Origin of the sequence: Thiocystis violacea (assembly GCF_016583575.1) — a bacterium.
Lineage (GTDB): Bacteria > Pseudomonadota > Gammaproteobacteria > Chromatiales > Chromatiaceae > Thiocystis > Thiocystis violacea.
Genome location: NZ_NRRG01000035.1, coordinates 1 through 56,681, shown reverse-complemented (window position 1 = coordinate 56,681; position 56,681 = coordinate 1). Strand labels below are relative to the sequence as shown.

46 protein-coding genes, 1 CRISPR repeat array and 1 riboswitch are annotated in these 56,681 nt (G+C 63.2%); of the genes, 16 read left to right on the top strand and 30 right to left on the bottom strand.

Features of this window, described 5'->3' with window-relative positions; translation table 11 throughout:
- Positions 1–112: 112 nt before the first annotated feature.
- The 4 genes from CKO27_RS15995 to CKO27_RS15980 form a co-directional block, all read right to left on the bottom strand.
- Positions 113–1,225 (bottom strand): HNH endonuclease, encoded by a 1,113-nt coding sequence (locus tag CKO27_RS15995; RefSeq protein WP_200375913.1) that lies wholly within the window; start codon positions 1,223–1,225, stop codon positions 113–115.
- Positions 1,226–1,237: 12 nt separating this feature from the next.
- Positions 1,238–1,963 (bottom strand): OmpA/MotB family protein, encoded by a 726-nt coding sequence (locus CKO27_RS15990; protein ID WP_200375912.1) that lies wholly within the window; start codon positions 1,961–1,963, stop codon positions 1,238–1,240.
- On the bottom strand, positions 1,963–4,599 hold the full coding sequence (locus CKO27_RS15985) for a hypothetical protein (RefSeq protein ID WP_200375911.1): 2,637 nt from the start codon (positions 4,597–4,599) through the stop codon (positions 1,963–1,965). The genes CKO27_RS15990 and CKO27_RS15985 overlap by 1 nt, the downstream gene beginning before the upstream one ends.
- A gap of 520 nt (positions 4,600–5,119) precedes the next feature.
- Positions 5,120–5,393: direct repeats of the CRISPR family, unit length 30 nt; unit sequence GTGTTCCCCGCGCTCGCGGGGATGAACCGA.
- Between the two features lie 35 nt (positions 5,394–5,428).
- Positions 5,429–5,611 (bottom strand): hypothetical protein, encoded by a 183-nt coding sequence (locus tag CKO27_RS15980; RefSeq protein ID WP_200375910.1) that lies wholly within the window; start codon positions 5,609–5,611, stop codon positions 5,429–5,431.
- A gap of 11 nt (positions 5,612–5,622) precedes the next feature.
- Here CKO27_RS15980 and CKO27_RS25465 point away from each other — a divergent pair, with 11 nt between their 5' ends.
- The 4 genes from CKO27_RS25465 to CKO27_RS15965 all read left to right on the top strand — a co-directional run bounded on the left by CKO27_RS25465 (position 5,623) and on the right by CKO27_RS15965 (position 9,302).
- The gene (locus CKO27_RS25465) at positions 5,623–5,709 is read left to right on the top strand and encodes a hypothetical protein (protein WP_476718507.1); all 87 of its coding nucleotides are present in this window, start codon (positions 5,623–5,625) and stop codon (positions 5,707–5,709) included.
- Positions 5,710–5,755: 46 nt separating this feature from the next.
- Positions 5,756–6,001, top strand: coding sequence for a type II toxin-antitoxin system Phd/YefM family antitoxin (locus CKO27_RS15975; RefSeq protein ID WP_200375909.1), 246 nt, complete (start codon positions 5,756–5,758; stop codon positions 5,999–6,001).
- The gene (locus CKO27_RS15970; RefSeq protein WP_338116072.1) at positions 5,998–6,426 is read left to right on the top strand and encodes a type II toxin-antitoxin system VapC family toxin; all 429 of its coding nucleotides are present in this window, start codon (positions 5,998–6,000) and stop codon (positions 6,424–6,426) included. Before CKO27_RS15975 ends, CKO27_RS15970 begins: the two co-directional genes overlap by 4 nt.
- 470 nt (positions 6,427–6,896) lie before the next feature.
- The gene (locus CKO27_RS15965; RefSeq protein WP_200375907.1) at positions 6,897–9,302 is read left to right on the top strand and encodes an ATP-binding protein; all 2,406 of its coding nucleotides are present in this window, start codon (positions 6,897–6,899) and stop codon (positions 9,300–9,302) included.
- Positions 9,303–9,507: 205 nt separating this feature from the next.
- Here the strand turns inward: CKO27_RS15965 and CKO27_RS15960 are convergent, their stop codons facing one another.
- The 6 genes from CKO27_RS15960 to CKO27_RS15935 form a co-directional block, all read right to left on the bottom strand.
- The gene (locus tag CKO27_RS15960; protein WP_200375906.1) at positions 9,508–10,821 is read right to left on the bottom strand and encodes an MFS transporter; all 1,314 of its coding nucleotides are present in this window, start codon (positions 10,819–10,821) and stop codon (positions 9,508–9,510) included.
- 318 nt (positions 10,822–11,139) lie between these two features.
- Entirely contained in the window at positions 11,140–12,003 is an 864-nt protein-coding gene (gene metF, locus CKO27_RS15955; protein WP_242470951.1) for a methylenetetrahydrofolate reductase [NAD(P)H], read from the bottom strand.
- A gap of 179 nt (positions 12,004–12,182) precedes the next feature.
- A complete protein-coding gene (gene ahcY / locus CKO27_RS15950) occupies positions 12,183–13,589 on the bottom strand; it encodes an adenosylhomocysteinase (protein ID WP_200375904.1) in 1,407 nt (468 codons plus the stop codon).
- Positions 13,590–13,613: 24 nt separating this feature from the next.
- Positions 13,614–13,701, bottom strand: a riboswitch (S-adenosyl-L-homocysteine riboswitch).
- Between the two features lie 142 nt (positions 13,702–13,843).
- A complete protein-coding gene (locus tag CKO27_RS15945) occupies positions 13,844–14,680 on the bottom strand; it encodes an ATP-grasp domain-containing protein (RefSeq protein ID WP_200375903.1) in 837 nt (278 codons plus the stop codon).
- A 25-nt stretch (positions 14,681–14,705) separates the two neighbouring features.
- The gene (locus CKO27_RS15940; RefSeq protein WP_200375902.1) at positions 14,706–16,793 is read right to left on the bottom strand and encodes a molybdopterin-containing oxidoreductase family protein; all 2,088 of its coding nucleotides are present in this window, start codon (positions 16,791–16,793) and stop codon (positions 14,706–14,708) included.
- Between the two features lie 493 nt (positions 16,794–17,286).
- Entirely contained in the window at positions 17,287–17,715 is a 429-nt protein-coding gene (locus CKO27_RS15935; protein WP_200375901.1) for a hypothetical protein, read from the bottom strand.
- Between the two features lie 63 nt (positions 17,716–17,778).
- Here CKO27_RS15935 and CKO27_RS15930 point away from each other — a divergent pair, with 63 nt between their 5' ends.
- The 10 genes from CKO27_RS15930 (at position 17,779) to CKO27_RS15885 (ending at position 34,348) form a co-directional block, all read left to right on the top strand.
- Complete coding sequence (locus CKO27_RS15930) at positions 17,779–19,629, top strand: S8 family serine peptidase (protein WP_200375900.1); 1,851 nt, start codon at positions 17,779–17,781, stop codon at positions 19,627–19,629.
- A 490-nt stretch (positions 19,630–20,119) separates the two neighbouring features.
- Positions 20,120–21,274, top strand: coding sequence for a homocitrate synthase (gene nifV, locus CKO27_RS15925; RefSeq protein ID WP_200375899.1), 1,155 nt, complete (start codon positions 20,120–20,122; stop codon positions 21,272–21,274).
- Positions 21,275–21,361: 87 nt separating this feature from the next.
- The gene (locus CKO27_RS15920) at positions 21,362–21,904 is read left to right on the top strand and encodes a hypothetical protein (RefSeq protein WP_200375898.1); all 543 of its coding nucleotides are present in this window, start codon (positions 21,362–21,364) and stop codon (positions 21,902–21,904) included.
- 89 nt (positions 21,905–21,993) lie between these two features.
- Positions 21,994–22,338, top strand: coding sequence for a nitrogenase-stabilizing/protective protein NifW (gene nifW / locus CKO27_RS15915; protein ID WP_200375897.1), 345 nt, complete (start codon positions 21,994–21,996; stop codon positions 22,336–22,338).
- Positions 22,322–22,831 carry a nitrogen fixation protein NifZ gene (locus tag CKO27_RS15910; protein ID WP_200375896.1) on the top strand — a complete coding sequence of 170 codons (510 nt, stop codon included), beginning with the start codon at positions 22,322–22,324 and terminating at the stop codon, positions 22,829–22,831. Before nifW ends, CKO27_RS15910 begins: the two co-directional genes overlap by 17 nt.
- Positions 22,828–23,721, top strand: coding sequence for a nitrogen fixation protein NifM (gene nifM, locus CKO27_RS15905; protein ID WP_200375895.1), 894 nt, complete (start codon positions 22,828–22,830; stop codon positions 23,719–23,721). The genes CKO27_RS15910 and nifM overlap by 4 nt, the downstream gene beginning before the upstream one ends.
- Positions 23,718–25,010 (top strand): ATP-dependent Clp protease ATP-binding subunit ClpX, encoded by a 1,293-nt coding sequence (gene clpX / locus CKO27_RS15900; RefSeq protein ID WP_200375894.1) that lies wholly within the window; start codon positions 23,718–23,720, stop codon positions 25,008–25,010. The genes nifM and clpX overlap by 4 nt, the downstream gene beginning before the upstream one ends.
- Positions 25,011–25,299: 289 nt before the next feature.
- Positions 25,300–26,895, top strand: a complete 1,596-nt coding sequence (locus CKO27_RS15895; RefSeq protein WP_200375893.1) for a response regulator — start codon at positions 25,300–25,302, stop codon at positions 26,893–26,895.
- A gap of 19 nt (positions 26,896–26,914) precedes the next feature.
- On the top strand, positions 26,915–27,298 hold the full coding sequence (locus CKO27_RS15890; RefSeq protein WP_200375892.1) for a response regulator: 384 nt from the start codon (positions 26,915–26,917) through the stop codon (positions 27,296–27,298).
- 339 nt (positions 27,299–27,637) lie between these two features.
- Positions 27,638–34,348 carry a PAS domain S-box protein gene (locus CKO27_RS15885; RefSeq protein WP_200375891.1) on the top strand — a complete coding sequence of 2,237 codons (6,711 nt, stop codon included), beginning with the start codon at positions 27,638–27,640 and terminating at the stop codon, positions 34,346–34,348.
- Between the two features lie 204 nt (positions 34,349–34,552).
- Here CKO27_RS15885 and CKO27_RS15880 read toward each other — a convergent pair whose 3' ends face one another.
- Entirely contained in the window at positions 34,553–34,717 is a 165-nt protein-coding gene (locus CKO27_RS15880; RefSeq protein ID WP_200375890.1) for a hypothetical protein, read from the bottom strand.
- Positions 34,718–34,962: 245 nt separating this feature from the next.
- On the opposite strand from CKO27_RS15880, the gene CKO27_RS15875 reads away from it, so the two are divergent.
- Positions 34,963–35,520, top strand: a complete 558-nt coding sequence (locus CKO27_RS15875; RefSeq protein ID WP_200375889.1) for a hypothetical protein — start codon at positions 34,963–34,965, stop codon at positions 35,518–35,520.
- A 79-nt stretch (positions 35,521–35,599) separates the two neighbouring features.
- On the opposite strand, the gene CKO27_RS15870 is transcribed toward CKO27_RS15875, so the two are convergent.
- Together CKO27_RS15870 and CKO27_RS15865 are read right to left on the bottom strand one after the other, a co-directional pair.
- Positions 35,600–36,775 carry an RtcB family protein gene (locus tag CKO27_RS15870; protein WP_200375888.1) on the bottom strand — a complete coding sequence of 392 codons (1,176 nt, stop codon included), beginning with the start codon at positions 36,773–36,775 and terminating at the stop codon, positions 35,600–35,602.
- Between the two features lie 298 nt (positions 36,776–37,073).
- A complete protein-coding gene (locus CKO27_RS15865; RefSeq protein ID WP_200375887.1) occupies positions 37,074–37,937 on the bottom strand; it encodes a slipin family protein in 864 nt (287 codons plus the stop codon).
- Positions 37,938–38,471: 534 nt separating this feature from the next.
- Here CKO27_RS15865 and CKO27_RS15860 point away from each other — a divergent pair.
- Positions 38,472–39,059, top strand: a complete 588-nt coding sequence (locus CKO27_RS15860; RefSeq protein ID WP_200375886.1) for a helix-turn-helix domain-containing protein — start codon at positions 38,472–38,474, stop codon at positions 39,057–39,059.
- 60 nt (positions 39,060–39,119) lie between these two features.
- Here the strand turns inward: CKO27_RS15860 and CKO27_RS15855 are convergent, their stop codons facing one another.
- From CKO27_RS15855 to pip, 17 genes are all read right to left on the bottom strand, one after another.
- Complete coding sequence (locus CKO27_RS15855) at positions 39,120–39,890, bottom strand: ParA family protein (RefSeq protein WP_200375885.1); 771 nt, start codon at positions 39,888–39,890, stop codon at positions 39,120–39,122.
- 2 nt (positions 39,891–39,892) lie between these two features.
- Positions 39,893–41,179 carry a methyl-accepting chemotaxis protein gene (locus CKO27_RS15850; protein ID WP_200375884.1) on the bottom strand — a complete coding sequence of 429 codons (1,287 nt, stop codon included), beginning with the start codon at positions 41,177–41,179 and terminating at the stop codon, positions 39,893–39,895.
- A 13-nt stretch (positions 41,180–41,192) separates the two neighbouring features.
- The gene (locus tag CKO27_RS15845) at positions 41,193–41,567 is read right to left on the bottom strand and encodes a response regulator (RefSeq protein ID WP_200375883.1); all 375 of its coding nucleotides are present in this window, start codon (positions 41,565–41,567) and stop codon (positions 41,193–41,195) included.
- A 23-nt stretch (positions 41,568–41,590) separates the two neighbouring features.
- Entirely contained in the window at positions 41,591–41,830 is a 240-nt protein-coding gene (locus CKO27_RS15840; protein WP_200375882.1) for a hypothetical protein, read from the bottom strand.
- A complete protein-coding gene (locus CKO27_RS15835; protein ID WP_200375881.1) occupies positions 41,830–44,652 on the bottom strand; it encodes a chemotaxis protein CheA in 2,823 nt (940 codons plus the stop codon). Before CKO27_RS15835 ends, CKO27_RS15840 begins: the two co-directional genes overlap by 1 nt.
- Complete coding sequence (locus tag CKO27_RS15830) at positions 44,649–45,020, bottom strand: response regulator (RefSeq protein WP_200375880.1); 372 nt, start codon at positions 45,018–45,020, stop codon at positions 44,649–44,651. The genes CKO27_RS15835 and CKO27_RS15830 overlap by 4 nt, the downstream gene beginning before the upstream one ends.
- A complete protein-coding gene (locus CKO27_RS15825; protein ID WP_200375879.1) occupies positions 45,017–45,925 on the bottom strand; it encodes a CheR family methyltransferase in 909 nt (302 codons plus the stop codon). The genes CKO27_RS15830 and CKO27_RS15825 overlap by 4 nt, the downstream gene beginning before the upstream one ends.
- The gene (locus tag CKO27_RS15820; RefSeq protein ID WP_200375878.1) at positions 45,867–46,493 is read right to left on the bottom strand and encodes a HEAT repeat domain-containing protein; all 627 of its coding nucleotides are present in this window, start codon (positions 46,491–46,493) and stop codon (positions 45,867–45,869) included. The genes CKO27_RS15825 and CKO27_RS15820 overlap by 59 nt, the downstream gene beginning before the upstream one ends.
- A 60-nt stretch (positions 46,494–46,553) precedes the next feature.
- On the bottom strand, positions 46,554–47,627 hold the full coding sequence (gene cheB, locus CKO27_RS15815; protein WP_200375877.1) for a chemotaxis-specific protein-glutamate methyltransferase CheB: 1,074 nt from the start codon (positions 47,625–47,627) through the stop codon (positions 46,554–46,556).
- A 37-nt stretch (positions 47,628–47,664) separates the two neighbouring features.
- Positions 47,665–49,224: a chemotaxis protein CheW gene (locus CKO27_RS15810; protein ID WP_200375876.1), complete on the bottom strand. Its 1,560-nt coding sequence runs from the start codon at positions 49,222–49,224 to the stop codon at positions 47,665–47,667.
- A 16-nt stretch (positions 49,225–49,240) separates the two neighbouring features.
- Positions 49,241–51,163 (bottom strand): methyl-accepting chemotaxis protein, encoded by a 1,923-nt coding sequence (locus CKO27_RS15805; protein WP_200375875.1) that lies wholly within the window; start codon positions 51,161–51,163, stop codon positions 49,241–49,243.
- Positions 51,164–51,283: 120 nt separating this feature from the next.
- The gene (gene phoU / locus CKO27_RS15800) at positions 51,284–51,979 is read right to left on the bottom strand and encodes a phosphate signaling complex protein PhoU (RefSeq protein WP_338116070.1); all 696 of its coding nucleotides are present in this window, start codon (positions 51,977–51,979) and stop codon (positions 51,284–51,286) included.
- A 137-nt stretch (positions 51,980–52,116) separates the two neighbouring features.
- Complete coding sequence (locus CKO27_RS15795) at positions 52,117–52,464, bottom strand: hydrogenase maturation nickel metallochaperone HypA/HybF (protein WP_200375874.1); 348 nt, start codon at positions 52,462–52,464, stop codon at positions 52,117–52,119.
- Complete coding sequence (locus CKO27_RS15790; protein ID WP_200375873.1) at positions 52,464–52,658, bottom strand: hypothetical protein; 195 nt, start codon at positions 52,656–52,658, stop codon at positions 52,464–52,466. Before CKO27_RS15790 ends, CKO27_RS15795 begins: the two co-directional genes overlap by 1 nt.
- A gap of 13 nt (positions 52,659–52,671) precedes the next feature.
- Complete coding sequence (speA, locus tag CKO27_RS15785; protein WP_200375872.1) at positions 52,672–54,552, bottom strand: biosynthetic arginine decarboxylase; 1,881 nt, start codon at positions 54,550–54,552, stop codon at positions 52,672–52,674.
- 363 nt (positions 54,553–54,915) lie between these two features.
- Positions 54,916–55,353, bottom strand: a complete 438-nt coding sequence (gene dtd, locus CKO27_RS15780) for a D-aminoacyl-tRNA deacylase (protein ID WP_200375871.1) — start codon at positions 55,351–55,353, stop codon at positions 54,916–54,918.
- Entirely contained in the window at positions 55,350–56,309 is a 960-nt protein-coding gene (pip, locus tag CKO27_RS15775) for a prolyl aminopeptidase (RefSeq protein WP_200375870.1), read from the bottom strand. The genes dtd and pip overlap by 4 nt, the downstream gene beginning before the upstream one ends.
- Positions 56,310–56,681 lie beyond the last annotated feature (372 nt).

Below are 56,681 nucleotides of genomic sequence, written 5' to 3'. Positions count from 1 at the left end.
GGCTGCGTACCCTGGCGCCAGCGCTTCATCGCTGAATCGTTCGTGGAAAGGTGGAGTCCTGCCTTTGAAGTTTCGGGTCAGGGGGAGGAAACAGACAAATTCTGCATCCTTATCAAAGCTGCTCTAGCGCATCCAGTATCGACCATGCCTGCCATCCAGACTTACGAGCGGTTTCAAGATCGTGAGTGGAAATCGCGACGCAGATCTTTCTCAGTGGCCAGGCAAGTTCGAGTTGTGCGATAACCTGACCGCTAGAATCTTTCAGTGCGTAGCCAACGATGGGCGGTGACATTTGTTTGGCGCGACACCAATGCAGAACGCCATGCACCCCGGTATCTGCAATTTCGAAAATATCATCCCAATTCAAGCGCCGCTTGTCTTGTTGCTGTTCTTGACGCAGTCGCGTCAAGAGCTGCATGTCTTCATGGCGCACGAACATGCGTTCGTGGGAAGGTTGCTTCCTGTGGCAATCGACGCACAAGGCTTGGAAGTTGGAACGCCGATTGTCGGTCTTAACGCCGTTTTTATGGTGAGTGTGTAGCAGTCTTTTATGATGAGTGAGATCGACATCACACGATTCGCATTTAAATTCTTGATCAGCTTTGTATTGACCTGAAATGACTGGCCAGTCATCAGTATAGATGCTGTCATTATCTCCAGCCTTCCGTCGTGGCATGTACGGGAAGAAAGAGCTATAAGTTTCAAAAAACTCTTCAATAGAGAACTTAGAAAATATCATGTTTTTGTTGTTTACGCGATAGCCTTGATAGTTAAGATGCGTCAGGCAATCTCTACAGATTTTTAGTTTAGTCCGGCCTTGAATCTTTTTTCGCGTGATATAGTCATAGCCAGAAATTAAAAAATAGCCACTCAAGTCATTTGTTGCGACATATCGTTGAAACCGACCTTCTTCTCGCATTCTTTTCAGTGTTCGACAGTCCGCCACATGATATTTTCTTCCTTTATCAGGATCGTCTAAAGCCGCTTGGATGTTCGATCCATGATCTTGAATATAAAGTAAAATCTGTCTTCCATGATAATCAAGAAGCCCCGACTTGATCGTGATCTCTTTTAGATCGACTTCAATACCTTCCTCGGAAAGAGCGATATCGATCGGATCAATTGGATTTGCAGATTGCGTTGGAAGAGGCGGCGGTACTATCGTATCGGCTCCCATTGCTTTCACGGCCGCATGTAACTTAGAAAAATCGACCGTTAGCCGCATAATATTGTACTCTTAATTTTCAAGTATTTTGCGTATCTGGGTTTCCGCATTGGTGATGACCCGGAACGAAACACGACGCGAACGTTCAAGATCTTCGCTGCCATCAATCTTTTTAATGAGGCGCGAAGATGAAAAGCCAACCGCTGCGACATTCTCTTTTACCCATGCTCGATTTTCAACAATGCCATTTATTTCATAAGCATATAAGAGAACTGAGCGTGTTCTCCCCTGTGAAAGCTCCATGTTATTGAAATACGCTTCATCTTCAGTCGAGCCGTGATTCCAGACGCTGCTGGTATGTCCTTCGATGCGAACCTCATCAATAGAATCGCGAAAATTCATTAAAACGTCAAGATAACGTGGAAAGAAATTGTTCAAGATTTCCTTGAACGCTGGCTTGAGGGTAATTTTCCCGGTGTCAAACAACACGTCGGGTGACTTGAATTCAAAAGAAAGCGTGTCTTTTTCGATGTCAGCATCCCAGCGTTTAAGGTCACTCTTGAACTCATCGTACAAGGCATTATAAAGCTCGACTTGATTTTCTTGATAAGCGACGGCAACCTCTTTGATTTTGTCTCGTTCGATCATGGCGTCTCGCATCAGTGCGATTGACACGAAAAGAAACACCATCATCAATCCTGACATCAAATCCGAAACAGAAAGCCAATGCTCTCCAGTATCGCTATTGCTTGTTCCGATTGATGATTTCCCAAAAGTTCTCTCGAATTCCTTGTTCATTATTTTTGTCTAGCCTGTTTATCGACTATCTGCTGCATGGCGGAGACTAATTTTGTGTAGTCTTTTGTGAACTGGCCAGCAATCTGCGCTAATGCAGTCCCCATTTCATTCATGACCCGATTAACTTCTTTCTGCATCGCCTGATCAATGGCTGAAAGCTGGATATTGACACCTTCTCCTGTTTTCGCGATTGATTTTTTCATGTGCTCTTCAAGTCCCACTGCTGCACGATCCATTGTTTGCGCCTGTGCTTTGAAAACTTCCGCAAGGGCGCTTTCCAAACGCGCCTGCATCTGCTTGATGCTCTCTGCAACCTGCGCTTGAACCGACTGCGTGTCACGCTGCACCTGTTCGCCTGTCGTTTTCAGCGTCTGCGAGAGTGATTTGGATTCATCGGATAGCGTGGCCAGCATGACTCGAACATGTGAATTGACTTCCTTGAAAGTGTCCTGCAACTGTTCACGGATTTTTTCACTCTGCGCCGCAATCTGATCCGATGTACTGGTGAGGTTGCCCTGTAGTCGCTGGACGCTATTATCAAACTCCTGTGCTCCGGTGATGATGGCGGACTTGACGGCTGACGCGCTGCTTTCCAGCCCCTCTTTCACCTGATCAATTCCCTTACTCGTAGCCTTGACAAACTTCTCTAGCAATGCCTGGCTCTGCGCATCGTGCTTCTGGATATAGGCGTCGGAATTCTCCAGCAGTTTGCTGTAGTGATCGCTGGCCACCGCGACCGTCTTGGTGACTTCCTTCGTGGTGTCGGTCAGCAGATCCTGAACCGTCTTGCCAAAGGCTTGTGCCCCGGTGCTGATTGCCGTCTTGACCTCATTAGCACCGCTTTCCAGACCAACCCGCACCTTGTCGATACCGTCATCGGTGGTCTTGACGAACTTCTCTAGCAGCGCCTGACTCTGTGTGTCGTGTTTCTGGATATAGGCGTCGGAGTTTTCCAGCAGTTTGTTGTAATGATCGCTGGCCACCGCGACCGTCTTGGTGACTTCCTTCGTGGTGTCGGTCAGCAGATCCTGAACCGTCTTGCCAAAGGCTTGTGCCCCGGTGCTGATTGCCGTCTTGACCTCATTAGCACCGCTTTCCAGACCAACCCGTACCTTGTCGATACCGTCATCGGTGGTCTTGACGAACTTCTCTAGCAGCGCCTGACTCTGTGTGTCGTGTTTCTGGATATAGGCGTCGGAGTTTTCCAGCAGCTTGTTGTAATGATCGCTGGCCACCGCGACCGTCTTGGTGACTTCGTTCGTGGTGTCGGTCAGCAGATCCTGAACCGTCTTGCCAAAGGCTTGTGCCCCGGTGCTTATTGCCGTCTTGACCTCATTGGCACCGCTTTCCAGACCAACCCGCACCTTGTCGATGCCGTCATCGGTGGTCTTGACAAATTTCTCTAGCAGCGCCTGACTCTGTGTGTCGTGTTTCTGGATATAGGCGTCGGAGTTTTCCAGCAGCTTGTTGTAATGATCGCTGGCAACCTCGACCGAGGCCGCAACGTCCTTGACCGTTTGCTCTATCTGTTCTCGAATCTGCGGTACCGCTTCAACAGCCTTGTCTCGCATGTCGCGGAATGCTTCCAGATGGCGGCCGAGTTCACTGAGTTGATGCTGATTCACCAACATCACCGCCTTGAGCTTTTCCATGGCGGCGGGGATTTGCTGTGATTCTTCCGAAATGTGCGCGACCGATGCTTCGGTTTGTGTGATTGCCGCGACCCCTTGAGCATACTGCGACGACATCTGTTCCAGTTGCAGGCGATAGTTCTCCTGCCAGTGCACGAGCTTCTGGACGGAGGCATCCAACGCCTTGAAGTTGTCACCGAACTGCTCGGTGAGGTTCTTGTTGAAATCCGCGATGACTTCCTTGAGTGCCGCCATCATTTGCTCGGTGGCGGATTTGGAAAGCATCTCGCCAACCGCATCCAGTTCTTTCCAGAGTTTTTCTGCAAAGCTGTCGTGTCGGTCGCGATCCTCTCCAATGGCGCGCATGGTTTCCCGATGGCGGTCGTGTTCGTCGCTTCGCAACAGCTTGAACTGTCCGACGAGACTCGTCTCTTCAGTCCCCGCAACAGCGGTTCGGACATCCGTCAGGGTGCGCAGCGTTTCTTTGTGATGATCGATCGAATCAGACCGCAGCAGCTTCAGTTGACCAACAAGGCTCGTTTCTTCCGTCCCAGCAATGGCTAATCGCAACTGATCAAAACGGCTGTTCTGATCCAGTATGGCTTTCAAAATGTCCTCTGGCCCTGCGTTTGTCGTATCGATCTGTTCACGACGCGACGCCATGATGGGCGTCGTGGTCAAGATCTTGAACGCAATTGCCGCACCCATGCCCGCAAGACTGGTGATGAAAGCGGTCTTCAGTCCTTCAAGCAGCGTCGAGATACTGCCGTCGATGTTCTGAGGATCGAAATGCATCAGACCAACCACAATCCCGACAAAAGTACCGAGGATGCCGAGCGAAGTCAGTAGGGTCGGAGCCTCACGGACGAAGCGTTGTCCTGTACCAAGAAAAGCCAGTAGCACAGCAAAGACGAAACCAATTGCCGTCATCCAGAGAAATACTTCCGTGATAATCGTTGCTTGCGTATCGAATAGCAGAGTTTCCAAGATCGAGTTGAAAAACATCAAATTCTCCATGATAGGGATGCTGCGACGATCAGGAGCCATCCTGATTTTTGGCGCGATCAAGCAGTCGATTCCGTAACGACCCGCCACCACCAACGGCAACCATGATACCTTGCAATAAACGCGGAAACCGAGATGCCGCGAGAGTTTCGCGCGCAAATTCGCTGAGATTTTTTTTTGCCAGTCTCGATTCCCGACCAGAATGCGCCAGATACATCCAGCGCCCACGCAGTGTCTGATTGAGTCGCGATGCAAGGACGGCTTGCCACCCTCTGAGTCTTAGTGTTAAGTGCGCTAGGATCGTCCGAACTGAGCTTTCTCGGAAATCACCTTTAAACTCGACTTTGGCCATTTTGGCAGTCTGCCAAGGCGCTAACTGCCTGAAATATCATGAGGGCGGAAAATTAGAGGGGTCGGGAAGCCCGAACGCCTTAAAGAAAACCCCTTTGAAATCGGCCATTTTGTTGGTCGATTTGTCCGTGCCTGATTTTCTTTTGAAGATCAGGTAAGTACGGGAAGAGTGTTCCCCTCGCTCGCGGGGATGAACCGATGTACGAATTGAGGTTCGGCGAAGCACCGCCGTGTTCCCCGCGCTCGCGGGGATGAACCGACAGGCGGTGGCGGCCGACAGACAGGTGTTGGGTGTTCCCCGCGCTCGCGGGGATGAACCGATCTCTCGATCGCCATCTTCACATATTGTTTAGTGTTCCCCGCGTTCGCGGGGATGAACCGGTGTCCTGTCGATAGTCGCGGCGAGACAGGATGTGTTCCCCGCGCTCGCTGGGATGAACCGCGAACTTGGCTGCCCGCTGGGAGCGCGGTAACGGCCTCAGCCCACCCGCAGCGTCCAGTTGATCGGCAGCCGCGAGTTGCGCCCCCAGCCCTCGACCCACCAGCGACTCGCTTTTCTGCTCACCGCTAATCCGATGAAGACCGTCAGCAACTGGAGCAGAAGACCAAGAAGACCCGCGATACCTGTCGCGCTCCATTGATCAAGGAAGATGACCAGCAAGCCTGGCTGACGTGCAAGCTGTGTTGGAAAATAGCATCGGTCCCGCCAAAGCCTTCGGCTACGGTCTGCTGCTGGTGCGTCGGGTCACGCTCCTGTGAGCTAGGCTTCTCGGTGAGCGTTTCATTCAGACGAGAGGAGACCCTCATGAATTGGCAACTGCAAGAAGCAAGGGACAAATTTAGCCAGGTGTTCGAGGAGGCCCAGCGTTCCGGGCCGCAAGTCATCACGGTCGGTGGAGAGGAGGCGGCAATCCTGCTGTCGATGGATGACTATCGGCGGCTCTTGCCCCACCAGGAGACGCTGGCCGAATTCTTGATGAACTCACCGCTGCGAGGCTCTGGAATCGAGATTGAGCGCGACCAGGACTTCGGTCGGGATGTCGACCTGTGACGCCTGTGACATTTTTGCTGGATACCAATGTTTTGTCCGAGTTCACCAAGCCACGGGTCAATCCGGGACTGTTCGATTGGATGCAACACAGCGATGAAACCCGGATGGCGATCTCCGTGGTGTCGGTGGGGGAGATTCAGAAAGGTCTCTCGCGGATGTCTGAGGGACGGCGGCAAACAGATCTCCAGGCGTGGCTCGACCAGTCCCTGGTTCCCCGATTCCAACAGCGCATCCTGGCCCTCGATCTGAACGATATGCAGCGTTGGGGGCGGATGATGGGCGCCGCCATCAAACAGGGCGAAACGCGGCCAGCGCTTGATACCTTGCTGGCCGCTGTCGCGCTCAATCGCGGCCTCATTCTGGTCACGCGCAATACACGCGATTTCGAACGCACCGGGGTCAACTTACTCAACCCCTGGACCTGATCTGGCCTAACAGGGACGTCCACCATGCTTCCCCCACTCAAACCCATCGCCATGAAAGAACGGGTAGTGCTCTAGATCTGGTGCTTACACGGAGCGGCCAAAATCGTATCGATTGATAAACAATCCGGTAGTGCTCCTGATGTGGATATGGATCCCCGCGATCAATTGATTACAAATCTCTCTTCGGACGTATATCCAGGTCTGGCGCCCCACCGTCAATCGTACGCCAGCCTGGTTTCGAGCACCTGCCGTTCGTAATATGGCCTCAGCGCAAGCCCGCCGACCGTCTCGTTCAGGTTTAGAACTTTATCCACTTGCATCTCGCCAGGGTTATGCACCACTCGAAACAGCTTATCGATCGGTCAGTCGGATCCGAAGCCCCTGAAGACCTTGATGTCCATCCCGCCGCTGTCTCCCTGATCGACCAGCCGGCGTTTAAAGTCAGGTTCTGGCGAGTGTGGCTCTGGGGGATGGCGGCACTGGTCTGCCTGGCGATTCTGGTCGGCGGCGGCTACGTCACGCATGCCACCTCTCTCGCGGAGACGGAGACGGCGCAACGCGAGGCGCGCCTGGCAACGGACGCCTTGGCTAAGCACACCCGTCAGTTGATCAACGATGCCGATGCCCTGCTGCACGGGATGCGCTGGGTCTATCGGCGGACCGGCTCGCTGGAGGAGACCGAGCGGTATGTGAATCAGCTCGGATTCGATCGGTTCGCCATTGGCAACCTCTACTTCATCGGCCCGCGGGCGACCATTCAGATTGCCCACTCTCCGGAGGCGCTCAACCGCGATGTTTCCGACCGGGAGTATGTCCGCTTTCACATGGATCATCCCGCCGATGTGCCGTTCATCTCGGTCGTCGAGACGGGCCGGGTGACTGGTGATTACTACTTTCGCATCAGCCGCCGGGTCGACCAGCCGGACGGCTCGTTCGGCGGCGTGGTGCTGGCGTCCCTCGACCCGCGCGCCTTCGCCTTCCATTTCAGCGAGATGAAAATTGGCGTCCAGAGCACGGTCGCCCTGCTGAGCACCCGTGACCACAAGCTGAGGGCGCGTATCCCAGAACCCCGCCCCGAGCAGTGGGCGCAGCCCATTGAGTCTCCCTTGTGGGCCGCCCTGGAGCAGTCGCCGGTCGGGATCTACGAGACAGCGAGCGCGGTGGATGGGGTGCGGCGTCTCTACACCTATCGCCAAGTCGACGGTCTGCCACTGCTCTTGGCCTTGGGCTTCTCCGCGGAAGATATCGACCACCGGATCGCCGCCCGGATCGGCTGGCTGTGGCCGACCGTCACCGTCGTCATGCTGCTTTTCCTGACCCTGACCGTCTTGGCGGACGCGCTCTTGCGCGCTCGCGACCGGCTCGCGACCGCCAACGGCAATTTGCTTGCTGCCGTGCAGCATCTGCGTGCTCACATGGACAACTCGCCGCTGGCGGTCATCGAGTTGGATGCACAGCTGCGTTTCGTTCGCTGGTCGTCCGCCGCCGAGCCGTTGTTCGGTTGGACGGCGGACGAGGTGCTGGGCCGCCGTATCAGCGACATCGCCTGGGTCTACCCCCCGGATGTCAAGGAGGTCGAGGCGCAAATCGCGGACATGCTCAACGGCCAGCAACGGCGTGCGGTCCACCTCAATCGCCACCGCCGTCGTGATGGCGTCTGGGTCGACTGCCTGTGGCACGACTCCGCCATCTATGACCGTACGGGCAAGGTGACTTCCATCCTGTTCCTGGTTCTCGACGTCACGGAACGCGAGGCGAGCAAGGCGGCGCTCGAAGCGGCCAGCCGGCACAAAGACGAGTTCCTGGCCACCCTGGCTCATGAGCTGCGCAATCCGTTGGCCCCGCTGCGCACGGGCCTGGAGATTCTGCGTCTGACGCCAGACGATCCTCACATGAGTGCGCGGGCGCTCTCCCTCATGGAGCGTCAGCTCGGGCAGTTGGTGCACCTGGTCGACGATCTGCTCGATCTCAGCCGCATCAGCCAGGGGCGGATCCAACTCCAGCGCCGCCGCGTGCCGCTGGCCGACAGCCTGTACCAGGCGGTCGAAACCACGCGCACGCTCATCGACGCGCACGGTCACCGCTTGGACGTCTCCATCCCGGACGAGCCGCTGCTAGTCGAGGCCGATCCGGTGCGGCTCACCCAGATCTTCGCCAACCTGCTCAGCAACGCCGCCAAATACACCGAGGACGGCGGCCATCTCCAGATCAGCGTCGCGCCAGAGGACAAGGAGGCCGTGGTCAGGGTGACGGACAACGGGCTCGGCATCGCGCCAGACCTGCTGCCACGGGTCTTCGATCTGTTCGTCCTGGATCACGCGGGCTCATCGGCCCAAGACGGCCTGGGCATCGGTCTTCACCTCGTCCAGCGACTGGTGGCGATGCACGGAGGGCAGGTGGAAGCACAGAGCGCGGGACGGGGTCAGGGGAGCGCATTCATCGTGCGCCTGCCGCTCACCGTCGACCCCGTGGAACCCGATCCGCCGCTCGGCGAAGCGTCAACGAAACCGACCATGGCGGGGCGCCGCATCCTGATCGTCGACGACAACCAGGACGCGGCGGATAGCCTTGGCATGATGCTGACATGCCTCGGCCATACGGTGTGGATGGCTTACGACGGTCTCTCGGGATTGAGCCGCGCGGCGGCCTTTTGCCCCGAGGTCATTCTGCTGGATCTCGGGATGCCCTCGCTTGACGGTTACGAAACGGCCAAGCGCCTCCGTGCCGAACCCTGGGGACAGAACGCCATCCTGATCGCCCTCACCGGCTGGAGCCAAGAGGAGGATCGTCAACGGACGCATGCCGCCGGTTTCGATCATCATTGGGTGAAGCCCGTCGCGGCTGACAGGTTGGCGAATTTACTGGCAGCGCTCTGAATAGCGCGAGAGTCCGTTCGCATGCGCCCCTCGACACAATGCAGCGGCAGGATTCGTGGTTGAGGCGATACCGTCCGAGTCCCGCCGCTGGCGAGAGCCAGAGGTGCCGGACAGCCGGAATCGCCCCAGCGGCAGGAGGCGTCGATCCTCGGCGCTGGACGCGCGAGCCGCGCGAGCCGACTCGCCGTCCCCTTTACGACCGGCTTTACGACCGGACCGCGACCATGGGTGGCGCCGGATATCGCAAGCGCACCAGGATACAGACGCCGAACAGCAGGATATTGATGATGCCGACCAGGATGAAGGGCGCGCGCGGGTCGATCGCGTCGAAGAGACGGCCGCCGATCAGGGTGATGAGTAGAATGCCGATCGCTCCGGCGATGTTGAAGGCACCCAGCACCGAGCCGCGCCTGGCTATCGGGGCCTCCTGGCCGATGAGCGATTGGGCGGCCAGGTAGACGCTGATCTGGCCGATGCCCAGAAGGATGTAAAAGATCAGTCCCGATCCTGGGCGGGGATCAACCAGCAGGATCACCGAGAGATTGCCGATCGCCGCCAGAACCATCGAGAGCGCCAGTCCGCTGACCCGATCCATGCGGTCCATGATCGGCCCCATGATGGGCGCCCAGACCAGGGCCGCGACCTGCGCGAGCACGAAGATGATGGTGCCGTTCTTGACCGCTGCCGCCGTGTCCATGCCGGCCGCCAGTCCGGCGGTCGTGCCCCAGAGGATCAGGAAGGTCGCGTTGATGGACTGATCGCCTCGGGCGATGAAGGCGGCGAGATAGGACAGCAGGATGCGTGGATTGCGCCCCTGGGCGAAGCCACTGATGAAGAGATCCTTGACCGCGGGACGATCCTCGCGACGCACGGGGGTGCCTTTCTGCAAACCGAAATAGATGACGATGCCGACCACCACCGCTAGGGCGGCCACGGCGTAGTGGGTGAAGAAACCGGCCTCGATGCTATCCAGGCCCCGAGCGGTCAGCATCTTCGGCAGGCCGCCGAAGAACTGATTGGTGAAGACGATGCCAAGCCCGGTGAGCAGGCCGACCATCGCCACCATCTTGCCCCTGGAGCGCTCGGCGGGGTAATCGACCAGGACCGTGGACAGGGCGCTGGCGACGGTCACGACACCCAGGGCGTAAACGATACGGTAGAGATAGAGGTCATCCACCTCGGCCGCCCTCGGATAGAGGACATAGGTCGCGGCCAGCAGGAGGAAACCGACAGAGAAAATCGGACGACGACCGACACGGTCGACCAGGATCCCGGCTGGCATGAAGAAGGCCAGCGCGAAGATCTCGGTCCAGAACACCAGGTCGCCGCTGATGGTCCCCTGCTCGGAGGTCGGGATCTTGAGGTGCTCGTTGAGGATGTAGGTCTGCCCGATGGCGATGAAGGTCATCAAGCCAATGGAGAAGAAAGCCCCAAACAAGAGCGTCGCGGCCTGCCATCGGGTGACGGTTGGGGCCAGGTGGATCGGGCCGATCCGATAGGTTCGGTCAAGGTCGGGCATCGGGGGGCATCTCTGGGCCAGCGGCCGCGGCTAATGGATGGAAGGATCGAAGCCTGGATTATTCCATCCGCCGCGTCTCCCGCCTACCGGAGAGGATGGCCGAACGATCCGCGAGCAATGCCGGACATAAAAAAAGCCGCCTCAAGTCAGTAGGCGGCTTTCAAAAGGAGGAGTGGATGATTTCGCGGAACCAAGACTAGCAGCGCGCCTTCGCCGAGGAGTTGAGAAATCTCAATCCGAGTGTCATTCCATGCGGGTTGGGCGCGGATCCACCCTTTCCGGTGTCCTTCTTGTGAAGGACTTCACAAACCGCTCGGGTCATACGCCCGTCGGCAGTCCTAGTTCCGTCCAAAGTCGGCGCACCGGTCCCGATTGATTCATCGTATAGAAATGCAGTCCGGGCGCGCCGCCCGCGATCAGTTGGCGACAGAGGTTCAGAACGATCTCATGGCCGAAGGCGCGGAGACTTTCGACGTCATCCCCGTATCCCTCCAGCCGTCGGCGGATCCAGCGCGGGATTTCCGCTCCGCAGGTGTCGGAGAAGCGCGCGAGTTGGGTGTAATTGGTGATGGGCATGATGCCGGGGACGATGGGGATCCCGATCCCTTCCTTGCGGCAGCTTTCCAGAAAGCCGAAATAGGCGTCGGCATTGTAGAAATACTGGGTGATGGCCCCGTCCGCGCCCGCCTCGACCTTGCGCTTGAAGTTCTCCAGATCCCGCGCGGGGTTACCCGATTGCGGGTGGTATTCGGGATAGGCGGCGACCTCGATCATGAAGCTGTCGCCAAACTCGGCGCGCACGAAGCTGACCAGCTCGTTGGCATAGCGGAAGTCGCCGCTGTTGCCCGCGCCCATGCCCGAGGGCATGTCGCCGCGCAAGGCGACCAGGCGATCGATCCCCTGTTCCCGATACTGGGTCAGGATCTCGCGGACCTGCTCGCGGGTGGAGCCGATGCAGGCCAGGTGCGGGGCGGTGTCGATCCCTTGCCCGCGCAGCCAGTTGACGGTGTCGAAGGTGCCCTCGCGGGTCGAGCCTCCGGCACCGTAGGTCACGGAGAAAAAGGTGGGGGCCAGGCTGTTCAGGCTGGCGATTTCCAGCTTGAGCTTCTCCATGCCCTCGGGGGTCTTGGGCGGGAACAGCTCGACGCTGTGGATGGGAATCTGGGTTGATTCGGACGGCATGGCCATGGGCCTCCTGCCACCCGCCGTCGACCAACGGCCGAGCGATCCTCCGCTTGGCCGAAGGCGGGCAACGGGTGGCGCTCTCGTTGGATGATGCCGGCGTCGCGGACGCCTGGCGCGAGTATCCAACCCCTCTCCCCGCTGGGGAGAGGGGCTTTTCGGTTGTTTCCGAACCCTGATTAGTACCGATAGTGCTCGGCCTTGTAAGGCCCTTCGACCGGCACGCCGATATAGTCCGCCTGCGCCTTCGACAGTTGGGTCAGCTTGACCCCGATCTTGTCGAGATGCAGCCGCGCCACGTCCTCGTCCAGATGCTTGGGCAGCACATAGACGCCGATCGGGTATTCCTCCGGCTTGGTGTAGATCTCGATCTGAGCCAGCACCTGATTGGTGAAGCTGTTGGACATCACGAAGCTCGGGTGTCCGGTGGCGCAACCCAGATTGACCAGCCGTCCCTCGGCCAGCAGGGTGATGCGATGACCGTCCGGGAAGACGATCTGATCCACCTGCGGCTTGATGTTCACCCACTCGTACTGCTTCAGGCTGTAGACCTGAATCTCGTTGTCGAAATGACCGATGTTGCAGACGATGGCCTGATCCTTCATCGCCGCCATGTGATCATGGGTGATGATGTCGGTGTTGCCGGTGGCGGTGACGAAGATGTCCATCATCGACACCACGTCGTCCAGGCGGACCACCCGATAGCCTTCCATCGCCGCCTGCAGGGCGCAGATCGGATCGACCTCGGTCACCCAGACGGTCGCGCCCAAGCCGCGCAGCGAGGCGGCCGAACCCTTGCCCACGTCGCCGAAGCCGCAGACCAGCGCGAGCTTGCCCGCGATCATGACATCGGTGGCGCGCTTGATGGCATCCACCAGCGACTCGCGGCAGCCGTAGAGGTTGTCGAACTTGGACTTGGTGACCGAGTCGTTGACGTTCATGGCCGGGAACAACAGGGTGCCGGCCTTGGCCATCTCATAGAGCCGATGCACGCCGGTGGTGGTCTCCTCGGTCACGCCCTTGATGTCCTTGGCGATGGCCTGCCAGTGTTGCGGATTGCGCGCGAAGGTCCGGTTCAACAGACCCAGGATGGAACCCCACTCCTCGCTGTCGGTCGCGGTCGGGGCCGGGATGGCGCCGGCCTTCTCGTATTCCACGCCCTTGTGGACGATGAGCGTGGCATCGCCGCCATCGTCTAGGATCATGTTCGGGCCGCCACCGTCGGGCCAGTTCAGCACCTGCTCGGTGCACCACCAGTATTCCTCCAGCGTCTCGCCCTTCCAGGCATAGACCGGGATGCCGGCGGCGGCGATGGCGGCGGCGGCATGGTCCTGGGTCGAGAAGATGTTGCAGGAGCACCAGCGCACCTGGGCGCCCAGTTCCACCAGCGTCTCGATCAGCACGGCGGTCTGGATGGTCATGTGCAGACTGCCGGTGATACGCGCGCCAGCCAGCGGCTTGGAGGCGCCGAACTTCTGGCGCAGGGCCATCAGACCCGGCATCTCGGTCTCGGCGATGACCATTTCCTTACGGCCGAAATCGGCCAATGACAGATCCGCGACCTTGTAATCGGTAAACTCACTCATGGTTGATCAACTCTCGATGTCACGTTTGAGTGAGCGCCGTTGGAAAAGTCGACCCCTCCTCCGAGCCTGGCCAGGATCCCTGGGAATCCTGGTCGCAACGCTCCTCGGTGGAGAGGTTTTGGTCGAACCGCGACCGTGCCCATCGGAGCACGGCGACGACCCGTCCGTCCGGTCCGTCCACTTGACCAAACCAGGCCGCGTATCCTAGCCATCGCCCCTTGGAAGGGCAACCGCCGCTCGTCCGCGAGGCGCCGCTAGGGGAGCAACCGAAGCGCGCGACAGAGTTCCAGGCCGACCGATTTGTCGTGGCACCGAAGGATGGCGATACGGTCGGGCGTATGGGGATCCGGCTGGGCCGCGAGGCCGGCGGCGGCGATCAGCGCCTCCTGTTGGGGCGTCAGCGGCTGTGTGCCGAACACCGAGATCACCAGGCCGCCCGGAACCGGCGGCGGGATCTCGAACGGCTCGCCATCCATGAGCGCGACCCAGGCCGGCATGAACCCCGGTCCGTAGAAATCGAAGAAGCCGTTGGATCCGCGCAGATGCGCCTCGATCGGCCGCCCGCCGATCATCTCCAGGTTGCAGAGCCCGGTGTAGCCGGCCAGATGACGTTCGACCCAGGCGATGACGGCCGGTTCGATCTCCGGCGACTCGACGCCGACGTCCCAGTAAATGGAGCGCTCGCGGTCCTTGATATCGGAGCCGCGCGTAGGCGCGTGCCAGATGACGGCCCCATCGCGCACCAGACAATCGCTGCTGCTATGGACGCCTTCCAGCCGCTCGCACCAGAAGCTGCCCGCCTCCATGGGGATGGCGTCGGCGCGAAGGGCGCGCGCCTGGAGCGCCATCCCCGCCAGGTTGATGATCGGCTTGACGAAGACCGTCTCGTCGGCGGCAAACCCGAGATCGCGCGGATCCACCCCGCAGGGAGCCGCGCGCAACCCGGCCGCCAGGGCCAGTTCCAGTTTGTCGTAGATCCGGCGGTGGCCTGGATTCAGCCGCCAGGCGGCGGCGTCGCTGACGGCGACATCCCTGATCGGCTGGGGGCTGAACAGGCCCATCCGCTCCGGCAAAACACCAATGAAAGGCATGTGGAGGCTCCCGTGAGGCCGCCGATCATGCGGCCCCGAGCATCCGTTCCACCTCGCACAAGCCGGACTTGAAGGGCGGAAAGCCGCTGATGGGGTCCAGGTGACGGTCGTCGGTCAACTCGTTGACGTTGGCGCTGTTCCAACCATGCGTGCAGTGGACGACACCGAGCTTGACCCTGTCGGTCACGCGCGCGATGAAGCGCACCGCCCCGCGCGGTGAACGCACCAGAACCGCCGCCCCGTCCTGAATCCCGCGCGGCGCGGCGTCCAGCGGATGGATCTCGACCAGTGGATTCGGCACGGCGCGACGCATGCGTTCGATGTACTGATGCTGCGAGTGGGTATCGAACTTGGTCCGCGCCCCGCTGGTCAGGACCAGCGGAAAATCGCCGGCGATCCCGGGTGTCGAGATCGGACTCTCGGCCGGCTCCCGATAGATCGGCAGACCCTCGTGGCCAACCGCCCGCAGTTCGCTGGAATCGAACTCGACCTTGCCGCTGGCGGTGGGAAAGCCGCGCAGTCGATAGAGACGGTCGGCGTCCAGGAAGCCGTGATCGACCAGATCCTCGATCGCCCCCGCGTAGACCGTCACGCCATCCGCGCTGCCGTAGACCTCCTCGCGAATCTCCTCCGGAATCCCCTCGGCGGCCTCCGCCCAGGAGGCTTCCAGATCGCCCTGCCAGAACTGGTCTCCCATCCCCAGCCGCACCCCAAGCTCCAGGAACATCGCCCCATCCGGACGCGCCTCGCCCCTGGGCGCGACCACCGGCCGCCGGTAGCGCAACTCGCCCTGATAGGCGCAGCCCGGATAGGCGATGAGCGCCGGACGCTCCAGGCTGGTCGCCGCCGGCAGCACGATATCGGCCTGCAGGGTCGCGGGGTTGTGGAAGAAATCGGTCGCGGCGAAGAAATCCAGCGACCCCAGGGCCTGCTCCATGCGCTTGGAATTGGGCCACATGGCGGTGTTGATCCCCATCGCCAGCAGGGCGCGCACCGGCTGGGGCTTGGCGTCCAGGATGCAGTCGGGCAGCAGCATGCTCTGACCCGCCGGCCAGTATTTGGTCCAGACCGGATAGACCTCGTCACCGATGCGCGGCGGCAGATGGGTCCGGCAGTAGTCGAACAGCTCGATCGGCTTGGGCGTGACCTTGTCGTTGAAGAAGCGGTTGCCGCCCTCGCGGTCCAGATTGCCGGTCACGGCCGAGAGCAGGATGACCGCCCGATGGTTCTGGAAGCCATTGCTGTGCTGCACGGTCGCGGTCGGCGACAGGGTGATCTGCGCCGGCGGCGTGGTCGCGAACAGCTCGACCGCCGCGCGCAGGTCCGCCTCCGCGATGCCGCAGATTCCGGCGACGCGCGACGGGGTGAAGTCACGGGCATAGTCCCGAAAGGCGTCGACACCATGACACCATTGATCGAGAAAGGCTTGATCCTGCCAGCCATTGGCGAAGATCAGATGATGGAAACCCAGCGCCAGCGCCCCATCGGTTCCGGGCCGGATCTGGAGATGGATGTCCGCCTGACCGACCATTGGGGTGCGACGCGGATCGACCACGATCATGCGACGCCCCGGTTTAAGGGTCACCAGTCCATGGGTATCGAAGGGCGGAATCGACCCGCGCGGATTGGTCGACCAGATGAGGTGACAGCGGGTCTTGGGTGAGACCACGGTCGAGGTGGTCTTGATCTTGTAACCGAAGGTGACCTTCTCGGCGACCATGGTCGCGGAGAAGCAGCAACCACTCTCGGTGAGGTAATTCGGCGAGCCGAAGGCATGGGCGAGCCGCTGGAGCTGCGGCCGGGCCTCCTTGGTGTAGCCCGCGAAGAAGGCGACCGCCGGAGCCCCGTGGGCGGCCTTGGTCGCGGACAGGCGCTCGGCGACGGTCTCCAGCGCCTCGTCCCAGGAAATGCGCTCGAACTCTCCGCTGCCGCGTGGGCCGACCCGCTTGAGCGGATAGAGCAGACGATCGGGATGATTACGCCGGTCGATCTGGGCGTAACAGCGCGGGCAATCCGGCCCCTTGACCGCGATCGGCTGACCCGCGCCGTCGAACTCGACCTGAATCGGGCAGTTGGCGTCGCATTCGTAGCAGGTGCTGGGCTTGGTGAGCATTTCAAGGTTCTCGCGCGGTGATCGGGTTGGCGTTCGGGGTTGAGTCGGATGACATTCGTGCCGCGTTCATCACGCAGGTTCTTGAAGACGATAAACCTAGAAAGAGCCGTCAGCCGCCAGGGATCCGCCTCCAGCCGTTGTATGGCCGAGGTTTCGCTTCTTGCGGGCTTCGCGCAATGGATGAGCCTCGGCCGGTCTCGGTCAATGGCCAAGTAGCTGATTCCCAATAGCCGGAGGCTGGGAGCTGAAAGCTCTTTTTAGGATAAACGAAGACCCTCCTGAAAGGCGTCGTTCCTTCTCGGAATCCGGTCTTGCTGGAAACGAGGAGCCGTACTCATTCCGGGTTTCCGGCACCTGCCATCCTATGACTCATTCAAGATGCCATCAGTCCTTGCCGTGGATTTCGCGGAAGACATCGACTTTCCGCCCACCGAGGCGAAAATTTGGACCCTGAACCATGAAAACCAAGCGCCACGAATTCACTTGCCGCCTCCTAGTGACATCGATCCTGATGTTCATGGCGCCGTTCGCGGTGGCTGGAGTGCCGTCCGACCAACCCGACCCGATGCTCGCCACCCTCGGCTGGACAAATCTCGATGACGAGGAGGCGCCCATGGCCGGGGCGTCCCTGGAAGATTCCGCGAACCAGAGACTCGAAGCCCTCATGGAACGCGCTTGGACGAAAGGTACCATTCCGATCATCGTGCGTTTCAAGGATCAGCCAGCGGAAACCACTGGCTCCGGATCCATTTCCGCCCAGGCCAAGGGTGACATAAAGGCGGCACGCCAGCGGCGGGTACTCGACCACCTGGGTCTCCGGGAGGGCCGGGACAGGGTTGGCGCGAAGATCAAAGGCTTCGATCAAATGCCAGGGCTCGCCATGCGGGCCGATGCTCTCGATCTGCTCGATCTGCTCGATCAACCCGAGGTGCTCGAGGTCTTCGAGGACGTCGCCTATCCGCCCGCGCTTCTGGAAAGCCTGCCCTTGGTCGGCGCCACGTTAAACGGCGACTTCAAGGGTTACAGCGGTCAGGGACAGGTCATCGCCATCCTCGACACGGGTGTCGACAAGAGCCACGCCTTCCTCAAGGACAAGATCGTCTCCGAGGCCTGCTATTCGACGAACAATTCATCCGAGGGCGTAAGCTCGCTCTGCCCGCAGGGCGTCACCGCATCGACCGCGATCGGCTCGGGCGTCAATTGCAACGCCAGCCTCTCGGGATGCAGTCACGGCACTCATGTCGCCGGCATCGCCGCCGGCAAGGGTGAGAAATTCTCCGGTGTCGCCAGGGAGGCCAAGCTGATCTCCATTCAGGTCTACAGCCGGTTCCCCGCCAGCGCGTGCGGTGGAGCGCCCTGCGCGATGGCCTACACCTCGGACATCATCCGGGGATTGGAGCGCGTCCGATCATTAGGAACCCAGTACGCCATCGCGGCGGCGAATCTCAGTCTGGGAGGGGGCGCCTATACGAGTTACTGCGACTGGGATTCGACCAAACCAATGATCGATGCCCTGCTCGCGGAGGGTATAGCGACCGTCATCGCGAGCGGCAATGGCTATTATTCCAACGCCATCTCCGCGCCGGGCTGCGTCTCCAGCGCCATTACGGTTGGCAGTACCACCACGAAAAACAGTGGCACCTACCCGGATCAGGTCTCCGATTTCTCGAATAGCGCCCATTTTCTCGACCTCCTGGCCCCCGGAGAAAGGATCGAGTCCTCGGTGATCGGCGGCGGCTACGCCTATTACATGGGCACATCCATGGCCGCCCCGCACGTCGCCGGCGCCTGGGCGGTACTCAAGTCGGCCAAACCGAACGCCGAAGTCGAGGAGATTCTGGCCGCCCTGCAAACATCCGGAAAACCGATCCAAGACCCATATAACTCATTGACTAAGCAAAGGATCCAGGTCGACGTAGCCCTTGCCAACCTCCAAGCCGGCGAGGCACCGACTCAGCCGTCCCCGTCGCTTCAGCCAAAGAACCCCTTGGCCACGGCAGGCAGCGCCATCAACAGCCAGTCTTTCGTCGCCAACTGGAACGGCGTGAACGAGGCGGCGGGATATCGGCTAGACGTCTCCACCGTGAGCAATTTCGCGAGCTACCTCAAAGGCTACCGGGATCTTGACGTCGCGCCGACTACAAGCCGCTCGATCGATGGCCTCAAGCCATCCGTCACCTATTTCTACCGTGTCAGGGCCTACAATAGCGTCGGCACTAGCCTGAATTCCAATGTCGTGAGCATCACAACGACCCCAGCCCCACCTCCAACGCCGACCGGCAAGAAAGCGACATCCATCACTACAGACCGCTTCACGGCTAACTGGGGAGTCACCACCGGGGCGGTCGGGTACCGTTTGGACGTTTCCACCGACGCGAGCTTTAGGCACTTCCTCAATGGCTTCCTTGATCTGGATGTAGGCAACGCCATTAGCTTCAAAGTCACCGGCCTGAGTCCCGGCATGACCTATTACTACCGGGGCCGGGCCTATAACTCGGGCGGCGTCAGCGGGTCCTCGAAAGCGCAGGCGGCAAAGACACTCGTGGCGATTCCACAAGCCCCCTCGGCAAGACCAGCGACCAATATTACGACCAAGGCCTTCGTGGCCAATTGGGATCTCGTCGATGGCGCCACCGGCTATCGACTCGACGTCTCCACAAGCGCAGCCTTTACGAGTTTCCTCAGCGGCTACAATAACCTTAATGTCGGCAATAGGGTTTACCGCAACATCACGCGACTCAGCCCAAACACCATCTATTATTATCGCGTCAGGGCCTACAATAAAACCGGAACCGGTCTCGACTCTGGGATCCAAACCGTCCGAACCGCGCGTTGAGGAATAGGGCGCCCAAACTTGGCGCGGGGTTAGGTTTCCGGTGGGTGGCTAGTCCTTAGCGACTCGGGACTTTCAATTGACGGGTCAAAGCAAAAGGTTTCCAGGCTCGTATCACTTTGGCACCCTTCCTCCTCTTCCAGGCTTTGCCTGGCGCATCCCATCCTGGGCGGGGGGTTAGCAACCCTCGCCCGGGTAAGCCGATGGACCGAGCAAGAGCGATTAGCCACTGGAATCCAGCGTAGGGCTTTGTCTTGGATGCGAATCCTGGGCTTCGGACACTCATCCGGAGGATGAAGGAACGGCCAGCCTCGTTCCGATGGATCGCCTCGCACCACTTGGGTAACCTCCACGACACCCTCGCGCACGCGCGAACTGTCGCGAATCCTCCAAAACGCCATCCCCCGCTCACCTAACACACTGTTTTAAATAAAACCAATAACTGGCGCATGATTTGCTTCACTGATCGCCATCAGGTACTCAGGAGCGAGCCATGTCGGACAGAACCCTTCCGATCACCATCAACGACACCACCCTTCGCGACGGCGAGCAGTCCGCCGGCGTGGCCTTCTCGCTGGAGGAGAAACTCGCCATCGCCTGGGGCTTGAACGCGCTGGGCGTGCCGGAGCTGGAGATCGGCATCCCGTCCATGGGCGACGAGGAGCGCGAGTCGATCCGCGCGGTCGCCGCGCTGGGACTCTCGGCGCGACTCATGGTCTGGACCCGCATGCTGCCGGAAGATATCGCCCAGTGTCGCGGACTCGGGGTGGATCTGGTCGATCTCTCCATTCCGCTCTCCGATCAGCAGATCGCCCACAAGCTCGGGCGCGACCGCCCATGGGTCTTGAATCAGATCAGCCGTCAGGTCCGGGCCGCTCAGGATCTGGATCTGGAGGTCTGCGTCGGCGGCGAGGATGCCTCGCGCGCCGATCCCGAATTCCTCTGGCGGGCGGCCGAGGCGGCTCAGGAGGCCGGCGCCAGGCGTTTTCGCTTCGCCGACACGGTCGGCCTCATGGATCCCTTCGGCGTCCATGAACGCATCCGCGATCTGCGCGCCATCGTGGATCTGGAGATCGAGATGCACGCCCATGACGATCTGGGACTGGCGAGCGCCAACAGCCTGGCCGCCGTCCGGGGTGGCGCGACCCATGTCAACACCACCGTCCATGGACTCGGCGAGCGGGCCGGGAACGCGGCGCTGGAAGAGGTAGTGATGGGTCTGAAACATGTCCACCAGATCGACACCGGGGTCGACCTCCAGCACTTCGCGGGGCTGTCGCACCTGGTCGCCAAGGCTTCCGGAAAGCCGGTGGCCTGGCACAAGAGCCTGGTCGGCGATGGCGCCTTCACCCACGAGGCGGGGATCCATGTCGACGGACTGCTCAAGGATCCACTGAACTATCAGGGCGTCGACCCCGCCGAACTGGGCCGCCGGCACCGACTGGTGCTCGGCAAGCATTCCGGCCGACACGCGGTCCAGCAGGTCTATGCCGACCTCCTGCGCTTTCAGCTCGACGCGGATCAGGCCGAGCGCGTGCTGCCGCTGTTGCGCCATTTCGTCACCAAGACCAAGCGCAGTCCCGAGACCGGCGATCTGCGACGCTTCCTGACCGAGATCGGCCACCCACGGGCGACACGGCTCCAATAGGCGAGCGGGAGTCAGGAACGATGAACAGAACTGTGCCAATGCGCCAGACAGCGGACCGACGTTTCGGTCCGAGCGGGGCCTAGATCCATGGATTTCCTGGACTTCACCGGCGAGGAAATGTACTTCGACGAGCCCATCGGCGCGGACGTCGAGGGTCTGCTGATGGACGCGGCGCGGCGCTATGGCGAGGACGCCGCCGAGTTGAGTCTGCTTCAGGCCTATTTCCTGGAGCCCAGGCACCTGACGGTCCTGGTCGCCCTCTATCGCTATTTCTATTACCGGCACCGCTATCGCGAAGCCCTGATCACCGCCGAACGCGCCATCGGCATCACGGCCGAGCGCCTGGATATGCCGGCCCATTGGGGCGACATCCACGAGGCCGATCTCGGGCGCGCCGCGCTGGTGTCCATGTCGCTGACCCGGTTTCTGCTGCTGGCGCTCAAGGGCTCCGGCTATCTGCTGATGCGTCTCGGCGAATCGGCCGAGGCCCTGGCCCGCTTCGAGAAGCTTTCCGAGATCGACACCAGCGACCGGCTCGGCATCAAGGAACTGCTGGGCATCGCGCGCGCGGCGGTCGCGGAGGCGAATCTCGCGGGAGCCGGCGACAATATTCGGTATCTCGGCCGTTGAGCCGGACCCCAACAAGCGCGGACAAGGGGTCAGGCGACCGACCGAATCCCACCAACTGAACACCGACCACTGAAAGAGAGACGATCACCATGAACGACGACGACTTCGAGCTCGACCTGAGCGAACTGTCCAGCGCCGAGGACTTCCTCGACTATTTCGCGATCCAGTACGAACCCGCCGTGGTGTATGTCAATCGTCTGCACATCCTGCAACGCTTTCATGACTACCTCGCGCAGATCGAGGAGATGCCCGATTCGGTCCAGGCAAAATGGGCGCTGCATGCCGACCTGCTGCGCGCCGCCTACCAGGACTTCGTCCAATCGGACGCGGCGACCGAAAAGGTCTTCCGGGTGTTCCACATGCACGAGCCCAAGTCGGTCTCGATCCCGCTCAGCGACCTGATGGAGCAGGTATCCCATGCGCCCCGAGTATGACTATGGCGACGAGGTTCGGGTGCTACGCAATGTGCGCAACGACGGAACCTATCCCGGCGAGCCGACCGGCGCCCTCTTGATTCGTCGCGGCAGCACCGGTTTCGTGCGCGATGTCGGCACCTTTCTTCAGGACCAGATCATCTATTCGGTGCACTTCCTGGACAGCGACCGGGTGGTCGGTTGCCGGAGCGAGGAGCTTCAACCGGTCGACGCGCCCTGGATCCCAAGCCGTTTCGAGTTCCGCGACCTAGTGGCGGCCGTGATTCCGCTCGGCATCCAGGGGCGTGTCCTGGTCCAGGCGGGCGAGGTCGGCGAGGTGATCCGAGTTCTGCGCGATCATCCGGGCGGCCCGGCCTATCACGTCCACTTTCCCGACCGTAACACCCTGGTGGTGCCCGAAACCGCCTTGACCGAGGCCGATCCCTCGCCCGAGGGCGAGGCGCTCCCCAAGCTGGATCGGGTCGCCCAACCTGGAGCCGGTGCCGCCTCATGAGCCTCCCCTCTCCTTGCCCCCAAGAACCGCGCGCCGAGTATCGCTACCATCTGCTGCGGGCCGCCAGCGAGCGCTTCCAGGCCGATTTCGGCGCGCTGGATCCGGGACAGAGGAGCGAGGTCGAGCGCCAGGCGGACCAGACCTTCGCGCTGGAGACGCTGGTGCTCGCCACGCCCGAGGCCCGTGACACGCTGATCCCCGAGCAACGCATCGACGAGGCGGTGGACGAGATCCGTCGACGCTATCCGGACGAAGCGGGTTTCCTGACCGAACTGAAGGCCAACGGACTCGACGCGACCCTGTTGCGGCAAGCGCTCCGGCGCGAGCTGCTGTTCGACGCCGTGATGACCCGCATCGGCGCGCGCGTGGAACCCGTCACCGAAATCGACGAACGCCTCTTCCATGAGTTGCACCGGGATCGCTTCACGACCCCGGAACAGCGCCGGGCGCGCCACATCCTCATCACCATCAACGACGACTACGCGGAAAACCGCCGCGAACAGGCGCGCCGCCGGATCGAAGCCGTCGCGGCCGAGCTGAACGGCCGCGCCGAGGTGTTCGGCGCCTTCGCCGAACGCCACTCCGAGTGCCCGACCGCCATGCAACAGGGAAACCTCGGCACCCTGCCGCCCGGACGTCTCTATCCCGAACTGGATACCGCCCTGTTCGCGCTGGGCGAGGGCGAGGTCAGCGGCGTGCTCGAATCCGAGATCGGCTTTCACCTGCTCCTGTGCGAGCGGATCGAGCCTCCCCGCTTCATCTCCTTCGAGCAGGCCAGACCCCGGATCCGCGCCATCCTTGAGGCCCGGCGGCGGCGCGACGGTCAACGGGCCTGGATCGCCGGGCTGCGCCAACAGGCCCCACCCCGCACGGAGAGATCGATGGCATGAACGACAAGGTCCACAACTGCTCCTTCTGCGGCGCCGCCCAGGCCCCGGAGACCCCGCTCATCGCCGGGATCGAGGGTCACATCTGCGAGGCCTGCGTCTCGCTCGCCCATCAGGTCGTCACCAGTTGGGGACGCGCCCGAGCGCTGGTCGGACCCTTGAAATCGCCCCCCAAGCCGGCGCGCATCAAGGAGCATCTGGACCGCTACGTGATCGGACAGGAGGCCGCCAAGGAAACGCTGGCGGTCGCCGTCCATAACCATTACAAGCGGCTCGCCGTCGAGGCGAGTCAACCGCGGCGCTCGCTCGAGGACGACGACCGGGTCGAGATCGACAAGTCCAACATCCTGCTGCTGGGTCCGTCCGGAACCGGCAAGACGCTCCTGGCCAGCACCCTGGCGCGGATCGTCGGCGTCCCCTTCGTCATCGCCGACGCCACCACGCTCACCCAGGCCGGCTATGTCGGCGAGGATGTCGAGAGCATCCTCATGCGTCTGCTGGACGCCGCCAACGGTAACCGCGAGGTCGCTGAATGGGGCATGGTCTACATCGACGAGGTCGACAAGCTGGCCCGTCAGGGCGAGACCGCCCACGGCACCCGCGACGTTTCCGGCGAGGGCGTGCAACAGGCGCTGCTCAAGCTGGTCGAGGGCACCCAGGTCAAGCTCAATCCCAAGGGCCGCAAGGAAGGCGGCGAAAGCCTGCTGATCGATACCCGCAACATTCTATTCGTCGTCGGCGGGGCCTTCGCGGGACTGGAGAAACTGCTCAGGCGGCGGCTGCGCGAGGGCGCCTCCGGGATCGGCTTTCACGCCGTCGTCAGCCAGCCCGAGGCGACCGACAAACGCGATCCCCATCTCTACCAGGAGACCCACCCCGACGACCTGCGCCAGTTCGGACTCATCCCGGAATTCATCGGACGCTTCCCGGTCCTGGTCGGCCTGCACGACCTGGACGAGGCCGCGCTGGTGCGCGTGCTCACCGAGCCGCGCAACGCCCTGGTGCGTCAGTACCAGCAGCTCTTCGCCTTCGAAGGAGTCGCGCTCACCTTCACCCCCGAGGCCCTGAGCGCCATCGCCCGCAAATCCATCGAACGCGGCACCGGCGCGCGCGGTCTGCGCAGCGTGATGGAGGGACTGCTCCAGCGCGCCATGTTCGACCTGCCCTCGCTCTCCAACGTCATCGGCTGCCGGGTGGATGCGCCGGCCGTCAATGGGGATAGAGCCATTGAATGGCTACATGGCCCCTCCGAGGATAACCAGCCGACCGAGCGGATGAGTATCGGCGACTGAGCCCGAGCGGCCGAATCGCTCGACTTCAACTCTGGCCGGTCGCTCGCGTTAGGGCACGGACGTTCCAGGAATCCCATCCACGGGCGATGGCCGGTGCGCATCAGGTTTAGTCGCACCCGTTTTTGGCCGCCAGGTCGGCTGGGATGATTCGATCCGATGACCGAAAAGCTGGACCAGCGCTCAGCGCGGAAGACGCGGGTCGCCTAGAATCCATTCCCTGGGAAGCCAGGAGCCTTGGAAAGCGGGGGCCCTGGCGACAGGCCTGTCCCGCGACGGATTGAGGTGATCGATGGATTCGTACAAGGCGAATCAACAGTTACGCGCGCTGGTTGTCGATGACATCGGGGTCATGCGCCTGCTGGTGCGCAACAACCTTCGGTCCATGGGGATCGAGAACACGATGCTGGCGGCGAACGGTCGGGAGGCGGTCGAATTACTGAAGCATTGGCCCTTCGACCTGGTGCTCACCGACTGGAACATGCCGCTGATGGGTGGCCTGGAGCTATTGGTCCATATCCGTGGGTCCGAACGCCATCCGGATGTGCCGGTCATCCTGATCACCGCCGAGGGCGATCGCGCCCAGGTACGAAACGCGATCACTGCGGGCGTTTCGGATTTCCTGGTCAAGCCTTTTACCTTCGGCACCTTTCAACGCAAGGTCCAGCGGATCGTCGACGGCCTCGGGTCGCGCCCGCCCGCGCGCGATGAGCGTTCGTCGCCGGACAGGCCGGCGCCCCTGGCCGAACCCATCCCGACACCCGTCGCGCCGGCGGCTCGCCCCAGCGCGTCCCGTCCAGGTATTTTCGACGCGGTCCCGACGATTCTCGCCGTCGACGACATCGCCGACAGCATTCGCCTGATCACGGGGATCCTCAAGGACGACTATCGCGTCAAAGGGGTCAAGAGCGGCGCCCTGGCGCTCGAGATCGCGCGTTCCGACGATCCGCCCCACCTCATTCTGCTCGACATCATGATGCCCGACATGGATGGACTCGAGGTCTGCCGCCAGCTCAAGGACGACCCGCTGACGCGCGACATCCCGGTCATCTTCCTGACCGCCAAGGCCGATGCGGAAGACGTGATCGGCGGCCTCGACCTGGGGGCGGTCGACTATGTCACCAAGCCGACCAACCCGGCGGTTCTCAAGGCGCGTATCCGCACGCATCTGCGATTGAGCCGTCAGCAGGAGGAACTGCGCGAGCAGCGCACACTGGCGCTGGAGAATGCCCGGTTGCGCGAAGACATCGAACGGATGACGCGCCATGACATCAAGAATCCCCTCAATGCCCTGCTGGCCCTCGCGCGCGGCCTGGCCTCCAGCGACAATCTGTTACCCGAGCAGCGGGAATCCCTGACGGCGATGGAGGACTCCGCGCGATACGTGCTGGACATGGTCAATCACTCACTGGCGCTGCAACGCATGGAGATGGGCGTTTACCGGTTCGTGCCGGCCGAGGTCGGTCTGTCCGACCTGCTCGCCAAGGTCATCACCGAGACCCGCGCCGCCTTCGGATCGCTGAGCGTGGAGATACGCCAGCCGTCAGCCGAAGCCGTCAGTGCGCGCGGCGAGGAGTTGCTGTGCCACGCCATCTTCTCGAACCTGATTCGCAACGCCGCCGAGGCCGCGCCCGCCGACACGGCGATTGGCATCGACATCGAACCCGGAAACGGCCAGGTCGTCGTGCGCATCCATAACGAGGGAAGCGTGCCCGAGGGGGTACGCGACACCTTCTTCGAGAAATATGCCACCAGCGGCAAGAAAAATGGGACGGGCATCGGAACCTATTCGGCGCGGCTGATGGCCGAGACGCAGGGCGGGAGTATCTCGATGGAGACGTCCGACGACCGGGGCACCAGGGTCTCCGTGACCTTGCCGGCGGCTTGAGCCGAGGAGGACAACACCAATGAACGACGCCCCCCAGAGACCGACCATTCTGATCGTGGACGACACCCCCGCCAACATCGACCTGATCAAGTCGATGCTCCGCGAGACCTGCAAGGTCAAGGCGGCCACCGATGGCGAGAGCGCGCTGCGGATCGCGGCCAAGGCGCCGGGACCGGATCTGATCCTGCTCGACGTCATGATGCCTGGGATGGACGGGCACGAGACCTGCCGTCGACTCAAGTCCGATCCGCTCACCGCCGCGATCCCGGTCCTCTTCGTGACCGCTCGCGAGGACGACGCGGAGCGGGCGCGGGGTCTGGCGCTCGGCGCGCTCGGCTATGTCGCCAAGCCGATCGACGCGACCGAGCTGCTGGAGCGCGTGGCGGCCGTGCTGGGTGGCTGAAGGCTCGACTCCGGGAGAACCGCCTGCTTCCAGCGACCGAATCCGGAGCGGCTGGGCGATCTCCAGAACACCCCGTACCCGCCGATCGGCCGCTCGATTGGACAGGATGGGACAGGATGATCGGGAGGCGGCGGTGCCCCAATCGAGATGATCGGCGCGTGGAGGATGGCACGCCCGACCAGCCTCACGGCCAGACTCGGCCTACTTCCACGGGCTTTGCCCATCCTTGTATCTTGAGCCTCGGAGCGTACAGGATGGGCATCGCTATCGCTCTGCCCATCCTACGAATTGGAGCACTACCGCATGCGGATCTGGAGTCGCCTCGGGAGATTGTCGATCATGCGAAGGATGGTTCGGACCCTGTCGCGAGTCCTTTTGGTGTTCGCCGCCTTGATGGGATGTCTCGGAATCGCGGCGGCCAGCGCCGGGGAGGAGCCAGGCGACCAGCCACCGGACTCAAGCCTTCGGGAGCCGCTACCGGAAATCCACCTGACCGCGCACGAGCGCGCCTGGCTGAAACAGCATCCCGTCATCCGGGCACACAACGAGCAGGACTGGCCGCCGTTCAACTTTCGTGACCAAGGAGAGCCGCGCGGCTTCTCCATCGACTACATGAACCTCCTGGCGGACAAGCTGGGCATCGAGATCCATTACCAGAGCGGCCCCGACTGGAACGCCTTCCTGGACCAGATCCGGGACAAGCGGCTCGATCTCATGCTCAACATCGTCAAGACGCCGGAGCGCGAGCGGTTTCTGCTGTTCACCGAGCCTTACGCGACGACCCCCAACGTCATCGTCAGTCGCCGGGACGCGCCGATCGCGAGCCTGGCCGAGCTGGACGGCCGCGCCGCCGCCTTCCCCCGCGGCTTTTTTCAGGAAGAGATCCTGGCGCGGGACTATCCGGGGATCGAACGCCTGGTGGTCACCGACACCCTGGCGTCGCTCAAGGCGGTGGCCTTCGGCAAGGCGGATGCCGCGCTGGGCAAGGATGCGGTGCTGCGCTACCAGATCGGCAAGCATCTCCTGACCAATCTGCGGGTCACCGGGGAGTTCGATATCGGCAATCCCGATCTGGGGAACATGCGTATCGGGGTGCGCGATGATTGGCCGCTGTTGCATGCGGCCCTCGGCAAGGCGATGGCCCAGGTCAGGCCGCAAGAGCTCAACGACCTGCGCCAGCGGTGGCTCGACCAGGCTTCGGACATGACGGGAGGCGAGGCGGCCAGCGAGCCGGAACGGATGTTCTCTCCCTGGGCGGCGCTGGCCTGGGTGATCGCGACGGTGGCCCTGTCGTGGTTGATTCTGGTCTTGCTGCGACGGATGGCGCGAGGCACGGAAGACCGGCTGTTCGATCGGCGCAATCTTCGTCAGGTCGCGTTCGCCGTGGTCGCGGTCATTCTGGCCGCGGTCCTGATGGTGGCGCGCCATGGCCTGGGGGAGATGGAGCGACTCTTGCGCGCGGAGATCGGCGATACCCTGCGAACCGTCAACGAGTCGGCGGACCACTCGCTGGAGATCTGGCTGGAGAGTCAGCGTCACCAGCTTCGTCACATCGCCCAGGATCCGGAACTGTCACTGGCGACCCGCCAACTCTCCGCCCTGTCGCGCGATCAGGCCGCCTTGCTCGCCAGCCCAGCCCTGGGCACGGCGCGCGCGCTCTATCGGCGACATCTGGAAGGGATGAGCGCCACGGGGTTCCTGCTCATCGCCCCGGATCGGCTCACCATCGCCGCCCGGCAAGACGCCGATCTCGGTGCCATTCATCCCCTTGTCACGCGGCGCTCGGCCTGGATCGATCGTGCCTTTGCCGGAGAAACGCTGTTCATCCCACCGGGCGGTCCCGAAATAGCGTCCGCCGGGGTCAAGGAAGGCCAGGCTGAACCGACGGCGGCCATCTTCCTGATCGCCCCGGTGCCGGACGATCAGGGCCGGGTGATCGGCGTGCTGGCCTTGAGCTTTGATCCAGTCGCGGATCTCGGCCATATCACCCGGATCGCGCGGATCGGCAAGACCGGCGAGACCTATGCCTTCGATCAAGAAGCCCGGCTGCTGACCCCATCGCGTTTTGCCGACGCACTGGCGCCTTTCCCCGAACTCTATCGGGGCGAAACCACCCTCCTGGGCCGGCGCGCCCGCGACCCCGGCGGCAACCTGCTCGAAGGTTACCGCCCCCGAACCGAACGTGCCCAATGGCCCCTGACCCGGATGGCCGGCGAGGCGTCGAGCGGCCGCGGCGGGCTGGATACCCAGGGCTATCGCGACTATCGCGGCGTCCCGGTCCTGGGGGCCTGGCGCTGGTCGGAGCGGCTGGGCATCGGCGTGGCCACCGAAATCGACCTGGCCGAGGCGCTCGCGCCCTATCACGCCATGCGCTCGCTGGTGCTGGGCTCGCTGCTGGGCATCGCTCTCCTCGCGCTGGGTCTGACGGCACTCATCGTCTGGTTGGGCGAGCGTACGCGCGGCCGTTTGCAGGTGCTGGTCGAGGCACGCACCAGCGAGTTGCGCCGCATCGCCCAGGCGGTCGAGCAGAATCCGCTGTGCATCCTCATCACCGACGCCGATGGCCGCATCGAGCACGTTAACCCGACCTTCACCAAGGTCACCGGCTACGAGCCCGACGAGGTCATCGGGCAGACCCCGCGCCTGCTGAAAGGCGATCAGACCCCGCCGGAGCGCTATCGGGAGCTTTGGCAAAGCATTCTCGCCGGCCAGGTGTGGCACGGCGAGTTTCGCAACCGCCGCAAGAACGGCGAGCTGTTCTGGGTTTCCGTCTCGATCGCTCCGGTGACCGACGAGGCGGGCCGGGTGACGCACTTCGTTGGCATCAGCCAGGATCTCACCGAGACCAAGCAGGTGGAACTGGCCCTGCGCGAATCGGAAAACGCCCGAAATCTGGCGCTTGAAGCGGCTCGGGTCGGCCTCTGGAGCGGCGATATCCCCAATGGAATCTGGCACTGGGACGCGCGGCTGAGTCAGATGCTGGGACTCCCCAAGGACAGCGTTCCCGACTTGGCGCTGTGGCGGCAGGTGCTGCATCCCGAGGATCGCGAGCGCATCCTGCGCGAACTGCAAGCGGCGCTGCTGGGCCAACGGGATCTGGATATCGAGTACCGCGTCATCTGGCCCGACGCAAGCCTGCATGACATCGCCGCGCGCGGCCGAACGGTCTTCGACGAGACCGGCCATCCGTTGCGCATCGATGGGGTCGCTTTCGACCGTACCGAGCTGCGCCGCGCGGAGGCCGCCGCCAAGACCGCCCAGGAGCGCAACGAGCTGATCCTGGATTCCGCCGGCGAGGGCATCATCGGTTTGGATACCGCCGGGCGGATCACCTTCTGCAACCGGGCCGCCGCCGAGATGCTGGGTTATCGGGTGTCCGAGTTGCTGGGTGTTTCCCTGCACGCCACCCTTCACGCCGGGCGCGCGGATGATCCGTCCCACGAGGTGGCCGACTGTCCCATGGATGCCTCCATTCGTGATGGCGAACGACACCAGATCGACGACGATCGGCTGTGGCGCAAGGATGGGGTCGCGCTCCCGGTCGAGTATGTCACCGTGCCCATGCGTAAATCCGGCCAGGTGATCGGCGCGGTAGTGGTGTTCAAGGACATCACCGAGCGCCAGCGGGCGGCGGAGGATCTGGCCGCGCGCGAGCGTCACTTCCGTAACCTGGTGGATACCATTCCAGGCACCCTCTACCGCTGTCGGCTGGACCGGCACTGGACCATGCTCTTCATCAGCGACGAGATCCTGCACCTGTCCGGCTATCCCGCCGGCGATTTCATCGAGAACCGGACGCGCACCTTCGCCAGCTTGATCCACCCGGAGGATACCGGCCATGTCGAGGCGGTGATCGGCGCGGCGGTCGCGGCGCATCTCCCCTACACCCTGGAGTACCGCGTCATCGACCGGGAGGGTCGGGTGCATTTCGTCTACGAGCAGGGTCAGGCGACCTATGACGAAGGCGGCGCGCCCATCAACCTGACCGGGACCGTGATCGACATCAGCGATCGCAAACGGATGGAGACGATGCTGGCCAGCGAGCGCGCGCAGCTCCAGTCCCTGCTCGATGCCAGCCCGATCGGGGTCGCCATCTCCACCCAGGGGATGATTCGTTTCGCCAACCCCAAGTTTCTGGACATGTTCGATTTGGCGGTCGGCGCGCCGGCGCGCGACCTCTATGTCGATCCCGCCGAGCGCGAGGCCGTCGTCGCCAGTCTCGCGCGGCTGGGGCGGGTCGAGAACCAGGAGGTTCGGATGTACGGACACGACCGCCAGATCCGGGACATGCTCGGCAATTTCATGCCCTTCAGCTACCAGGGCGAGGAAGGCGTCCTCGGCTGGCTGCTCGACATCACCGAGCGCAAGCAGGCCGAGGAGCGCGTGCGTGAAAGCGAGGCGCGGCTGGAGGCCGCCGCGACCGCCGCCAATCTCGGGCTCTGGGACTTCTTCCCCCAGCGCGGCGAGGTCTTCGCCAACGCCAACTTCGCCGCGATGCTCGGCTATGCCCCAGGTCAGATCCGCGAGTCGGACGAGAAATGGGCGCGCGTGATGGGAGGACAGGAGGGTCTGCGGCAACGGATCCATCCGGAGGACGTCGACCAGGCGACCGAGCATCTGCGGCGGCACCTGGCGGGAGAAACCGAGGTCTATCGCGCCGAATACCGCGTCCCCTGCGCCGACGGCGACTGGAAGTGGCTGCTCGACGCCGGCCAGGTCATCGAGCGCGACGAACAGGGGCAGCCCAGCCGGGTGGCGGGCGTGCGCGCCGACATCGACACCCTCAAACAGCTTCAGCAAGCCCTGGAGCAGGCCCGCGACACCGCCGAGGAGGCGACCCGCGCCAAGTCGGATTTCCTCGCCAACATGTCGCACGAGATCCGTACCCCGATGAACGCCATCATCGGCATGTCCTACCTGGCCTTGCAGACCGAGCTGGACCACCGGCAGCACAACTACATCGAGAAGGTCCACCGCTCGGCCGAGGCCCTGCTCGGGATCATCAACGACATCCTCGACTTCTCCAAGATCGAGGCCGGCCGGCTCGAGATGGAGACGACCGGATTCCGCCTTGAGGACGTGATGGACAACCTCGCCAACCTGGTCGGGCTGAAGGCGGAGGAGAAGGGCGTCGAGCTGATGTTCGATGTCGACCCGGAGGTACCGATGGCGCTCATCGGCGACCCCCTGAGGCTGGGGCAGATTCTCGTCAACCTCGGCAACAACGCGGTGAAGTTCACCGAGCCGGGCGGTGAGATCGTCGTCTCCGTCGGCGCGCGCGAGATGTCCGGGAGCGAGCTGGAGTTACGCTTCGCGGTGCGCGACAGCGGCATCGGCATCTCGCCGCCACAGCAGGCGCGGCTGTTCCAGTCGTTCAGCCAGGCGGACATGTCCACCACCCGTAAATACGGCGGCACGGGTCTCGGACTCGCGATCTCCAAGAAACTCATCGAGATGATGGGTGGCGAGATCGGCGTCGAGAGCGCATTGGGGCAGGGGAGCACCTTCACCTTCACCGCGCGGCTCGGCAAGCCACAAGAGGAGATCGCGCGACCCAGCGTCAAGGCCCAGGAGTTGCTTCCCCTGCGCGTGCTCGTCGTGGACGACAACGCCACCTCGCGCGACATCCTGGCCGCGATGCTGACGGCCTTTGGCTTCCGGGTCGACTCGGCCGAAACCGGAGAACGGGCGATCGCCCTGCTGGAGCAAGCCGACGGAGAGGAGCCCTTCGACCTGGTGCTCGTCGATTGGCGGATGCCGGGCATGGACGGCGTCGACACCATCCGCGCCATGCGCGGCCATCGCCGCATCACCCATGTACCCATGGTCATCATGGTCACCGCCTACGGGCGCGAAGAGGCACGGCAGGCCGCCGATGGACTGGCGCTGGCCGGTTTCCTCACCAAGCCGGTGACGCCCTCGACCCTGCTCGACACCATCATGCTCGCCATCGGACGCGAGACCGCGTCCAGAACCCGCGCCACCGGACGCCAGGAAGAGGCGTCGGAGGCCATCGCCAAGCTGCGCGGGGCCAGGGTGCTGCTGGTGGAGGACAACGACATCAACCTGGAACTGGCCCTGGAGCTATTGACCGGCAACGGACTGAGGGTCGAGGTCGCGAGCCATGGCCGGGAGGCCCTGGAAAAACTCGACGGGGGCCACTTCGACGGCGTCCTGATGGACTGCCAGATGCCGGTGATGGATGGCTACGAGGCCACCCGCGCGATCCGCGAGCGCGCGTCTTGCAAAACCCTGCCGGTGATCGCCATGACCGCCAACGTCATGGCCGGAGACCGCGAGAAGGCGCTGGCCGCGGGCATGAACGACCACATCGGCAAGCCCATCGACGTGCGCGAGATGTTCACCACCATGGCGAAATGGATCCAGCCCGCGTACCCGCCCGACGAGCCGCCCGAGGCGATGGAGGCGGGCCTCGCGCCCAGCCCACTGGAAATCCCGGATCTGCCCGGCATCGATACCGCGGCGGGTTTTGCGATCACCCAGAACAATCCCAGGCTCTATCGCAAACTGCTCGTCAAGTTCCGCGACAACCAGCGGGATTTCGCCGCGCGGTTCGCGCTGGCGCTCCGGGAGACGGATCCCGAGGGCGCGACCCGTTGCGCCCACACACTCAAGGGCGTGGCCGGAAACATCGGCGCGAAAGGGGTTCAGGAAGCCGCGCAAGCCCTCGAATCGGCGTGCGACGCGCGTCTGGGATCCGAGGTGATCGACGCCCGGCTGGCCCAGGTGGTCGCGGCACTGGAGCCGGTCATCCAGGGGCTAGCGGTGCTGGACCAGCCCCCGGCGATCACCTCCGAGGCCAGCCCAATCGACCGCTCCATCGTGGAACCGGGCCTGGAACGCCTGCGCGCCTTGCTTGAGGATTCCGACACCGAAGCCGCCGACCTGATCGAGGAACTGGCGCCGCACCTATCCGTCATATCGCTCTCCGACGCCCTGGAACGAATGACGCGAGCCATCGACGAATATGACTTCAGCTCGGCGCTGCGGGAGCTGGAAACCATGGAAATCCGATTGCGGGAATCTTGAGGATGATCGAGGGAGTCAGCCATTGGCCATTGGCCAGAGCGGGCGCACGGGCCGCATCCCATGACGCCAGTCTCGTCTCACGCCTCTTGCCGAGAAGAATAGGCTTGCCCGATCGAGGGTATCAACGCCCGGCACCACTAGCGTATGCATAAAAATAATGGCCAGCCTTATTTTTGTGCGTACAATTATTTTTATGGACATCCGCTACGACATCGCCAGAACGCCCGCGATCTCGCCGGGCGTGGCTTGAGCTTCGAGCGTGCGGCGGACTTCGATTTCGAGATAGCGCTGATTTGGATCGACACCAGAAAGGTTTACCCGGAAGCGCGCCTGTCCGCACTCGGCTTGATCGATGGCCGGTGCATTCACTCGTGTTCGCGGAAACCGAGAGTGGCATCCCTGTCATCAGCCTGCGCAAGGCGAATAAGCGCGAGGTCAAACGCGACTTCGTCGATGAACGTCCCAACAACCGCGTGAGCTTGAGAATCAATATCTTAAATCGCAAGTCGACTGCCGTTGAGCCACGCGAGACATTGACCGGAAAGGTATATAAGCGTTTCTCGATGCGAATACCCTGACGTCCCAACGTCCTGACATATTTCGGGAGGCACGACATGGCACTGAAGGACTTGGTTATCAGTACCCTCGACAACGCGAACGTATCGCGCATTGTTTTCAGTTTCGGTCCGGTGGCCGTCGACGCCAGGAGCTATACGTCGGTCAAGGACGCCGTCCGTAATGACCGCATTACCGTGGTGCATGTGCCGAGCCTGGGTGTGAACCGCGCTTCCTATCGCTACACGCACAATATGTTCAGGCTCGGTTTCACCGCGATCGGTGGCAGCGCCGACAGGCAGGCATTGCTGGTGCACGAGGCGACCCATGCCATCTTTGATATCAACGAGATGGATATGAAGGTCAAGGAAAGCGAGGCCGGCGCCTATATCGCGCAATGCCTGTTTTTCTATTACGTCAACGAGCGCGCGATCGAGGGCGGCGCCAGCCCGACCTTCGCGGATCCGATCCTGCAAGCCGCCTGGCCGATCGCGGTGGGGGCCACCAGCACGCCCAATATTCCCGTGGCGAGCCTGGAACCGCTTTATCGCGCCATTGCCAACAGCTCGCAATATAGCGGCACGGCCGAGGACGACATCGACTATAACGGCGTCTGATGTCGCGCGAAGGCCGCCTCGGGCGTTCGGCATCCTTGCTCGGCGTCGCTCCGGGGCGGCAAGCACCGCGCTCGCCCGCTCACCCCTTTACCGTCAACACCTGCTTCAAGGTATGCACCACCTCGACCAGGTCGCTCTGATTCGCCATGACCTCGTCGATGTCCTTGTAGGCGGCGGGGATCTCGTCGATCACGCCCTTGTCCTTGCGGCACTCGACCCCCTTGGTCTGCTCCTCCAGATCCTGGCGGGTGAAGCGACGGGTGGCCTCGCTGCGGCTCATGCGCCGTCCAGCGCCGTGCGAGCAGGAGCAGAAGGACATGGGGTTGCCCAGTCCGCGCACGATGTAGGAGCGCGCGCCCATGCTGCCTGGGATGATCCCCAGATCACCCTCGCGCGCCCTGATCGCGCCCTTGCGGGTGAGGTAGACGTCCTTGCCGAAGTGGTGCTCGCGGGCGACGTAGTTGTGGTGACAGTTGATCGCCTCGGCCGTCGCCTCGAAGGGCGGCAACTGGGTACGCAGGGCCTCGATGATGAGGCGCATCATCTGGCGGCGGTTCTCCATGGCGTAGTCCTGCGCCCATCCGACGGCCTCGACGTAGTCGTCGAACCAGCGGCTGCCCTCGGGCAGGTAGGCCAGGTCCTTGTCCGGCAGTTGGATCTTCCAGCGCTCCATCTCACGTTTCGCCAGGTCGATGAAGTGGGTGCCGATGCGGTTGCCGATCCCGCGCGAGCCGGAGTGCAGCATGATCCACACCTGCTGGGACTCATCAAGGCACAGCTCGATAAAGTGGTTTCCGCCGCCCAGGCTGCCGAGCTGACTCTGCCAGCGCGCGTTGAGCTTCGGATGCTTGTCGAGGATCGGCTGGAGACCGGGGGCGACCCGCGCCAGGCCGTCCTCGCACCAGGCGCCGTTGCCGTGACCCTCCATCCCGACCGGAACCGCCTGCTCGATCGCGGCACGCACCCGCCCGAGCGCGTCCGGCAACTGGTCCGCGCGCAGCGACAGCCGCACGGCGTTCATGCCGCAGCCGATGTCGACCCCAACCGCCGCCGGGATGATGGCCCCGATGGTCGGGATCACCGAGCCGATGGTGGCGCCCATGCCCCAGTGCACGTCCGGCATGGCGGCGACGTGTGAATGGATGAAGGGCAATTGGGCGACGTTCTCTAACTGCTTGACGGCGTTCTCGGACACGTCGTCGGTGTAGATCTTGACCGGGATACGGCCTTTGCTGATGACGCGCTTGATGGGCATGGTCTTGTTCCCGCCGGTGCTCGGCTATTCTCTCTCGCTTCGGTCTCAATCGCTGGTCGTATCCAGGTCGCCGCGCGTCATCCGGCGAGGGGCGCAACTGGCCTCTCGCTGAAGATGAGCGTCGATCGCGCCCCGGATGTCTCTACGCTGGTCCGCTCGAATGGCGGACGGCGAGCGCTGGTGGGGTCCGCCTTTGCGCATCAGCGGGGAGCGGGCCACCGGGTTTCTTGGTTTGTGCATGGCTTGCTGACTCCTTTGAAAGGGGGCGCCAACGGGTCGCTGGCGTCCCTGTTCACCTTCACCCCTTGGGTGCCTCGATCCTCACCAGCCCTTGCAGCAGGGATTCCATCCCACCGAAGACGGTCAGGCTGCCGACCCGCTCGGTGACGCGCTCCAGCGACTCCAGTTCCTTGAGCCGCAGCAGGATGGGGTTCTGCTCCATCAGCTTGGCGGTGTTGAGCAGCGAGCGGGTGGCCGCCGTCTCCTCGCGGCGACGGATGAGGTTGGCCTGGGCCGCCTTCTCCGCCTCCACCACCAGGTTGAGGATCTGCTTCATGTCACCCGGCAGGATGACGTCCTTGATCCCCAGCCCGTCCACCTGGACGCCGTAGGGCTCGGTGCGCTCGCGAATCCGCTCCAGCAGGCCCTGCTCAAGCGCACCCTTTTGCTCCAGCAGCTCGTCCAGCGTCCGATCACCGATCGCCTGGCGCAGCGCGAATTGCAACTCGCGGTAGAGAAAGTCCCGGTGCTTCGGCAGCCCGGCGCGGACCTTGATCGGGTCGGCGACCCGGTAGTGCGCGCCCAGGTTGATCCGCAGGCTCACCTTGTCCCGCGTCAGGATCTCCTGACCCTGCACCTCCAACTCCTGCAAGCGCAGATCCGTTACCTCAACCTGCACAGCGCGGGTGAAGTTCCAGAAGGCATGGACGCCGGGCTCCAGGGTGCGGACCAGCCGACCGTCCAGGAGCAACAGCCCCAGTTGATGATCGGCGACCTCTTCCTCCAGGATGTTGTCGAGGAAATCCGTCCCGGCCAGCGCCTTCCCGAGGGCACGCGCCTTCTCCCGGAGGGCGGCCGGGACGCGCGTCCAGGCATCCGTTTGTCGCAGCCGGCGGATGCGCTCCATCAGCCCGGCGTCGACGTCCAGCCCGGCGCTCAGCATTGAGCTACGTTGTCACTTCACGGACATCGAAACAAAGGGTACTGACCACGCGGACACCAGGGGTGCGCAGGCCCGCCACCGGGGCATTCCGAGCCCCTGGCGCTGATGGCTCGACGTCTTCCGCGAAGAAGGTTGCGCCGGAAACACGAGGATTCCGGGCATAAAAAAACCCCGATCAGTGTTCCCGGTCGGGGTTTCGATTCCCACCGGAAGGCCCTTCACTGGGCCTCCCGAGGTTGCACCTGGAGAAGACTCAGCTCAGAGACATGACACCAGCCGTCCTCCCCGCAAAGGGGGTCCGGAGCCCTGGTTGATGGTTGACGCCTCTGGATTTCATCTTGAGTCTGTACCCTCTCGGTTGCGGTTATCGGTCACTTCAATGGGCCGCAAGTCTAGCGCGGATTTCAAGCATGTCAACAGCAAATTTCAAGAATCTTGTAAATCCAGCCGCGCTACAATCCAACTGCCAACTGCCAACTGCCAACTGCCAACTGCCAACTGCCAACTGCCAACTGCCAACTGAAACCTGAACCGATGCAATCCACCACCATCCCCGGCCGCATCAAGCTCGCCCGCAAAATGGCCGGTCTCCCGACCCAAGCCAGCCTGCTTGCGCGCATCCCCGGCTGGAAGCCCTCGCGGCTCGGCAACTACGAGGCTGGCGTCTCCACACCGAGCGCCGATGACATGCTGCTGATCGCCCAGGCGACCGACGTCTCCGCCTGCTGGCTGATGTTCGGACAGGGACCGATCCGCCCCAATGAGCGCGACCTCCAGGCGATCCGTCACCAGAACCTGGCGCACGCCCTGGATGGCATCGAGGCGGATCAGGAACGGTTGGACGAGACGGTCAAGCGGCTGCGCACCTCGCGCAAGCGGCTGCGCGAGCATCTGGACAATCCCTTTCTGCCGGTCTCGGACGAGCTGGCGCGGCGGCTGGAGCGGCTGCTCGGCGCCAAGGTCGGCTGGCTCGACGAGCAGCATGTGGAGCGTGACCCGCTGTTTCTCTCCTTTCCGGAGGAGATGCGCGAGCTGATGATGATCTATTCGGAGCTGCCGGCCGCTCAGCGGCCGGTGCTGTTGGCGACGGCGCGGGCCTTGCGGGAGGCGCTGCCCGCCTAGTCCAAACGCAGCATGCGCGGAAAAAAGCGGCGCATCCTGGGTTCCCGCTGGGGGCCGTCGTTAGGTGCTCACAACATCCAGAATGGGCGCCAGAGTCGCGGCCAGGGCGGCGAAATCCTCGGCGCCACGGCACTTGGGCGCGTATTGCCGGATGGGCTTGCCAGCCCCGAAGGCTTCCGCCAGCCGGATATCGTTGCGGATGCCCGCCAGCACCCTGGGGGCGCCAAACTGACGCGAGACCTCGCCCGTCACCAGGCGATGCTGGCGGATGTGCTCGGCGGCCATGGTCGGTAGAAAACCGAGGATCTTGAGTCGCGGATTGCTGCCCGACATGGTCTTGAACAGCACCCGCATCAGTTGCCGCATTCCCTCGAAGGAGAGATGGTGCGGCACGTAGGGCACCAGCACCCAGTGTGCGGCGGTCAGTGCGTTGAGCAGCAGATGGTCCAGGGATGGCGGGGTATCCAGGAGCACCAGATCGAAGGCGGTGGCGATGTCATCGCGCGCGAGTGCCTGGGCGAGCCGCTGCTCGTCGCGCGGGCCGCTGCCGTGCTCGAAGAGCTGATCGGCTGGGGCCAGCGCGAGGTTTGGGTAGGTCGTTTCCCTAACCGCCTCGGTAAGGGTCGCCTGCGGATCGAGAAAAATGGTGTGGGCCGTCGGAGCGCCTTTCTCCACCTTCACCCCAAGTCCAGCGGCGCAGTGGCCCTGGGAATCGAGGTCGACTAGCAGCACCCGTTTCCCCAGCGCCGCCAGCTCGGCCGCGAGATTGACCGCCACCGTGGTCTTGCCGGTGCCGCCCTTGCGGTTGGAGATGGCGATGACGCGGGCCATGGCTAGAACAGCTCGATGGCTGGGCGATCGTCGCCGAGCGACACCCCGCCGGTCACGGATGCGTGGGTTTGGCGCTGGCTGGACATGACATAGCGTTCGAGATGTCCGTCCAGCCGATCCTTGAGACTGGGTTGCAGGCTGCCGTCCCAGTCGGGATGCCCCCAGTAGTCATCCAACTGTTTGAAGTGTTCGCCCAGTTCGCGCAATGCCGTCCCGACCTGTTCCAGTCGCTGACGCACCACGTCCTGGAATTGGATGTAGCCCAGCGCCTCGGAGAGGCGCATGACGATGTCCTGGTTGCCTGCCTCCACCCCCCGAATCACGTCCAGCAGCAAACCGCTGTCTTCGACGAAACGTGCCTCCATCGCGCGGATATCGGCGATGATGCGATGCAGTTGGTTGGAGGATTGCTTCTTGTCCCTGGCCTCCCTGGCGACGGCGAGTTCCGTCAGCGTGCCCTGGGTGACAGCGCTGATCTTGCTGTCGATATCCGCCGCCGCGCTGGCGGTTTGGGTGGAGAGCGCCCGGACCTCACTCGCCACCACGGCAAAGCCGCGCCCCGCCTCACCCGCGCGGGCGGCCTCGATGGCGGCATTGAGCGCCAGTAGATTGATCTGCTTGGCGATGCCGGAAATCATCCCGACCAGCGGGGACAGCGATCCCACCTGGCTGGCAAGCCGCTCGATGCGCTCCAGGTTATGGTTCAATTCCGCGATCTGTTCATCCAGATGCTCGGTCAGGACGTCGATCACCTGGCGGTTATTGACCATCTGCTGCTGCATGACATCCGCGAGCGCCATGCCGTTCTGCATGGAATGCCCGATCAGCTCCGTCTGCATCTGGGAGAGTCCGTGAACCTGATTGATCTGCTCGATAACCGCCATCACGCCACGCTCGGTTTCCTGGACGGCGCCGTCCATCTGACTGCCCATGATGTCGAGGTAGGGCGAGACATGGCGAATTTCGTCCTTGACCACGCCCTGTTGCGTAACGACTCCCGTGAGCCGGTGGCGACCGTCACGCAGCACAAAATTGAACTGGTTCACATCCCGACGCAGGAACAGCCAGGCCAGTACCGTCGTGAGGGCCAGGACGGAGAGCGTGGATAACAAGGTGGTCAGGGCGATTTCGGCGGCATAGCCAACGCCAGCCGGAACCAGCAGGGCCTCGTGCAGCCAGGGCGAGAGCACCCAGGCGATCAAGACGTTGAACGCCAAGGCAACCGACGCCGCCGTGGCGAGTCGCAGCCAGGCGCTCGGCGAAGGGAATTGAAGATCGGCGGATTTCATCGCGCCTCCAACTCTAGGCGCCCGGCAGCACTTGTTTGATGACCTTGACGAGATCCGGACCGGACACGGGTTTCACCAACCACCCGGTCGCGCCCAGCTTCTTGCCCTCGTCGCGCTTCGCCGCCTGACTCTCGGTGGTCAGCGTCAGGATTGGCGTGAAGCGGAAACCCGGCAGCGCGCGCACGTTCTTGATGAGTTCCAGCCCGCCCATGTTGGGCATATTGATATCCGTGATGATGAGATCCGGTTTCACCCCACCTTTGAGTTTGGTGAGCGCCTGGACCCCGTCACCGGCGGTTTCGACCTTGAAGCCGTTCATCTCCAGGGTGGATTTGAGGCTCAAGACCATGGTGGCGGAGTCGTCCACGATCATGATGGTTTTCGACATAGTTGTTTCCTTGATCCAGATCTTCAACGCGCAACCAACGCGGATTCTAGCCAGGCGCTCAGACCCGCATCCGTCGGCCAGGCCTGGATAGCGGGTTTGGCCGCCATCAGCACTTGCAGATTGGCGGGATGTAGATGAACGCAGTCGGTCAGATCCACCTTGGCCGTCCGCTTCGTCTGCAGCCACTCCAGCAAAGCTTCCGCCTCCTCGACGCTCACGACGTCATGAAACACCGCCAGATTCTTTTTGTACTCGATGGCCATCACAAAATCTCCCTGACGTTCAGCACCATCAGTACCGAGCCGTCACCCATCAAGGCGGAACCGGCATAGGCCGGGATTCCGCTCAACACACCCGTCATGGGCTTCAGGATGATATCCAGCGTCTCGCGGAAATCGTCCACCAGCAGCCCGACCGATTCATCGCCCAGGCGCACCACCAGCACGGCCAGCTCATCGTCCGCATTGCTCCTGGGCGGCGCCGCGAGGCCGAGCAGGGCATTGATGGATTTCAACGGCACGATGCGGCCGCGCAACACCGTGGCCAGGCTGCGCTTGATCGTGCGAATCGCCGCGCGGGGGACGCGCACCGTTTCCACCACGCTGTCCATGGGGACACCGAAGAGTTGACCGTCGGAGACGACGATCATGACGTTGGTCACGGCCATGGACAAGGGCACCGACAGCGACAGATGGGTGCCGCGACCGCGCTCGCTGGTGAGTGCGACGGTGCCGTTGACCTTTTCCACGGCGGTGCGGACCACATCCATCCCCACCCCGCGACCGGAGAGGTCGGACACCTGCTCCGCCGTCGAAAAGCCTGCGGCGAAGACCAGATTGACCGCCTCCTGATCGCTGATGCGCTCCAGCGTTGCCTCGTCGATCAAGCCCTTGGCATACGCTTTACGCTTGATGGTCTCGGGATCGATGCCCTTGCCGTCATCGCGGATCTGGATCACCACGCGATCGGATTCCTGTGCGGCGCGCAGCAGCAGTGTGCCAGCCGCTGGCTTACCGGCGGCGCGACGGATCTCAGGAGACTCGATCCCGTGATCGAGACTGTTGCGGACGATGTGCATCAGCGGATCGCCCAGGGCCTCGATGATGTTCTTATCGGCCTCGGTGTCCTCCCCCTCCAGGACCAGGTTGACCTCCTTGCCGAGCTTGCGCGAGATATCGCGCACCAGACGCGGAAAACGCTGGAAGACGAAGGAGACGGGCATCATGCGCACCTGCATGATGGCGTCCTGCATCTCCTCGGCGATGCGATTGATGACCGCGTGATGGCCCTTGATGTCGCGCGACAGTTCGCGCACGCCGAACACCGTTTCGGCCCGTCCGGCAAGATAGGGCAAGGCATTCTTGGCCACCACCATCTCGCCGATCAGGTTCATGAGGCGGTCGATCTTGGCCTGGTCGACCTTGAGGCTCTTGGGTCCGGCGATCGCATCCTCGGCGCGGCGGCCGAATTTGACCTCGGACTCCGCTTCCGGCTGGGGCCATGGCTGGGGGGGATCAGCGGCAATCGCGACCGGCGCGGTCGAGGCTTCCTCCTTGGCCCGAGTATCCGACGACGTCGAGGAGGAAAACTGACCGTCGAGCCATGCCAGCAGCGCGGCGCCAGTGTTCTCCGCCAGGGCCGTCGCGGTCGCCCTCTCCAGTGCCGGCCGCGCGTCAGTGGCGCCGGATACCCGCAAACAAGCGGACAGGACGGCGGCAGCGGCCTTGAGACGGCCTGGCAGCCAGGTCGGCGTGTCGGTCAGGGCCAGGATCTCACGCTGCGAGGCCAGGATAGCCGCCAGTGCTTCGGCCTCCGCCGTGGTTAGGATGGGTAGAACGGAACGCACCCCATCATCCCCCGACACCTGACTCTCATCCACCCGCGGTCGATCTTCATGGATTGATTCGATGGGCGCCGCAGTCAATGGGCGGTGATCATGGCCGGGAGGCGGGTCCGCAGGATGGGTTGCGCGCGGCTCTACCCATCCTGCCAAGACGGCGGTCCAATCGGGCGCGTTAAGGCTGCTCAAGGAATCGACGAGCGCGTCGAGAACGACGCGGTTCTCCGGTTCGGTTTCCAACACCAGCCGCAGCCAACGCAGAGCCGAGGCGATCCATAGATCGGGACTAGAGAGTTCCAGCATGGTGCCGGCGTTGCGGGCCAGTCCCGCGAGATCACCGGCGGCGAGCAGGTTCCGGGCGTCGGAGACGAAGTCGTCGTACACCGGCCCGCCATTCGCGTCGCCTTGAGGCAGAACGAGGGCGAATCGGGAGACTGGCGTGAGCGTCATCTGATCCGCGACATAGCGATACTGCTCCTCCAGCAGGATCCGGGGCGCGGCGCTCAACAGATGGATGTCCAGGACGCAACAGTAGGCATCCAGGTCCGCCAGTGGTGGCCAAGGGGTACGCGCCTCGATGCCACCCCACAGCAACTCGGGTGTCTGGCGCGCCAGGAAGAAGGGATCGTCGCCCTGATAGAAGCACTGCTCCGACGGGGTGTAGAGGAGCCAATGCAGGGGTTCGCCCGCACTCGCGCGGCGATAGGCCTCCAGGCGCGCGGGCTCCGGGATCGTGGCGAGCGGCAGGTCTGCCGCAAGCGAAGCCGCAAGGCTCGCCGCCGTCTCCGCCGCCGGGATCGCCGAGGTGTCGTCGGTGATCCCGGCGGCCAAATGCCGCTCGGCGATCCCGGCGACCTCGTCGCGCGCCATCAATTGTCGCAGCCCCTTCACCAGATGCACCGAAACGCTGGCGTGGGCCGCGCCCGTCACGCCGTCGGCCTCGATCTCATCGCACAGCATGCCGATGAAATCCATCGCGTCCAGCAGGCGGTCGGCCAGTTTCCGCGAATAGGCCGCCTGACCGTTGCGCACGGCATCCATCAGGTCTTCGCCGGCATGCAGCACCCGAGTCATCTCGGGGAAATCGAACAAGCCGCTGTTGCCCTTCAGGGTATGGACTAACCGAAACAGCTCGTTCATCAGTCCGGCGTCGGCGGGGGCGTTCTCCAATTGCATCAGCTTTTCGCCAATGTCTTGCAAACCGTCCCGCGCTTCGGACAAAAACTGTTCGAGCAATGGATTCATGGGTGCGTGTCCCCAAGCAGCAGCCGGACCTGGGTCAGGAGTCGGTCCGGTTTGACGGGTTTGACCAGATAGAGGTTGGCACCGGCCACATAGGCCCGCTGTTCGTCGTTGGACTCGGCCTCGGTGGAAATCATGATCGCTGGCGCTTGGGGCAGATCCTGGCCGCGCAGCTCGCGCAGAAAACCGTAGCCGTCCAGCTTGGGCATGTTGATGTCCACCAGATAGAGATCGAACGGCGACTGAAGGGCCTTTTCCAGCCCCTCGATGCCGTTCATCGCCTCTTCCACCGCGAAATGCGCCGCTTCGAGGATTTCGCGGTGATACAGACGCACCGTTGCCGCGTCATCGACAATCAGGACGCGTTTCATGACACCTCCAAGGGTCGTTGGTAGACGATGGCGCTGGGAAACTTGCGCACCTTGTAGAGCGACGAGCTACGGCTCATGGACTCCGAATGACCGAGACAGATGAAGCCGCCCGGCTTCAAGGCATCGTAGAAGGTTTCGGTCGCGGTTTTACGCGAGACATCGTCGAAATAAATCAGTAGGTTGCGGCAAAAAATCACGTCGAAATCGCGATAGCTTCGGGTATCGGCGCGCTCGGACAGATTGACGCGGGTGAACTCGACCGACTGGCGCAGATCGTCGCAGATCTGATAACCCTCGGCGCGGCGCTTGAAATAACGCTGTAAATAATCCGCCGGCAGATACTGCACCGAACGATGCGAATAGAGACCCTGACGCGCCTGAGCGAGGATGCGGGTATCGATGTCGGAGGCGATGATTTCCACGTCCCAGCGATGGATGCCGGCCCAGCGTTCCAACAGGTAAATGGCAATGGAATAGGGTTCCTCGCCGGAAGAGGATGGCATCACCCAGATGCGGATGGGGCGACGGTCAATCTTGCGGGCGACGATCTCCGGCAGCAGCGAATCGACCAGACACTGAAATTGATATTCCTCGCGAAAAAAATAGGTTTCATTGACCGTCATCAGATTGGTCAATGCCTGCAATTCCTCCCCGTTGACCTGAAAGCGCAGCAGCATGAAATAGCCGCGAAAAGAGCCGGAGCCGGTCGCTTCGATGCGCTCCGCCAGACGCTTGTCGACGAAGTAACGCTTGGATGAATCAAACTGGATGCCGGTCTTGCGGTAGAAGAACTCCCGGAATTTCTGGAAGTCCGCCTCACTGATGGTGATGCCGGTCTCGGCTGGCTCAGGCGTCACGTAAACGCCCCAGGGCCAGGTCGGCGGCGAAGCGAATGTAGGGCTCATTGGCGAAGCGCGCCTTGAGGCGCAACAGGCTCTCCCGAGCCGCCCCTGACCCGACCTCGCCGAGCAGATCCACCGCCGCGCCGCAGACGTTGACATGCGGATCGCGGTCGATGACCTCGATCAGCCAGCGTTCCACCTCGGGGTGACATAAGGATTCGAGGATGTTGACCGCGAAGATGCGGACATCCGGATCCGGATCGGCGAGCAGTCCCCGGATGATGGGCGCCACCGCATCGGGCAGTTGCCGCATGGCTTCAATCGCCTCGTTGCGCCGCGCCGCGTCCTCGCTCCGCAGGCACTCCACGAGACCGGCGACCGATGTTGCGTCGCCCAGGCCGGTCAAGGTCGTGAGAATGACCTCGCGTACCGAGATATCCGCTTCCTGATGCAGGCGCTCCACCAGCGCGGCGGAGATGTCGGGACAATCCGCTAGATCGCGCGCCGCCCAGCGTCGCACCGTCGGGTTGGGGTCGATCAATTGAGCGAGCAGACCCGCGCAGTCGCGCGGATGTTTGCGCACTTCCTCGGTGACAGACTCGACCGTTGGCTGTGTCTTGATGAGGCCCATAAGATTGCCTGACTAATCGGCGTCCAAAATGAAGCTGGTTTTCTCTCTCGAAATCGCGGTTCAGCACCCAGCCCAGCTATTGACCTGCGCGGCGATCTTTTCCGCGTGCAGCACCAGGCTGGCGCCGCCGCGTGCGATCAACTCCGCCGGCATGCCGAAGACCACGGCGGACTGCTCCGATTCGGCGATGGTGCGCCCGCCGCGTTTCTTGATCTCGGCGAAGGCATCCGCCCCGTCGTAGCCCATGCCGGTCAGCATGATGGCGACGACCCGCGCCGGGTCGCAGTGCTCCAGCACGGAACGGCCCAGCAGTTCCACCGATGGGTGCCAGAGAAAATCGCGGCTTTCCGGTTTGGCGAGGACCGTCAGCTTGCCTCCGCGCTGTCCCACTACCATGTCCGCCCCACCTTTGCCGATATAGATGGTGCCGGGCTCGACCTTCTGTGGATGCGCGGCTTCCACCACCCTGAGCGGACATAAGGTGTCCATGCGGTCGGCGAAGGGACGGGTGAAGGAACCCGGCATGTGCTGCGCGACCAGAACCGGCCAGGGAAAATCAGCCGGCCAGCGGGGCAGAATATCCTCCAGGGTGCGCGGACCGCCGGTCGAAACGCCGATCACCACCAGCCCCTCACCCGCCACGCCGCGCCGCACCGCGAGCGGGCGTGGCGCCGGGGCTGGCTTGACTCGTTCCTCGCGCAAGCGTTGCGCCAGCCGCCCTACCGTCCCCTTGGCCTTGAGTCGCGCACGTGCCGCCGCCCGCACCTTCGACACCAGTTCGACGCTGATCTCGTCGATGGAAAGCGAAATGGTTCCGCCGGGCTTGGCCAGATAATCCACGGCACCGAGATTGAGCGCCTCGAAGGTCGCCAATGCTCCCTGCTCGGTGAGCGAGGACACCATGACCACCGGCACCGGGCGTTCCGCCATCAGCAGCGAGAGCGCGGTGATGCCGTCCATCTCCGGCATGTTGATGTCCAGCGTGACCACGTCCGGCTGAAAGGCGCGGTTTTCCTCCACCGCTTCCCGGCCGTTGCGCGCCTGACGAATCTCGAAATCGCCCTCCGCCTGGAAGACGTTGGTCAACTGACGGCGCATCAGTGCTGAATCGTCGACGATCAACAGTTTGATCATGTCGCCTCGGGTCTCCTGCTTCCTGGGTATCGCCGACTCATGCCGACAGCCCCGCCAGATCGGCCAGTTCGTCGCCCTGCATAAGTTGGGTCGGGTCGATCAGTTGCACCAGACGCTGCTGTTTCTCTAGATTCGCCATGCGTGCCAGGAGCTTGGATTGCACACTGGACAATTGCGGCGCCGGTTCGATGGCGGTCTTGGGGATCTTGAGCACCTCCGCCACCGAGTCGACGATGAACCCGGTGCGCGCGCCCTCGATCAGAAAGACCATCACACGCTGGCGGTCCGAGCGCTCCACGTCGGGCAGACCCAGGCGTCGGCGCAGATCGATCACTGGCAGCACCGTGCCGCGCAGATTGATGACGCCTTCGACGAAGGCCGGTGCCTTGGGCACATGGGTCAACTCGTCCGGAACGCGCACGATTTCCTGTACGCTCTCGATTGGCACGCCGAATTCCTCCTTGTCGAGACGGAAGACGACGACCTGCTCGTCGTCATCGGCTCCTTCCTCGTCCCGCTCGTCGTCGCTGGTTCGCGCGTCGTCCCGCAAGGTATCCACGGTCGTCAATGCCTCCTTGATGGCCGAATGACGGAACAGGTTGTCGGTGGAGATGATCGAGACCAGACGCTTGCCGCCGTCCAGCCGGCAGATATCCGAAATGTCGGCCAGCTCGCCTTCGCGCGCGAGCAGACCGGGCATGGCTTCCACGTCGGACTTGGCGACCCGCAGCACTTCGTTGACGCTGTCCATCACCACGCCGACCGAGGCCGTGCCTAGCGACACCACCACGATACGGCTATGTTCATCGGCATCGCGCGACGGCAAGTCGAACATCCGGCGCAGACTGACCAGCGGCAGCAGACGGTTGCGCAGACTCATGACGCCGAGCACATGCGCCTCCGAGCCGGGGACATGAATGATCTGCTCGGGAACCTGCACGATCTCCTGCACGTTGTCGATGGCGATGGCGTATTCCTGCCCGGCGACCTCGAAGCTCACCAGTTGCAGTTCGTCGCTGTTGGCGTCCTCGTCAATTTCGGTCTGCCCCGCGAGGCCGGCGGTCACGGCGGCACGGCGGGTGACCTGGGCGATCTCGGCGAATTCGCGACCGATCAGCCGGGCGAAGTCCAGCACCATGATCATGGCGTGGCCGCCCACATCCTTGATAAGACCGGACAGCAACTCGGTATCCACGGTGCCGCTGATCGATCCGACCGGCTCGATCCGGCCCGGTTCGACGCCGACCACGCTGGCGACCCGATCCACCACGAAGCCCAGTGGCTGACCGATGTCGATGACCAGTGCGCGAGAGGTGTCGTCATGGTCGCGCTCGGCAAAACCAAACAGATGACGCAGCGCAATAATGGGCAGCACCTTGCCGCGCAAATTGGCCAGCCCTTCGAGACTGGGCGGTGCCAGCGGCACCCGCACCACATCGGGCACGCGGATAATCTCCTGCACCGGATTCATATCGACGGCAAAAACCTCGTCGCCGACCAGAAAGGTGACGAACTGCCGGATGTCCGAGGTCTGTTCGTCGGGATCGCCACCCGCGTCCCGCTCGGCCAGCCTGCCCGCTGGGGTATCTGAGCTCATGATTGCATTCCCCCGCTCAGGCGCTTTGCAGTTCGTCGGCAAGCGAGGCGATTTCCTCGACGGCGGCGGCCAGCTCCTCGGCCCCCTGCGACTGCTGCTTGGAGGCGGTGGCCGCCTCGGTCGCGGCCTTGTCGGCCTCCTGCGCGGCGGCGGAAATCTGTTCCACCCCGGTCTTCACCTGCGCGATGGCGGCCGCGATCTCGTTGGCCGCGGCCAGGATTTCCTGGGTGCCGGTCTCAACGACGGCGATGTCCGTCTCGATGGTGACCAGATTGGCCGTCGTGGCCTTAGCCCGTTCCACCTCGCCCATCGCCGAGGCCACGATCTCATCCAGGTCGCGCCCCACCACTCCGATCTGATCCTGCACCGCCTTCACCAGATCCTTGATGTTGTCGGCGTTCTCGGCGGAATCGTGGGCGAGATTGCGGATATCGGTCGCTACCACCACGAAGCCCTTGCCAAACTCACCCGCCCGGGCCGCCTCGATCGAGCCATTGACCGCCAGCATATTGGTCTGGATGGAGACCGTGGTGATGGCATCGACGATCTTGTCGATACGCCGCGACACCAGCTCCAGATCCTTGATCTGCTTGATGCTGGAGCGGGAGGAATCCGCGGCGGAGGAAATGCCATGGACCAGGGCATCGACCGTGGTCTTGTTGACGCCCAACAGCGCCTTGATCGCCGCCACCTTTTCGCCACCGGCGGTGGCGCGGGCCTGAGCCAGTTCCAGCCCCTTCTCGATTTGGGTGATGGCGGCGGCCGATTCCTCGGTGCCGGCGGACTGCACCTCGGCGCCTTTGCGGATCTGATCGATGGCGATCATGATCTGGGTGCCGGAACGATTGATTTCCGAGACGGCGGAGGACAACTGCTCGGCGGCGGAGGCGACTTCTTCCGCACTCTTGGCGACATCGGTGGAGGTTTTGAGATCTTCCGCGAGTTCGGACAGCGCCTGCGCGGCCTGCTCGCACTCGGCCAGCGCCTGCGCCTGTTCGGCCACCGTCTTGGCGGCCTCCTCGGCGGCGGCTGACTGCTCCTCGGCGGCGGCCGCGATGTTTTCCGATCCTTTCAGCGCCTGCGCGGCAGCGGTGCTGGACTGCTGGGCGCCGCTGGCGATCTCCTGCACCCCCTTGACGATCTCGGCGGCGTCGAGGCGGATCTGTTCCAACTGGGCGGTGATGGTCTTGCCCTTTTCGGCCTCCTCCTCCACGGTCTTGGCCGAGCTGCCGATTCCCTCGGCGATGATCTTCACCTCGCTCTGAATCTGCCCCACCAGATCCTGAATCTGTTTGGCGCTCTTCTCGGAGGTCTCGGCCAGGGTGCGCACCTCGTCGGCCACCACCGCGAAACCCTTCCCATGCTTGCCGGCGCGTGCCGCTTCGATAGCGGCATTGAGCGCCAGCAGATTGGTCTGGTCGGCGATGCGCGCCACGGCCTTGACGATGTCGCCAATGCTGGCCGCCTGTTTTTCCAGATCGGCCACCCGTTCCACCGAGGCCGTCTGGCGTTGCGCGGCGACTCCAACGTTCGTGACCAACCCGGCGACCTCGGCACTGGTTCTGGCCACCAGCGTCTGAGTGGCTTCGCTCTTGGCCTGGCTGACCTCCGCGTTACGCAACTGACGACCGATGGCCAGCTCGACCTGCTTGAAGGCCATCAGGGACTCCTGGGCCGCGCCGGATGCCTCCTCCGCGCCGGTGGCAATCTGATCGGCGGCGCGCTTCAATTCCTCCGCCGCGGAGGCCGCCTCATTGATGCCGGAAGACAATTGCCCGGTCGCGGCGGCGATCCGCTCAGCCGCCTGCTGCTGCTTGGCCAGGGTCCGCGCCCGCTTGCGCTGCGCTTCAGCTTCGCGCGCGGCCACGGCGGAAGTCTTTCCTTCGGCCGTAGCCGTGTTCGACCCGGCGGAGGTCGAGGATTTTTTCATGAGGGCCATGCGGTGTCTCCTTTGTCGAGTGGGCGCGATGCAAGAGCGAAGCGGCTCAAAGCTAGACGAAGCGATTCAGCCGTTCAAATACTCATTCCAGCGACGTCATGCCGGCGCTGGAATTTCGGTCTAATTGAGATCCGGCGTGTGACCGGCGGCCACGTAGATGGCGCGTTCGGCGACATTGGTTGCGCGGTCCGCCACCCGCTCGTAGTTGTGCACGATCCAGAGCAGGTAGGTTCCGGCGGTCGCGAAGTCCGCATCCGTGCGCATCCGACTCAGCACCTGCTCGATGAAGGCATGCTCCTCGCGGTCGACCTCATCCTCCAGCGCGACCGCCGCGCGAATGGTCGCTTCGGTTCCGTTGGCGGTGAAGGCAGCGAGGGTCTTTTCAAGCATGCCGATCGCGTCGCCGGCCAGCTCGACGATCGCCGCGACCGGTTCGGCCGGCAGGGGCGTCTCGCCATTCCTCAGGATGATGCGTCCCACGTCGGCGGCGTAGTCGCCGATGCGCTCCAGCTCCGAGACCAGTTCCATGCAGGCGCCGACCGCGCGCAGATCCTCGCCCGCCGGTTTGTAGGCCGCCAGGGTCACCAGGCACTCCTGTTCCAGTGTCCGGCGCTGCTGATTGATGCGCGTGTCTTCCTCGATGATCCGCGCCGCCAGGGTGAGATCCTGGGTCCGCACGCAAGCAACCGAATGGTTCAGCGCGGTGATGACCAGCGCGCCCAGTTCCCCCACGGCGGACTGGAGTTGTGAACGTCTCTTCTGAACAAGATTCAGGCTTTCGGCCATCACGGCATCCTCATCGTCGGTGTTGATCATCCGGGCTCGGGGCGCGCGGCCACGCCTTGAGTGACCCCGCATCTTAAATCGTCCCGCATTCGGGGCGCGGAAAATCCATCGGGGACGTGCCGCCGGAATCGACGAACGGGTCGCGCGCTCGCAGGTCCGCCCCCTGGCTAGGGAATCGTCAATTCCAGATTGGCCAGCAACAGCTCGTCTCCGCTAATCAGACGGGTCTTGAAGCTGCCGCAGGCGCCGCACAGCAGACGATTGGGTTTGGCGTCCGTCTCGGCGTCGCATTCCTGACAGCGGACGCGCACCTGGGATGGTTCGATGACCAGCTCGGCGTGCTCGGCGATGGTGCCGACGGCCGCGAGCGGGTAGGCGTGCTGGAGCAGCAGGGGCTCGACGCCGGCCAGCGGGCCGACCTTCAGCAGGATACGCTCGACCCCGGTCGCGCCATGCTCGCGCGCGATCTGTTCGACCTGGTCGATGAGCGCTTGGCAGAGTGAGAGTTCGTGCATCAGGCAAGCTCCGTTCGGCTGGCGAGGAAGAGGCCGCCGATGAGCACCAGCGGCAGGCCGAGGAGCGCGACCCCGAGATCGCGCGGGAGTCCGGACTCGGCGAGCGAGGCCAGGGCCGGGGCCGGCGGGATCGCGACGGCGAGGCGCGTTCCGCTCTTTCCATCGCGTTGCCCCAGGGGGATGGCGATACACATGATTTCGGTCCTTTCAGCTCTCTAGATAGGTGTAGCCGTAGAGCCCCGCCTTCAGCTCGACGAAGAGCCGCTCGCGGGTGGGGCGGTCCAGTCCGGCGGCGTCCAGCTTGCGTCGGTAGTGGGCGAGCAGGGTGCGCGGCTCGAAATGGACATAGCTCAGCAGCTCGTCGGTGGTGTCGCCGCGCTCGTGTTCGAGCAGTCGGTAACCGTTCGGCGCGTTCGGATCCAGCTCGACGTTGATGGCGTCGGTGTCGCCGAAGAGGTTATGGATGTCGCCGAGGATTTCCTGATAGGCGCCGACCATGAAGAAGCCGATCAGATAGCGTCCGTCCAGTCCCGCGCCGGCATGGACCGGCAGGCTGGCCTCGATTCCGCCCTCGTCGACATACTGGTCGATGCAGCCGTCCGAGTCGCAGGTCAGGTCGTGGATCACGGCCCGCGCCTTCGGCTCTTCGTCGAGCCGCTGGATGGGAACGATCGGGAAGATCTGGTCGAGCGCCCAGATATCGGGTAGCGACTGAAAGAGCGAGAAGTTGCAGAAGAGCTTGTCCGCCAGCCGGGCGTTCACCGTGTCCGCCAACTCGCGGTGACGACGGATGCCGGGATCCAGGCGTCCGGCCAGCACCCGACAGATGGCGAAGAACAGCTCCTCGGCGCGCGCCCGGCCGGCCAGATCGAGCTGGTCCCGGGCGAACCGCTCGCGGGCGGTCCCAAGCAGCTCGCGCGCCTCGGCGTGGATCTCCTGCGGCGAGCCGCTGGTCGCGGCCCGAAGCTGGTTGGCCAGGGCGTCCAGGGTCGGATCGCCTTCTTCGTCGCGCGCGCTCAGATCCAATCCGCCGGCCACCTCGCGGTCGATGACGTTGGTGATGAGCACGGCGTGATGGGCCGTCATGGCGCGGCCCGATTCGCTGAAGAGATCGGGCTCGGGCAGTCCGCCGCGACGGCATTCGGCGGCGATGGTGTCGACGATGGCGCTGGCATAGCCGTCGAAGCCGTAGTTCACCGAGCAGTAGTTGCGGGTGTGAGTGCCTTCGTAATCCACCCCGAGTCCACCGCCCACGTCGATCACACGGATCGGCACTTGCAGGCGGCGCAGCTCGGCATAGAAGCGGACCAGCTCGGCCGCGCCGGCGCGGATGTCCTGGAGGCTCGGGATTTGCGAGCCCAGATGGGCGTGCATGAGCACCAGCCAGTCGAGATGACCGGCCGCGTCGAGCGTGCGCACCAGATCCAGGATCTGCTGGGAGGTCAGGCCGAACTTGGCCTTCTCGCCGCCGCTGCCCTGCCAGTTGCCGGCCGCCGCCGCCGCGAGCCGTACCCGCACGCCAAGCAGCGGCTCGACCTCCAGCCGCGCGGCCTCCTCAAGGATCAGCGGCACCTCGGACGGCTTCTCGATCACGAGATGGACCCGCATCCCGAGCCGGCGGCCGATCAGGGCGAGCCGGACGTATTCGCGATCCTTGTAGCCGTTGCAGACCACCAGACCGTCCGCCGGCGAGAGCGCCAGCACCGCCATCAGCTCCGGTTTGCTGCCGGCCTCCAGTCCCGCCCGACCCGAGTGCAGGATCTCGCGCACCACGCCGGCCTGCTGGTTGACCTTGATCGGATAGACCGGCTGATACCGCCCGCGATAACCGCAGGCCGCGCCGGCGTCGGCGAAGGCTTGATGCAGCGCGCGGACCCGGTGGCGCAGGATGTCGTTGAAGCGCACCAGCACCGGCAGTGAAAGCCCCTCGGACTCGATCTGGGTGGCCAGTAAGGCGAGGTCGATCTCGGTCGGCCCGTCCGGATCCGGTCGGGCGTAGAGATGACCGGCGGCGTTGATGCCGAAATAGCCCTCGCCCCAGCGATCGATGGCATAGATGTCTTTGCAGCGTTGGACCGCTTGGTCCATGGGCAGGGTCTCCATCGGTGGCGAGGCGGGGGATGGTCGGGTGAGGGTTCGGGCGTGGAGTCGGGCTGGTGCCTGTTCGACGAGTCCTGGGTGATTTCCAGGAAACCTTGTACCCGCGATCCGCCGAATCATAGACAGGATTAACAGGATTTCTCAGGATTGACAGGATTTATAAAGTCCTGTTTTTAATCCTGTAAATCTTGAAGAATCCTGTTAATCCTGTCCAGTCCCGGAGCTTTCGATCAGGTACGGACTTTCCCGGAAATCACCTTGGGATGGCCCTCTTGAACCCGTTGGAGCCGCTCCTGGAGGCGAAGGATAACAGCCGGGTCGCGAAGCGTCGCGCGGACAGATTCGCTCGATTCAGGTTTCCAGCCAGAAGGTCACTGGTCCTTCGTTGATCAGGCTGACCCGCATATCGGCGCCGAACCGTCCGGTGGCGACGATCGGGTGGGCGAGGCGCGCCCGCTCGACCAGATGCGCGAAGAGCCGTCGACCCTCGTCGGGCGGCGCGGCCGAGGTGAAGCTGGCTCGCGTGCCCTTACGGGTGTCGGCGGCGAGCGTGAACTGCGGCACCAGCAGCAGACCGCCGCCGATGTCGCACAGGCTCAGGTTCATGCGGTCCTCGGCGTCGGGGAAGACCCGATAGCCGAGCAGGCGCTCCAGCAGGCGCTCGGCAAGGGCCTCGGTGTCGCCCTTCTGTACGCCGATCAGCACCAGCAGACCGCGTCCGATGGCGCCGACCGTCTCGGCCCCGACCTCGACCCTGGCCTGGCTGACCCGCTGGAGCAGGCCGATCAAGTCAGCTCCCGCGCGAAGCGGTCGGTCGCGGCCACCAGGGCGCGACGGATGCCCGGCTCGAAGGCCGAGTGCCCGGCGTCCGGGATCACCTGAAACTCGGCCGTGGGCCAGGCCCGATGGAGATCCCAGGCGGAGCGCAGGGGGCAGATGAGGTCATAGCGGCCCTGGACGATGACGCCTGGAATGTCGGCCAGCCGGTGGGCGTCGCGCAGCAGCTGATTGGGAGCCAGGAAGGCTTGATTGACGAAGTAGTGGGACTCGATCCGCGCCAGGCTCAGGGCTACATGGGCGTTAGCGAAATGGGCCTGGATGCCCGGATTGCCGAGCAGGGTGGCGGTGCGTCCCTCCCAGATCGACCAGGCGTGCGCCGCCTGCGTCCGCTGGGCCTCGTCCTCGCTGGTGAGACGGGCGTGGTAGGCCGCGAGCAGATCGCCGCGCTCGGCCTCCGGAATCGGTGCCAGATAGTCCTCCCAGTAATCGGGGAAGACCCAGCTCGCGCCCTCTTGATAGAACCAGCGGATCTCCTCGTCCCGGCACAGAAAGATGCCGCGCACGACCAGCGCGGAAACCCGTTCCGGGTGCATCTGGGCGTAGGACAGCGCCAGGGTCGAGCCCCAGGAGCCACCGAATACCAGCCAGCGCTCGATGCCGAGCCGTTCGCGGATCAGTTCCATGTCCGAGACCAGATCCCAGGTGGTGTTGGCCGCGAGCGAGGCATGGGGGGTGGAGCGACCGCAGCCGCGTTGATCGAAGAGCACGGCGCGGTAGCGCGAGGGATCGAAGAAGCCGCGATGGGCCGGCTCGCAGCCGGCGCCCGGTCCGCCATGCAGGAAGATGGCCGGGAGGCCGTCGGGACGCCCGCACTCCTCGACATGGAGACAGTGCCCGTTGTCGACGATCAGGGCGTGGGTCGCGAAGGGCTCAGTGGCGGGATAGAGGTCGTGTCCGGTGTCCATTTGATTGGTCGGTTGTCAGTGGGGCCTGAAGTTGGCTTGGCTCGCGCCAGGCGGCGGAGGGCTTGGGCGGGGTCCGAGTATGACAGCTTATGAACCCTGGGTTTGGCTCTGGGCTGGCCAGTTCCGCAAGGCGGATTCCCCCTGTGGTTGCATTCATCGGGGCGATCCCAATGCTAAACCGGGCGCTCGATCTGTCAATCGTTGTCACGTATTCACTTCAAGGGGGATGGGGCATGGATAAGGGCTCTCTGGCGGCGATGGAGCTGATGGTGTTTCTGGGGTTGGCCGGCTGGCTGGTCTACTACCAGTTCGTAAGCTCGAGGCGTGGCTCGGATCCTCGGGAGTCCGAGTCGGGCGGGGCGGTCGAGGAGG

What these genes read in the sequence shown, in the direction of transcription:
- CKO27_RS15830 (WP_200375880.1), bottom strand. Translation starts at nt 45,020, where the DNA reads ATGAAACGCGTCCTGATTGTCGATGACGCGGCAACGGTGCGTCTGTAT.
- CKO27_RS15865 (WP_200375887.1), bottom strand. Translation starts at nt 37,937, where the DNA reads ATGCTGAGCGCCGGGCTGGACGTCGACGCCGGGCTGATGGAGCGCATC.
- speA (WP_200375872.1), bottom strand. Translation starts at nt 54,552, where the DNA reads ATGGACCAAGCGGTCCAACGCTGCAAAGACATCTATGCCATCGATCGC.
- clpX (WP_200375894.1), top strand. Translation starts at nt 23,718, where the DNA reads ATGAACGACAAGGTCCACAACTGCTCCTTCTGCGGCGCCGCCCAGGCC.
- CKO27_RS15855 (WP_200375885.1), bottom strand. Translation starts at nt 39,890, where the DNA reads ATGGCCCGCGTCATCGCCATCTCCAACCGCAAGGGCGGCACCGGCAAG.
- CKO27_RS15820 (WP_200375878.1), bottom strand. Translation starts at nt 46,493, where the DNA reads ATGGGCCTCATCAAGACACAGCCAACGGTCGAGTCTGTCACCGAGGAA.
- CKO27_RS15805 (WP_200375875.1), bottom strand. Translation starts at nt 51,163, where the DNA reads ATGGCCCTCATGAAAAAATCCTCGACCTCCGCCGGGTCGAACACGGCT.
- CKO27_RS15895 (WP_200375893.1), top strand. Translation starts at nt 25,300, where the DNA reads ATGGATTCGTACAAGGCGAATCAACAGTTACGCGCGCTGGTTGTCGAT.
- CKO27_RS15985 (WP_200375911.1), bottom strand. Translation starts at nt 4,599, where the DNA reads ATGTTTTTCAACTCGATCTTGGAAACTCTGCTATTCGATACGCAAGCA.
- CKO27_RS15965 (WP_200375907.1), top strand. Translation starts at nt 6,897, where the DNA reads ATGGCGGCACTGGTCTGCCTGGCGATTCTGGTCGGCGGCGGCTACGTC.
- CKO27_RS15990 (WP_200375912.1), bottom strand. Translation starts at nt 1,963, where the DNA reads ATGAACAAGGAATTCGAGAGAACTTTTGGGAAATCATCAATCGGAACA.
- CKO27_RS15870 (WP_200375888.1), bottom strand. Translation starts at nt 36,775, where the DNA reads ATGCCCATCAAGCGCGTCATCAGCAAAGGCCGTATCCCGGTCAAGATC.
- CKO27_RS15890 (WP_200375892.1), top strand. Translation starts at nt 26,915, where the DNA reads ATGAACGACGCCCCCCAGAGACCGACCATTCTGATCGTGGACGACACC.
- ahcY (WP_200375904.1), bottom strand. Translation starts at nt 13,589, where the DNA reads ATGAGTGAGTTTACCGATTACAAGGTCGCGGATCTGTCATTGGCCGAT.
- nifW (WP_200375897.1), top strand. Translation starts at nt 21,994, where the DNA reads ATGAACGACGACGACTTCGAGCTCGACCTGAGCGAACTGTCCAGCGCC.
- CKO27_RS15795 (WP_200375874.1), bottom strand. Translation starts at nt 52,464, where the DNA reads ATGCACGAACTCTCACTCTGCCAAGCGCTCATCGACCAGGTCGAACAG.
- CKO27_RS15860 (WP_200375886.1), top strand. Translation starts at nt 38,472, where the DNA reads ATGCAATCCACCACCATCCCCGGCCGCATCAAGCTCGCCCGCAAAATG.
- CKO27_RS15835 (WP_200375881.1), bottom strand. Translation starts at nt 44,652, where the DNA reads ATGAATCCATTGCTCGAACAGTTTTTGTCCGAAGCGCGGGACGGTTTG.
- CKO27_RS15945 (WP_200375903.1), bottom strand. Translation starts at nt 14,680, where the DNA reads ATGCCTTTCATTGGTGTTTTGCCGGAGCGGATGGGCCTGTTCAGCCCC.
- CKO27_RS15975 (WP_200375909.1), top strand. Translation starts at nt 5,756, where the DNA reads ATGAATTGGCAACTGCAAGAAGCAAGGGACAAATTTAGCCAGGTGTTC.
- cheB (WP_200375877.1), bottom strand. Translation starts at nt 47,627, where the DNA reads ATGATCAAACTGTTGATCGTCGACGATTCAGCACTGATGCGCCGTCAG.
- pip (WP_200375870.1), bottom strand. Translation starts at nt 56,309, where the DNA reads ATGGACACCGGACACGACCTCTATCCCGCCACTGAGCCCTTCGCGACC.
- CKO27_RS15885 (WP_200375891.1), top strand. Translation starts at nt 27,638, where the DNA reads ATGCGAAGGATGGTTCGGACCCTGTCGCGAGTCCTTTTGGTGTTCGCC.
- CKO27_RS15840 (WP_200375882.1), bottom strand. Translation starts at nt 41,830, where the DNA reads ATGGCCATCGAGTACAAAAAGAATCTGGCGGTGTTTCATGACGTCGTG.
- metF (WP_242470951.1), bottom strand. Translation starts at nt 12,003, where the DNA reads ATGCCGTCCGAATCAACCCAGATTCCCATCCACAGCGTCGAGCTGTTC.
- CKO27_RS15790 (WP_200375873.1), bottom strand. Translation starts at nt 52,658, where the DNA reads ATGTGTATCGCCATCCCCCTGGGGCAACGCGATGGAAAGAGCGGAACG.
- nifM (WP_200375895.1), top strand. Translation starts at nt 22,828, where the DNA reads ATGAGCCTCCCCTCTCCTTGCCCCCAAGAACCGCGCGCCGAGTATCGC.
- CKO27_RS15910 (WP_200375896.1), top strand. Translation starts at nt 22,322, where the DNA reads ATGCGCCCCGAGTATGACTATGGCGACGAGGTTCGGGTGCTACGCAAT.
- phoU (WP_338116070.1), bottom strand. Translation starts at nt 51,979, where the DNA reads ATGATCAACACCGACGATGAGGATGCCGTGATGGCCGAAAGCCTGAAT.
- CKO27_RS15850 (WP_200375884.1), bottom strand. Translation starts at nt 41,179, where the DNA reads ATGAAATCCGCCGATCTTCAATTCCCTTCGCCGAGCGCCTGGCTGCGA.
- CKO27_RS15825 (WP_200375879.1), bottom strand. Translation starts at nt 45,925, where the DNA reads ATGAGCCCTACATTCGCTTCGCCGCCGACCTGGCCCTGGGGCGTTTAC.
- CKO27_RS15995 (WP_200375913.1), bottom strand. Translation starts at nt 1,225, where the DNA reads ATGCGGCTAACGGTCGATTTTTCTAAGTTACATGCGGCCGTGAAAGCA.
- CKO27_RS15920 (WP_200375898.1), top strand. Translation starts at nt 21,362, where the DNA reads ATGGATTTCCTGGACTTCACCGGCGAGGAAATGTACTTCGACGAGCCC.
- CKO27_RS15875 (WP_200375889.1), top strand. Translation starts at nt 34,963, where the DNA reads ATGGCACTGAAGGACTTGGTTATCAGTACCCTCGACAACGCGAACGTA.
- CKO27_RS15940 (WP_200375902.1), bottom strand. Translation starts at nt 16,793, where the DNA reads ATGCTCACCAAGCCCAGCACCTGCTACGAATGCGACGCCAACTGCCCG.
- CKO27_RS15960 (WP_200375906.1), bottom strand. Translation starts at nt 10,821, where the DNA reads ATGCCCGACCTTGACCGAACCTATCGGATCGGCCCGATCCACCTGGCC.
- CKO27_RS15845 (WP_200375883.1), bottom strand. Translation starts at nt 41,567, where the DNA reads ATGTCGAAAACCATCATGATCGTGGACGACTCCGCCACCATGGTCTTG.
- nifV (WP_200375899.1), top strand. Translation starts at nt 20,120, where the DNA reads ATGTCGGACAGAACCCTTCCGATCACCATCAACGACACCACCCTTCGC.
- CKO27_RS15810 (WP_200375876.1), bottom strand. Translation starts at nt 49,224, where the DNA reads ATGAGCTCAGATACCCCAGCGGGCAGGCTGGCCGAGCGGGACGCGGGT.